50 protein-coding genes and 1 riboswitch (2 of these 51 cut by a window edge) are annotated in these 55959 nt (G+C 71.1%); of the genes, 27 read left to right on the top strand and 23 right to left on the bottom strand.

Features of this window, described 5'->3' with window-relative positions; genetic code table 11:
* On the bottom strand, positions 1–1146 hold the 5' portion of the coding sequence (locus tag EOD73_RS07060) for an NAD(P)H-dependent flavin oxidoreductase (protein WP_127682174.1). Its footprint begins 57 nt before the window's first position; only the first 1146 of its 1203 coding nucleotides appear in the window; it begins with the start codon at positions 1144–1146; its stop codon lies off the left edge, out of view.
* Between the two features lie 114 nt (positions 1147–1260).
* On the opposite strand from EOD73_RS07060, the gene ccmA reads away from it, so the two are divergent.
* From ccmA to EOD73_RS07135, 15 genes are all read left to right on the top strand, one after another.
* Positions 1261–1869 (top strand): heme ABC exporter ATP-binding protein CcmA, encoded by a 609-nt coding sequence (gene ccmA, locus EOD73_RS07065; RefSeq protein ID WP_127682175.1) that lies wholly within the window; start codon positions 1261–1263, stop codon positions 1867–1869.
* Entirely contained in the window at positions 1866–2525 is a 660-nt protein-coding gene (gene ccmB, locus EOD73_RS07070; RefSeq protein ID WP_127682176.1) for a heme exporter protein CcmB, read from the top strand. The genes ccmA and ccmB overlap by 4 nt, the downstream gene beginning before the upstream one ends.
* A gap of 19 nt (positions 2526–2544) precedes the next feature.
* A complete protein-coding gene (gene ccmC, locus EOD73_RS07075) occupies positions 2545–3282 on the top strand; it encodes a heme ABC transporter permease CcmC (RefSeq protein ID WP_127682177.1) in 738 nt (245 codons plus the stop codon).
* Positions 3279–3434 carry a heme exporter protein CcmD gene (gene ccmD, locus EOD73_RS07080; protein WP_127682178.1) on the top strand — a complete coding sequence of 52 codons (156 nt, stop codon included), beginning with the start codon at positions 3279–3281 and terminating at the stop codon, positions 3432–3434. Before ccmC ends, ccmD begins: the two co-directional genes overlap by 4 nt.
* Positions 3431–3886 carry a cytochrome c maturation protein CcmE gene (gene ccmE, locus EOD73_RS07085; protein WP_127682179.1) on the top strand — a complete coding sequence of 152 codons (456 nt, stop codon included), beginning with the start codon at positions 3431–3433 and terminating at the stop codon, positions 3884–3886. The genes ccmD and ccmE overlap by 4 nt, the downstream gene beginning before the upstream one ends.
* On the top strand, positions 3883–5844 hold the full coding sequence (locus EOD73_RS07090) for a heme lyase CcmF/NrfE family subunit (RefSeq protein WP_127682180.1): 1962 nt from the start codon (positions 3883–3885) through the stop codon (positions 5842–5844). The genes ccmE and EOD73_RS07090 overlap by 4 nt, the downstream gene beginning before the upstream one ends.
* On the top strand, positions 5841–6365 hold the full coding sequence (locus tag EOD73_RS07095; RefSeq protein ID WP_127682181.1) for a DsbE family thiol:disulfide interchange protein: 525 nt from the start codon (positions 5841–5843) through the stop codon (positions 6363–6365). The genes EOD73_RS07090 and EOD73_RS07095 overlap by 4 nt, the downstream gene beginning before the upstream one ends.
* The gene (locus tag EOD73_RS07100) at positions 6362–6808 is read left to right on the top strand and encodes a cytochrome c-type biogenesis protein (protein WP_127682182.1); all 447 of its coding nucleotides are present in this window, start codon (positions 6362–6364) and stop codon (positions 6806–6808) included. The genes EOD73_RS07095 and EOD73_RS07100 overlap by 4 nt, the downstream gene beginning before the upstream one ends.
* Entirely contained in the window at positions 6805–7503 is a 699-nt protein-coding gene (locus tag EOD73_RS07105) for a tetratricopeptide repeat protein (RefSeq protein WP_127682183.1), read from the top strand. Before EOD73_RS07100 ends, EOD73_RS07105 begins: the two co-directional genes overlap by 4 nt.
* A gap of 122 nt (positions 7504–7625) precedes the next feature.
* On the top strand, positions 7626–7937 hold the full coding sequence (locus tag EOD73_RS07110) for a chaperone NapD (RefSeq protein ID WP_127682184.1): 312 nt from the start codon (positions 7626–7628) through the stop codon (positions 7935–7937).
* 91 nt (positions 7938–8028) lie between these two features.
* Complete coding sequence (napA, locus tag EOD73_RS07115; RefSeq protein ID WP_127682185.1) at positions 8029–10569, top strand: nitrate reductase catalytic subunit NapA; 2541 nt, start codon at positions 8029–8031, stop codon at positions 10567–10569.
* 13 nt (positions 10570–10582) lie between these two features.
* The gene (napG, locus tag EOD73_RS07120) at positions 10583–11386 is read left to right on the top strand and encodes a ferredoxin-type protein NapG (RefSeq protein ID WP_127682186.1); all 804 of its coding nucleotides are present in this window, start codon (positions 10583–10585) and stop codon (positions 11384–11386) included.
* Positions 11383–12240 carry a quinol dehydrogenase ferredoxin subunit NapH gene (gene napH, locus EOD73_RS07125; protein WP_127682187.1) on the top strand — a complete coding sequence of 286 codons (858 nt, stop codon included), beginning with the start codon at positions 11383–11385 and terminating at the stop codon, positions 12238–12240. Before napG ends, napH begins: the two co-directional genes overlap by 4 nt.
* A 2-nt stretch (positions 12241–12242) precedes the next feature.
* Positions 12243–12716: a nitrate reductase cytochrome c-type subunit gene (locus EOD73_RS07130; protein WP_164845972.1), complete on the top strand. Its 474-nt coding sequence runs from the start codon at positions 12243–12245 to the stop codon at positions 12714–12716.
* A 10-nt stretch (positions 12717–12726) separates the two neighbouring features.
* Entirely contained in the window at positions 12727–13359 is a 633-nt protein-coding gene (locus EOD73_RS07135; protein WP_127682188.1) for a NapC/NirT family cytochrome c, read from the top strand.
* Here EOD73_RS07135 and napF read toward each other — a convergent pair.
* Positions 13342–13815 carry a ferredoxin-type protein NapF gene (gene napF / locus EOD73_RS07140; protein WP_127682189.1) on the bottom strand — a complete coding sequence of 158 codons (474 nt, stop codon included), beginning with the start codon at positions 13813–13815 and terminating at the stop codon, positions 13342–13344. The genes EOD73_RS07135 and napF overlap by 18 nt on opposite strands.
* A gap of 82 nt (positions 13816–13897) precedes the next feature.
* Between napF and mobB the strand changes: the two genes are divergently transcribed.
* The 3 genes from mobB to rbp all read left to right on the top strand — a co-directional run bounded on the left by mobB (position 13898) and on the right by rbp (position 17435).
* Positions 13898–14410, top strand: coding sequence for a molybdopterin-guanine dinucleotide biosynthesis protein B (gene mobB, locus EOD73_RS07145; protein WP_127682190.1), 513 nt, complete (start codon positions 13898–13900; stop codon positions 14408–14410).
* A gap of 87 nt (positions 14411–14497) precedes the next feature.
* Entirely contained in the window at positions 14498–16558 is a 2061-nt protein-coding gene (locus EOD73_RS07150; protein ID WP_127682191.1) for a TonB C-terminal domain-containing protein, read from the top strand.
* 529 nt (positions 16559–17087) lie between these two features.
* Positions 17088–17435, top strand: a complete 348-nt coding sequence (gene rbp, locus EOD73_RS07155) for an RNA-binding regulator (RefSeq protein ID WP_127682192.1) — start codon at positions 17088–17090, stop codon at positions 17433–17435.
* A 90-nt stretch (positions 17436–17525) separates the two neighbouring features.
* Here the strand turns inward: rbp and EOD73_RS07160 are convergent, their stop codons facing one another.
* Entirely contained in the window at positions 17526–17756 is a 231-nt protein-coding gene (locus EOD73_RS07160) for a hypothetical protein (RefSeq protein ID WP_127682193.1), read from the bottom strand.
* Positions 17757–17795: 39 nt separating this feature from the next.
* Positions 17796–20066, bottom strand: a complete 2271-nt coding sequence (locus EOD73_RS07165; RefSeq protein WP_164845973.1) for a TonB-dependent receptor — start codon at positions 20064–20066, stop codon at positions 17796–17798.
* A 218-nt stretch (positions 20067–20284) separates the two neighbouring features.
* On the opposite strand from EOD73_RS07165, the gene EOD73_RS07170 reads away from it, so the two are divergent.
* A complete protein-coding gene (locus tag EOD73_RS07170) occupies positions 20285–21136 on the top strand; it encodes a substrate-binding periplasmic protein (RefSeq protein ID WP_127682195.1) in 852 nt (283 codons plus the stop codon).
* A gap of 25 nt (positions 21137–21161) precedes the next feature.
* Positions 21162–22097 (top strand): hypothetical protein, encoded by a 936-nt coding sequence (locus EOD73_RS07175; protein ID WP_127682196.1) that lies wholly within the window; start codon positions 21162–21164, stop codon positions 22095–22097.
* A 21-nt stretch (positions 22098–22118) separates the two neighbouring features.
* Here the strand turns inward: EOD73_RS07175 and EOD73_RS07180 are convergent, their stop codons facing one another.
* From EOD73_RS07180 to EOD73_RS07195, 4 genes are read right to left on the bottom strand one after another with little or no spacing between them, the layout of a single operon-like run.
* Positions 22119–23159 carry a bifunctional nicotinamide-nucleotide adenylyltransferase/Nudix hydroxylase gene (locus EOD73_RS07180; protein WP_127682197.1) on the bottom strand — a complete coding sequence of 347 codons (1041 nt, stop codon included), beginning with the start codon at positions 23157–23159 and terminating at the stop codon, positions 22119–22121.
* Positions 23156–24868, bottom strand: coding sequence for an NAD+ synthase (locus EOD73_RS07185; protein WP_127682198.1), 1713 nt, complete (start codon positions 24866–24868; stop codon positions 23156–23158). The genes EOD73_RS07180 and EOD73_RS07185 overlap by 4 nt, the downstream gene beginning before the upstream one ends.
* The gene (gene pncB, locus EOD73_RS07190; protein WP_127682199.1) at positions 24862–26058 is read right to left on the bottom strand and encodes a nicotinate phosphoribosyltransferase; all 1197 of its coding nucleotides are present in this window, start codon (positions 26056–26058) and stop codon (positions 24862–24864) included. Before pncB ends, EOD73_RS07185 begins: the two co-directional genes overlap by 7 nt.
* Positions 26058–26897: a cysteine hydrolase family protein gene (locus EOD73_RS07195; RefSeq protein WP_127682200.1), complete on the bottom strand. Its 840-nt coding sequence runs from the start codon at positions 26895–26897 to the stop codon at positions 26058–26060. Before EOD73_RS07195 ends, pncB begins: the two co-directional genes overlap by 1 nt.
* Before the next feature lie 107 nt (positions 26898–27004).
* On the opposite strand from EOD73_RS07195, the gene EOD73_RS07200 reads away from it, so the two are divergent.
* Both EOD73_RS07200 and EOD73_RS07205 read left to right on the top strand, forming a co-directional pair.
* Positions 27005–27691 carry an NUDIX hydrolase gene (locus EOD73_RS07200; protein WP_375137429.1) on the top strand — a complete coding sequence of 229 codons (687 nt, stop codon included), beginning with the start codon at positions 27005–27007 and terminating at the stop codon, positions 27689–27691.
* A gap of 102 nt (positions 27692–27793) precedes the next feature.
* A complete protein-coding gene (locus EOD73_RS07205; RefSeq protein ID WP_127682202.1) occupies positions 27794–29830 on the top strand; it encodes a S9 family peptidase in 2037 nt (678 codons plus the stop codon).
* Positions 29831–29982: 152 nt separating this feature from the next.
* Here EOD73_RS07205 and EOD73_RS07210 read toward each other — a convergent pair whose 3' ends face one another.
* From EOD73_RS07210 to glmS, 7 genes are all read right to left on the bottom strand, one after another.
* Entirely contained in the window at positions 29983–30297 is a 315-nt protein-coding gene (locus EOD73_RS07210; protein WP_127682203.1) for a hypothetical protein, read from the bottom strand.
* Between the two features lie 150 nt (positions 30298–30447).
* Complete coding sequence (locus EOD73_RS07215; protein WP_127682204.1) at positions 30448–32412, bottom strand: YehQ family protein; 1965 nt, start codon at positions 32410–32412, stop codon at positions 30448–30450.
* Positions 32413–32426: 14 nt separating this feature from the next.
* On the bottom strand, positions 32427–33566 hold the full coding sequence (locus tag EOD73_RS07220; RefSeq protein ID WP_127682205.1) for a VWA domain-containing protein: 1140 nt from the start codon (positions 33564–33566) through the stop codon (positions 32427–32429).
* On the bottom strand, positions 33563–35857 hold the full coding sequence (locus tag EOD73_RS07225; RefSeq protein WP_127682206.1) for a DUF5682 family protein: 2295 nt from the start codon (positions 35855–35857) through the stop codon (positions 33563–33565). Before EOD73_RS07225 ends, EOD73_RS07220 begins: the two co-directional genes overlap by 4 nt.
* A gap of 27 nt (positions 35858–35884) precedes the next feature.
* Complete coding sequence (locus EOD73_RS07230; RefSeq protein ID WP_127682207.1) at positions 35885–36955, bottom strand: ATP-binding protein; 1071 nt, start codon at positions 36953–36955, stop codon at positions 35885–35887.
* A 2-nt stretch (positions 36956–36957) separates the two neighbouring features.
* On the bottom strand, positions 36958–40602 hold the full coding sequence (locus EOD73_RS07235; protein ID WP_127682208.1) for a DUF4132 domain-containing protein: 3645 nt from the start codon (positions 40600–40602) through the stop codon (positions 36958–36960).
* Between the two features lie 454 nt (positions 40603–41056).
* A riboswitch (cyclic di-GMP riboswitch) is annotated at positions 41057–41152 on the bottom strand.
* 537 nt (positions 41153–41689) lie between these two features.
* Positions 41690–43555: a glutamine--fructose-6-phosphate transaminase (isomerizing) gene (gene glmS, locus EOD73_RS07240; protein ID WP_127682209.1), complete on the bottom strand. Its 1866-nt coding sequence runs from the start codon at positions 43553–43555 to the stop codon at positions 41690–41692.
* Between the two features lie 155 nt (positions 43556–43710).
* Here glmS and EOD73_RS07245 point away from each other — a divergent pair, with 155 nt between their 5' ends.
* Positions 43711–44181, top strand: coding sequence for an Lrp/AsnC family transcriptional regulator (locus EOD73_RS07245; RefSeq protein WP_127682210.1), 471 nt, complete (start codon positions 43711–43713; stop codon positions 44179–44181).
* Positions 44182–44219: 38 nt separating this feature from the next.
* Here EOD73_RS07245 and EOD73_RS07250 read toward each other — a convergent pair whose 3' ends face one another.
* From EOD73_RS07250 to EOD73_RS07280, 7 genes are read right to left on the bottom strand one after another with little or no spacing between them, the layout of a single operon-like run.
* Positions 44220–45752: a hypothetical protein gene (locus EOD73_RS07250; RefSeq protein WP_127682211.1), complete on the bottom strand. Its 1533-nt coding sequence runs from the start codon at positions 45750–45752 to the stop codon at positions 44220–44222.
* Complete coding sequence (locus EOD73_RS07255) at positions 45752–46933, bottom strand: class I SAM-dependent rRNA methyltransferase (RefSeq protein ID WP_127682212.1); 1182 nt, start codon at positions 46931–46933, stop codon at positions 45752–45754. The genes EOD73_RS07250 and EOD73_RS07255 overlap by 1 nt, the downstream gene beginning before the upstream one ends.
* Positions 46934–46980: 47 nt before the next feature.
* Positions 46981–47907 (bottom strand): tyrosine recombinase XerC, encoded by a 927-nt coding sequence (locus tag EOD73_RS07260; protein WP_127682213.1) that lies wholly within the window; start codon positions 47905–47907, stop codon positions 46981–46983.
* A 21-nt stretch (positions 47908–47928) separates the two neighbouring features.
* Positions 47929–48603: a DUF484 family protein gene (locus tag EOD73_RS07265; protein ID WP_240660622.1), complete on the bottom strand. Its 675-nt coding sequence runs from the start codon at positions 48601–48603 to the stop codon at positions 47929–47931.
* Positions 48600–49415 carry a diaminopimelate epimerase gene (gene dapF, locus EOD73_RS07270; protein WP_127682214.1) on the bottom strand — a complete coding sequence of 272 codons (816 nt, stop codon included), beginning with the start codon at positions 49413–49415 and terminating at the stop codon, positions 48600–48602. Before dapF ends, EOD73_RS07265 begins: the two co-directional genes overlap by 4 nt.
* Positions 49416–49431: 16 nt before the next feature.
* Complete coding sequence (locus tag EOD73_RS07275) at positions 49432–50328, bottom strand: lysophospholipid acyltransferase family protein (RefSeq protein ID WP_127682215.1); 897 nt, start codon at positions 50326–50328, stop codon at positions 49432–49434.
* A complete protein-coding gene (locus EOD73_RS07280; protein WP_127682216.1) occupies positions 50325–51167 on the bottom strand; it encodes a lysophospholipid acyltransferase family protein in 843 nt (280 codons plus the stop codon). Before EOD73_RS07280 ends, EOD73_RS07275 begins: the two co-directional genes overlap by 4 nt.
* Positions 51168–51310: 143 nt before the next feature.
* Between EOD73_RS07280 and metK the strand changes: the two genes are divergently transcribed.
* From metK to yihG, 4 genes are all read left to right on the top strand, one after another.
* On the top strand, positions 51311–52492 hold the full coding sequence (gene metK / locus EOD73_RS07285; RefSeq protein WP_127682217.1) for a methionine adenosyltransferase: 1182 nt from the start codon (positions 51311–51313) through the stop codon (positions 52490–52492).
* Between the two features lie 279 nt (positions 52493–52771).
* A complete protein-coding gene (locus tag EOD73_RS07290) occupies positions 52772–53773 on the top strand; it encodes a GGDEF domain-containing response regulator (RefSeq protein WP_127682218.1) in 1002 nt (333 codons plus the stop codon).
* Between the two features lie 58 nt (positions 53774–53831).
* On the top strand, positions 53832–54914 hold the full coding sequence (locus tag EOD73_RS07295) for a DNA glycosylase AlkZ-like family protein (RefSeq protein ID WP_127682219.1): 1083 nt from the start codon (positions 53832–53834) through the stop codon (positions 54912–54914).
* Between the two features lies 1 nt (position 54915).
* Positions 54916–55815 carry a 1-acylglycerol-3-phosphate O-acyltransferase, YihG family gene (yihG, locus tag EOD73_RS07300; protein ID WP_127682220.1) on the top strand — a complete coding sequence of 300 codons (900 nt, stop codon included), beginning with the start codon at positions 54916–54918 and terminating at the stop codon, positions 55813–55815.
* A gap of 4 nt (positions 55816–55819) precedes the next feature.
* Here yihG and EOD73_RS07305 read toward each other — a convergent pair whose 3' ends face one another.
* Positions 55820–55959, bottom strand: the 3' end of a protein-coding gene (locus EOD73_RS07305; RefSeq protein ID WP_127682221.1) for a PilT/PilU family type 4a pilus ATPase. It continues 997 nt past the right edge of the window; the window shows 140 of its 1137 coding nt (coding positions 998–1137); the start codon falls outside the window, past its right edge; it ends in the stop codon at positions 55820–55822.

The raw sequence follows: 55959 nt of genomic DNA on the forward strand, positions 1-55959 counted from the left end.
GCGCACGGTGGCGATGCGCGGGCCGAAGGGCAGGGCCCCGCGGCCGCGGAAGAACAGGCCCTTGGCCACGTCGCCGCGCAGGGCCGCGGCCAGGCGTTGGTCGATGCAGAACTGGCCCCAACCTTTGAGACCGTCGCGCAGGCCGCACTGGGCCAGGCAGTCGAAGGCCAGGGTGCAGCGGCTCTTGACCTGCGCCACGGCCTGCAAGCGGGCTTCGGCGCCGAGGTACTTGTCCAGCCAGGGCGTGCGCACGGCGCGGGCGGGCAGGCCGGCCACGCTGGTCAGCTCCACCAGGTCCTCGTCGCGGGCTTCGGCCAGCACGCGCTTGAAGGCCTCGTCGGCGTCGCATTCCTCGGTGGCCACGAAGGCCGTCCCCAACTGGGCCGCGTCGGCCCCCAGGGCTTGCACGCGCAGCAGGTCTTCGCAGCGCCGCAAGCCGCCGGCGGCGATGAGCGGCACTTGGCCTTCGACGCCGGCGTCGCGCAGCAACTGGCGCACGGCGGGCAGCACGGTCTCGAAGTCGAAGCGCGGGTCGCTCAGGTCGCCGATCTTGGCCGCGCCCAGGTGGCCGCCGGCCCAGTTCGGGTGCTCGATGACGATGGCGTCGGGCAGGCGCTGCTTGCGCTCCCACTTTTTCAGCACCAGGGCCACGCCGCGGGCGTCCGACAGGATGGGCACCAGCGCCGCCTTGGGGTGGTCCTTGGCCAGCTCGGGCAGGTCCAGCGGCAGGCCGGCGCCCACCACCACGGCGTCGATGCCGGCTTGCAGCGCGGTGGTGACGGAGGCGGCGTAGTCGGACACCGCGCGCATCACGTTCACGGCCAGCAGGCCGCGGCCTTGCGAGAGCGTGCGCGCCTGCGCGATCTCGCGGCGCAGGGCCTCTTGGTTCGCGTCTTGAATCAGGGCCTTCTTGGTGTCGTCGTCGGGCAGACCGCGGGTGCGGGCCATCAGGTCGAGGTGCTGGCGGCGCAGGTCCACCGACGACAGGGTGCCCACCGCGCCCTGCGCGGCCACGCTGCCGGCCAGGCGGTGGGCCGACACGCCCACCCCCATGCCGCCTTGCACGATGGGCAGCAGGGTGCGCCCCGCCAGTTGCAAGGGGCGCAGGCCGGCGTCGGCCACGCGGGCCAGGAGCGAAGCGGTCATGGGCGGGGCGGGGCAAAAAGTCGAGCGGGCCCCGACTGTGCGGGCGCGGGTTCGGGTTTGCCTTGACGCAGTTCAATAAGTGCGCGTTCAAGCTCGGCCACACTCCGCCCCGCCATGCTTGCTTCGCCCCCCGCCCTGCTCCAAGCCACCGACCTGCGCTGCGAACGCGCGGGCCGCGCCTTGGTCGACGGCTGGCACCTGGCCCTTCACGCCGGCGAGACCGTTTGGTTGCGCGGCGCCAACGGCAGCGGCAAAACCACCCTGCTGCGCACGCTGGCGGGCCTGCGAGACCCCGACGCCGGCACAGTGCATCGCCCGTCGCCACTGCGCTACCTGGGGCACGCCAACGGCCTAAAAGACGAATTGACCGTGCTGGAGTCGCTGCGCTTCGCGGCCCAGTGGCAGGGCCTGCCGCACGACACGCCCGGGCTGCGAGCGGCCCTGGAGCACTTTGGCTTGGGCCGCTTGGGCTCGCGTCCCGCGCGCCAACTCAGCCAGGGCCAGCGTCGCCGCGCGGCCCTGGCCCCGCTGGCCTTGCCACAGCCCGGCAGCGTGTGGCTGCTGGACGAACCGTTCGACGCCCTGGACGACGCCGGCGTGGCGCAGCTCGTGGCGCTGGTGCAAGCGCACGCCGCCGCCGGCGGCGCCACCCTGTTCACCAGCCACCAAACCGTGCCCGCGCTGAGCGCCCGCGCCATGGCCTTGGGAGAGGCCCGCGCATGACGCGACTGCTGCTGTTGCGCGAACTGCGCCTGGCCGCCCGCCGCCCCATGGAGGCCTGGCTGCCCGTGGCCTTTTTCGTCATGGCGGCCAGCCTGTTTCCCCTGGGGGTGGGGCCCGAGCCCGAGCAGCTGCGCCGCCTGGCGCCCGGCGTGCTGTGGGTGGGCGCGCTGCTGGCCACGCTGTTGTCGCTGCACAGCCTGTACGCCGCCGACGCCCAAGACGGCAGCCTGGACCAATTGCTCTTGCCCCCGCACAGCGCCTGGCGCCTGGCCGCCGTCAAGGCCCTGGCGCACTGGCTGACGCACGCCCTGCCCCTCCTGCTGGCCGCGCCCCTCTTGGGCCTGATGTTCGGCCTGCCGGTGGCGCAGCTCGGGCTCTTGATGCTGACCCTCGTGCTGGGCACGCCCACCCTGAGCCTGCTGGGGGGCTTGGCTGCGGCCTTGACCTTGGGCCTGCGCAACGGGGCGCTGCTGAACCTGCTCATCGTGCTGCCGCTGGCCGTGCCGGCGCTGATCTTCGGCACCGGCGCCGTGTCGGCGATGCAGGCGGGCCTGGCCTTCGACGGGCACCTGTCGCTGCTGGGCGCCCTGCTGATCGCCAGCCTGCTGGCCTTGCCGCCGGTCACGGCCGCGGCGCTGCGCATCGCCACCCCTTGAACCGTCCGAAGCCCGCTGCATGACCCGCTTCTTCACCTTTGCCGCGCCCGTTCGCTTCTACGCCCTGACCGGCCGCCTGCTGCCCTGGTTGTGGGCCGCGGCGGCCCTGCTGGCTGCGGCCGGCTTGCACCGGGGCTTCTTCGTCGCGCCCACCGACGCCACCCAAGGCGAGGCCTACCGCATCATCTTCATCCACGTGCCGGCGGCCTGGCTGTCCATGCTGCTGTACCTGGCCATGGCGTTTTGGGCGGTGATCGGTTGGGCCTTCAAGGCACGGCTGGCCTCGCTGCTGGCGCGGGCCATCGCCCCCACCGGGGCGCTGTTCACGGTCTTGGCGCTGGTGACCGGCGCGCTGTGGGGCCAACCCACCTGGGGCACCTGGTGGGTGTGGGACGCCCGCTTGACCTCCGAGTTGATTCTGTTGTTCCTCTACCTGGGCTACTTGGCCCTGGTGAACGCCATCGACGAGCCCCGGCGCGCCGATGCCGCGGGCGCCCTGGTGGCGCTGGTGGGCGCGGTCAACGTGCCCATCATTTACTTCAGCGTGCGCTGGTGGAACACCCTGCACCAGGGCGCCAGCGTGAGCCTGACCGCCGCCCCCAAGATGGCCGAGACCATGCTGCAGGCCATGCTGCTCATGAGCCTGGCCTGCTGGGCCTATGCCTTTGCCGTCGTTTTCACCCGCGCCCGCGCGATGGTGCTGGAGCGGGAACGCGACACCGCCTGGGTGCAGGCCTTGAAGGAGACCTCAACATGAACTGGCACAGCGCCACCGAGTTTTTCGCCATGGGCGGCCACGGCCTGTACGTGTGGGGCAGCTACGGCGCCGCCCTGGCCATCGCCGTGCTGGAGCCCTGGCTGGCCGCGCGCCGCCACGCCCGCGCCCTGCAAGCCGAGGCCGACGCATGAAGCCCCGCCACCAACGCCTGCTCTGGGCCGGCGCCGCCCTGCTCGGTCTGGCCGCCATCGTGGCCCTGGTGATGAACGCCTTCCGCAGCAACCTGGTGTTCTTCTACTCGCCCACCCAGGTGGCCGCGCACGAAGCGCCACAAGGCCGGCCCTTTCGCATCGGGGGCCTGGTCGAGCCCGGCAGCGTGAAGCGCGAGGGCGTGCGCGTGCAGTTCGTCGTCAGCGACGGCACGCACCAAGTCCCGGTGGTGTACCAAGGCGCCCTGCCCGACCTCTTCAAAGAGGGCAAGGGCGTGGTGGCCCAGGGCCAACTGCAGGGCGGCACCTTCAGCGCCCGCGAGGTGCTGGCCAAGCACGACGAGAACTACATGCCGCCCGAGGCCGCCGATGCGCTGGCCCGCGCCGAGCAGGCCCGAAACCGCAGTGAGAAGTCGATGAAGGGCACGCCGTGATCCCCGAGATCGGCCACCTCGCGCTGTGGATGGCGCTGGGCGCCGCGCTGTTGCTCGGCACCCTGCCCCTGCTGGGCGCGCAGCGCCAGCGCGCCGACTGGATGGCGCTGGACCGCCCGCTGACCCACGCCCTGGCGCTGCTCGTGGGCCTGGGTTACGCGGCCCTGACGCAGGCCTTCGTGGTCAGCGATTTCTCGGTGGCCTACGTGGCCCAGAACAGCAACGTGGCCCTGCCGCTGGCCTACCGCGTGGCCGCGGTCTGGGGCGGGCACGAGGGCTCGCTGCTGCTGTGGGTGGCGCTGCTGGCCGCCTGGTCGGTGGCGGTCGCCGCCGCGGGCGCGCACCTGCCCGCGCCCTTGCGCGCGCGCGTGCTGGCCGTCATGGGCCTGCTGGCCGCGGGCTTCTTGCTGTTCATGCTGGTCACCTCCAACCCGTTTGAGCGGCTCGTGCCGGCACCGCCCGAGGGGCGCGACCTCAACCCCTTGCTGCAAGACCCCGGCATGGTGCTGCACCCGCCCATGCTGTACATGGGCTACGTGGGCTTCGCCGTGGCCTTTGCCTTCGCCGTGGCCGCCTTGGCCGGGGGCGAGCTCAACAGCGCCTGGGCGCGCTTTGCCCGCCCCTGGACGACCGCCGCCTGGGCCAGCTTGACCGTGGGCATCGCCCTGGGCAGCTGGTGGGCCTATTACGAGCTCGGCTGGGGCGGCTGGTGGTTTTGGGACCCGGTGGAGAACGCCAGCTTCATGCCCTGGTTGGCCGGCACGGCCCTGTTGCATTCGCTGGCCGTGACCGAAAAGCGCGGCGCCTTCAAGGCCTGGACCGTGTTGCTGGCCATCGTGACCTTCTCGCTGTCCCTGCTGGGCACCTTCCTCGTGCGCTCGGGCGTGCTCAGCTCGGTGCACGCCTTCGCCACCGACCCCCAACGCGGCCTGGCCATCCTGGCCTTCCTGGTGCTGGCGGTGGGCGGCTCGCTGAGCCTGTACGCCGCCCGCGCTGGGCAGGTCGGCCTCGGCGCTCGCTTCCACTGGCGCAGCCGCGAAACCACGCTGCTGGCCAACAACGTGATGCTGCTGGCCGCTTGCGGCGCCGTGCTGCTGGGCACCCTGTACCCGATGGCGCTGGACGCCTTGACCGGCCAGAAGATCTCCGTCGGCCCGCCCTACTTCGAGGCCGTGTTCGTGCCCTTGATGGCGCCCGTCATCGTGCTCCTGGGCATCGGCCCCCTGGTGCAGTGGAAGGGCATGGAAACCGCCGCCTTGCTGCGTCGCCTGCGCTGGCCCCTGGTGCTGGCCCCCTTGGCGGCCGGCGCCCACGGCTGGGCCACGGGACGCCTGAGCCTGGCGGCCTGGGGCGGGCTGCTCTTGGCCTGGTGGGTGCTGGCCTCGGTGGCGGCCGAGCTGGCGCAGCGCTTGCGCCCGCAACATGGCCAGGGCCTCTGGGCCCGCGCCCGTGCGCTGCCACGCTCGGTGCTGGCCATGGCGGTGGCCCACGCGGGCGTGGGCGTGTTCATCGTCGGTGTCACCTTGGTCGGCAGCCTGCAGCTCACGCGCGACCTGCCGCTCAAGGTGGGCGAATCCGTCGCGCTCGGGGCCTACACCTTTGAACTGCAGGGCCTGCGCACGGTGGACGGCCCCAACTACCGCGCCATGCGCGGCACGGTGCAGGTCGTTCAGGCTGGACGCCCTGTGGCCACCTTGCACCCGGAAAAGCGCATCTACCGCACCCAGACCATGCCCATGACGGAGGCCGGCATCGACGCCGGCTGGCTGCGCGACGTCTACGTCTCGCTGAGCGAGCCCCTGAACGAGGCCGCCGACGCTTGGATCGTGCACCTCGCCATCAAGCCCTACGTCGACTGGATTTGGGGCGGCTGCGCGCTGATGGCCCTCGGGGGCCTGCTGGCCGCCAGCGACCGGCGCTACCGTCGACCCCGCGCCAGCGAGGAGGGCGCCGCATGAAGCTCAAGCACCTGTTGCCCCTGGTGGGTTTTGCCGTGCTGGCCGCCTTCTTGGCACGCGGCCTGCAATTGAACCCGCGCGAGGTGCCCTCGCCCCTGGTGGGACGCGCCCTGCCCGCCTTCAGCTTGCCGGTGTTGGAGGCCGGTGCGCCGCCCCTGCGCCACAGCGACTTGCGCGGCCGGGTCAGCCTGCTGAACGTCTGGGCCTCCTGGTGCGCCCCGTGCCGCGACGAGCACCCCCTGCTGGTCGACCTGGCCCGCCGTCGCCCGCAACTCCACCTCGTTGGCTTGAACTACAAGGACGAGCCTGCCGCCGCGGCGCGCTGGCTGCGTGAACTCGGCAACCCCTACCGCGCGGTGGGCTTGGACGCCAAGGGCCAGGTGGGCATCGACCTTGGGGTCTACGGCGTGCCCGAGACCTTCGTCATCGACCGCGACGGCCAGGTCGCGCTCAAGCACGTGGGCCCCATCACGCCCGAGGTCCTGCGCACCAAGATCGAACCCCTGCTGGACGCCCTATGAGCCCCCGCCTGCTTCGTGCGCTGGTGCTGGGCGCGGCCCTGGGGGCGGCTCTGGGCGCGCACGCCACAGCGCCAGAGCCCGACCCCGTGGAAGTCCGCACCCACGCGCTGGCCTCGCAGCTGCGCTGCCTGGTGTGCCAGAACCAAACGATCGCCGACTCCAACGCCCCCTTGGCCCTGGACCTGAAGGCGCAGGTGCGCCAGCAGTTGGCGCAGGGCAAACGGGACGACGAGGTCATCGCCTACATGACCGCCCGCTACGGCGACTTCGTGCTCTACAAGCCCCCGGTGCAGGGCAACACCCTGCTGCTGTGGGCCGGCCCCGCGCTGCTGATGGGCGGCGCCCTGCTGGGCCTGGTGCTGGTGCTGCGCCGCCGAGCGACCCAGGGCGACGAGGCCTTCGAACCCGACCCGGCGCCCGACACCGAAAGCCCCTCGCCATGAGCCTGCCCCCCGCCCTTCAAGCCCTGCGGGCCCAAGGCCTCGCCTTGCAAGCGCGCCTGCGCCAGGCCCAGGACCCGGAGCGGGCGCCGCTGCAGGCCGAACTCGACGCCTTGCAGCAGCGCATCCTCGCCCTCGTGCTGGCCCCGCCCCCGCCACGCCTGCCCGCGCGCTTGGTGGCCGGCTGCGTGGCCGTGGTGCTGGCGGTGGGGGCCGCGGGCTATGCCTGGAAGGGCCACCCCGAGGCCATCGACCCCGCGCCGCCCCCCGACCGCACCGAGGAGATGGTGCAGCGCCTGGCCGCCCGCTTGCAGCAGCAGCCCGACGATGCCAACGGCTGGGCCATGCTGGGTCGCTCCTACTTGGTGCTGGGACGCCCGACCGAATCGGTGACCGCCTACCGCCGCGCGCTGGCCCTGCGGCCCGACGACGCCGACCTGCTGGCCGACCTGGCCGACGTGCTGGCCAGCCACCAGGGCGGCTCGCTCGAAGGCGAGCCGGCCCGGCTGCTGGCCCACGCGCTGGCGCAGCAACCCGAGCACCTCAAAACCCTGGCCCTCTTGGGCACGCTGGCCTACCGCCAGGGCGACAAGGCCACGGCCATCCGCCACTGGGAACGATTGCAGGCCCTGGCGCCCGCCGAGCACCCCCTGCGCCAACTGGCCGACCAAGGCCTGGCCGCCGCCCGCGCCCCCTGAGCGGGGCGCCCGCCAGGGCGCAGGGATTTCCCGTGTAACCGGCCGTGGCTTGACATTTCGCAAGCCCCACCAAGGGGCATCGGCCCACACTCGCACCCAGTTTTGGTGCATGGGAGACGCCGATGAGCGTGCTGGGAGTGGTGGTGCGCACGCGCCCCGAACACGTGGAGGCCGTGGCCGCCCAATTGGTGGCCCTGCCGGGCGTGGACCTGACCCACAACCCGGGCGATGGGCGCTTGGTCGTCGTCATGGAAGACACGGCCGAGGCATCGGCGGCGGCCCAGTTGGGCGCCGTGGCGCTGTGGCCCCAGGTGCTGGGCACCTCCCTCGTCTACGAGTACAGCGGCCCCGACGCGCCGGCACCGGAAGCCCACCACCAACCGGCGCAGGGCTGGCGCACGCGCCTGACCGACCTCGACCCGGCGTTGCCTTGAACTGCTTCAAGGCCTTCGCAGTCGCTTCCCGAGAACATTCCCCCATCCCCACCCCCTGGGCGCTGACCCCGTGCGCCCGCTGGAGCTCACCATGCAAGTCGATCGTCGCGACCTCCTGAAGTTGCAAGCCGCCGCCGCGGCCGCCACCGCGGCCGGCATCCCCGTCGTGGCACAGGGCGCGGCCCCGGCCCAAGCCCCAGGCGCCGTGCGCTGGGACAAGGCACCCTGCCGCTTCTGCGGCACCGGCTGCTCGGTCGTGGTGGGCGTGCAGGACAACAAGGTCGTGGCCACGCAGGGCGACGTCGAAAGCCCGGTCAACCGCGGCCTGAACTGCATCAAGGGCTACTTCCTGTCCAAGATCATGTACGGCAAGGACCGCCTGACCACGCCCTTGCTGCGCAAGAAGAACGGCGTGTACGACAAGAACGGCGACTTCGTGCCCGTGAGCTGGGACGAGGCCTTCGACCTGATGGCCGCCAAGTGGAAGGAAACGCTGAAGAAAGACGGCCCGGCGGGCATCGGCATGTTCGGCTCGGGCCAGTGGACCATCTGGGAAGGCTACGCCGCCGCCAAGCTGTGGAAGGCGGGCTTTCGCTCCAACAACCTCGACCCCAATGCCCGCCACTGCATGGCCAGCGCCGTGGCCGGTTTCATGCGCACCTTCGGCATCGACGAGCCGATGGGCTGCTACGACGACATCGAGCAGGCCGACGCCTTCGTGCTGTGGGGCAGCAACATGGCGGAGATGCACCCCATCTTGTGGAGCCGCATCACCGACCGCCGCCTGAGCCACCCGGAGACCAAGGTCGCCGTGCTCTCCACCTACGAGCACCGCAGCTTCGACCTGGCCGACCAGCCCATCATCTTCAAGCCGCAAACCGACCTGGCGATCCTGAACTACATCGCCCACTACCTGATCAAGAACAACAAGGTCGACCACGCCTTCGTCAAGGCCCACGTCAACTTCAAGAAAGGCGCCGACGACATCGGCTACGGCCTGCGCCCGGCCCACGCCTTGGAAAAGGACGCCAAGAGCAATGGCTACCCCGGCGCCGACGGCAAGCCCAAGGGAAGCCCGAACGACGCCACGCCCATCGGCTTCGACGAGTTCGCCAAGTTCGTCAGCGAGTACACGGCCGAAAAGGTCAGTGCGCTGTCGGGCGTGCCCGTCAAACAATTGGAAGAACTGGCCAAGCTCTACGCCGACCCGAAGGTCAAGGTCGTGTCCTTCTGGACCATGGGCTTCAACCAGCACACGCGGGGCACGTGGGCCAACAACATGGTCTACAACATCCACCTGCTGACCGGCAAGATCAGCCAACCGGGCAACAGCCCCTTCAGCCTGACGGGCCAGCCCAGCGCCTGCGGCACCGCGCGCGAGGTGGGCACCTTCGCCCACCGCTTGCCCGCGGACATGGTGGTCACCAACCCCGAGCACCGCAAGCACACCGAGGAGATCTGGCAGCTGCCCGAGGGCACCATCCCCGACAAGATCGGCCTGCACGCCGTGGCGCAAAGCCGCGCGCTCAAGGACGGCAAGCTCAAGTGTTACTGGGTCACCACCAACAACAACATGCAGGCCGGCCCGAACATCAACGACGAGATCCTGCCGGGCTGGCGCAACCCCGCGGCCTTCGTGGTCGTCAGCGACCCTTACCCGACCGTCAGCGCCATGGCCGCCGACCTGATCCTGCCCGCCGCCATGTGGGTTGAAAAGGAAGGGGCCTTTGGCAACGCCGAGCGCCGCACGCAGTTGTGGCGCCAGCAGGTCAGCGCCCCCGGCCAGGCCAAGAGCGACCTGTGGCAGTTCATCGAGTTCAGCAAGCGCTTCAAGATGGAAGAGGTGTGGCCTGCCGAGCTGTTGGCCAAGAAGCCCGAGTACAAGGGCAAGACCTTGTTCGACGTGCTTTACAAGAACGGCAAGGTCAACAAGTACCCGCTGGCCGACGTGGGCAAGGTCAACGGCAAGTACATCCCCGGCTACATGAACGACGAGTCCAAGCAGCTGGGTTACTACCTGCAAAAGGGCCTGTTCGAGGAGTACGCCGAGTTCGGCCGCGGCCACGGCCACGACCTGGCCCCCTTCGACACGTACCACGAGGTGCGCGGCCTGCGTTGGCCCGTGGTCGACGGCAAGGAAACGCTGTGGCGCTTCCGCGAGGGCTACGACCCCTACGTCAAGAAGGGCGAGGGCGTGAAGTTCTATGGTCACAAAGACGGCAAGGCGGTCGTCTACGCCCTGCCCTACCAACCGCCCGCCGAGAGCCCCGACAAGGACTACAACCTGTGGCTGTGCACGGGTCGCGTGCTGGAGCACTGGCACACCGGCAGCATGACGCGCCGCGTGCCCGAGTTGCACCGCGCCGTGCCCGAGGCCCTGCTGTACATGCACCCCGACGACGCCAAGGACCGCGGCCTGCAGCGCGGCATGAAGGTCAAGGTCGCCTCGCGCCGCGGCGAGATCACCTGCGCCGTCGAGACCAAGGGGCGCAACAAGGTGCCGCGTGGTTTGGTGTTCGTGCCCTTCTTCGACGAGGGCCGCTTGGTCAACAAGCTCACGCTGGACGCCACCTGCCCGATCTCGAAGGAAACCGACTTCAAGAAGTGCGCGGTGCGCGTCCTGAAGGCCTGAGCGAGCGACCCGCATGGCCCTGAGTCGACGTGCGCTGCTGCAAGGCGCCACCACCTCCGCCACCGCCGGCCTCTTGGCCGCGGGGGCGGCGGTCGTGTCGCGCCCAGCGCGGGCGCGCGCGGCCCAGGCCTTGCGCCCCCCCGGCGCCTTGGACGAGCCCGACTTCTTGGCCGCCTGCGTGCGCTGTGGCCTGTGCGTGCGCGACTGCCCGCCGCACAACCTCCAGCTCAGCCAGTGGGGCGACGGCCTCGCCGCCGACGTGGCCATCGGCACGCCCTACTTCGAGGCCCGCGCCATCCCCTGCGAGATGTGCGAGGACCTGCCCTGCGTCAAGGCCTGCCCCACCGGTGCGCTGGACCCGCTGTTGACCGACATCAGCCAGGCGCGCATGGGCCTGGCCGTGCTCATCGACCACGAGAGCTGCCTCAACTTCCTCGGCCTGCGCTGCGACGTTTGCTACCGCGTCTGCCCGGTCATCGACCAGGCCATCACGCTGGAAAAGGTCAGCAACCCCCGCAGCGATCGCCACGCCATGCTGCTGCCCACCGTGCATGCCGAGGCCTGCACCGGCTGCGGCAAGTGCGAGCACAGCTGCGTGCTTGAGCGCGCCGCCATCAAGGTGCTGCCGCGCGCGTTGGCCCAGGGCGAGTTGGGCCCGCACTACCGCAAGGGATGGGAGTCCACGAACCGCCAGGGCAAGCCGCAGTTCGCGCAGCCCGAGCAGCGCCTTCCCGCGCAAACCGACGACCTGGGGCCGCTGCGCAGTGGCGCGCAGCCCTACCCCGCGCCCCGCGCGGCCTCGGAGCCGGCGCCATGATCCCGATCGCCCTGGCCCCCGCGTCGCCGCCCGAACGCAGCGCCTGGCGCCGCCACCGCTTCCTGCTGCTGCGCCGCAGCAGCCAGTTGGCAGTGCTGGCCCTCTTCCTGCTCGGCCCCTGGGCCGGCCTGTGGTGGGTCAAGGGCAATTTGGCATCGAGCCTGAGCTTCGGTGTGCTGCCCCTCACCGACCCCTTCGTGCTGGCGCAAAGCCTGGCCGCGCAGCACTGGGCCGAGGCCACCGCGTTGATCGGTGCGGCCCTTGTGCTGGCCTTTTACGGCCTGCTGGTGGGCCGCGCCTACTGCGGCTGGGTGTGCCCGGTGAATGCCGTCACCGACGCCGCCGGCTGGCTGCGTCGCCGCTTCAAGCTCAACGCGGGCAGCGCGCCCCCGCGCGGCCTGCGCTACGCGCTCTTGGCCGCCGTGTTGCTGGCTGCCGCCATCACCGGCCTGCCGGTGTGGGAGTCGGTCAACCCTGTCACCCTCACCCAACGCGCGCTCATCTTTGGCGGCAGCGTGGCCTGGGCGGCCGTGGTCGCTGTCTTCCTGTTCGACCTCGCCGTGGCGCCCCGCGGCTGGTGCGGCCACGTGTGCCCCATGGGCGCGGCCTACTCGCTGATCGGCAGCAAGCCTTTGCTGCGCGTCTCGGCCGCGCACCGCAGCCGCTGCAACGACTGCGGCGACTGCTACGCCGTGTGCCCCGAACCCCAGATCCTCGTGGCCCCCTTGAAGGGCAAGGCCGGCAGCGGCCCCCTCATCCAAGCCCGCGAATGCAGCGCCTGTGGCCGCTGCGTCGACGTGTGCAGCACCGAGGTTTTCCAGTTCACCCACCGCTTTGACCACCGAAGGGACTGACCATGAAGCGCCCCGCCCTGTTCCAACGCTGCTGGCCGCTGCTGCTGGCCGTGTCGATGTTCGCCATCGGCATCGACATGGCCCACGCCGCCGAGCCCGCCGCCCCCGTGAAATTGGAGGGCCTGCGACAAGGCACGCCCCTGAACCAGGACAACCCGCCGGCCAACCACCGCCAGGAGCGAGACCACCCGGTGGGCGACCGCGACTTCGTGCAGATGCCCCCGCTGATCCCGCACACCATCAGCGGCTACCAAATCACCAAGAATTTCAACAAGTGCATGGACTGCCACGCGTGGCAGAAGACCAAGGAAAGCGGCGCCACCAAGATCAGCGTCACGCACTTCAAAACGCGCGACGGCGTGGAGTTGGACACCGTGAGCCCGCGGCGCTACTTCTGCACGCAATGCCACGTGCCGCAAAGCGACGCCAAACCGCTCGTTCCAAACACCTACGAACGCGCCAAGGGCATGAAGTGAGGGTCGCCCCATGAAAGCCCTGATCCAACGCCTGTGGGCCTTCGCCCACACCAAGCTGTTTTGGCTGCTGACCGCCGCGTTCGCAGCCGGCATCGTCTTCTGGGGCGGCTTCAACACCGCCATGGAATGGACCAACCGCGAAGCCTTCTGCATCTCCTGCCACGAGATGGAGAAGAACGTCTTCGTCGAGTACCGAAACACCATCCACTACCAGAACCGCACCGGCGTGCGCGCCACCTGCCCCGACTGCCACGTGCCCAAGGAGTGGGGCCCCAAGATGTGGCGCAAGATCCAAGCCTCCAACGAAGTGCTGCACAAGATCCTGGGCTCCATCGACACGCCCGAGAAGTTCAACGCCAAGCGTCCGGTGTTGGCCCAGCACGAGTGGGACCGCATGAAGGCCAACGACTCGCAAGAGTGCCGCAACTGCCACAACTTCACCTACATGGACTACGCGGAGCAAAACAGCCGCGCGGCCACGCGGCACCAGGTGGCGTTCACGGCGGGCCAAACCTGCATCGACTGCCACAAGGGCATCGCCCACACCCTGCCGCCCATCGCGCAGCCCATCGGCGCGCACAAGGAAGGCGAACTGGTGCTGCCGCCCAGCAGCGCCGCTTCGGATTCAGCCTCGGGCCATTGAGATCGCTTGCGTGGGGCAGCCCCCCACGCACGCCCCGCAGCCGGTGCAGGCCTCGGCGGTCAGCACCGGCTGGGCCACCTGGCCCAAGCGCGGCGGGAAGCGAATGGCCCGCGCGTCGCAGGCCTCGCCGCACACGCGGCATTCCACCCCACGCTGCGCCAGGCAGGCCGCGCCGAAGCGCGCCGCCCAGCCTTCGAACACCGCCGGAGCTTGCAGGGCACCCGGCTCGCAGGCGCTCACACAAGCGCCACAGGCATCGCAACCTGCTTGCGCGAACTGCATTTCCGGGAAGCCCCCGCCGCCGCGCCGGATGACCTGCGGCGGACAGGCCTTGATGCAGGCGTCGCAGCGCGTGCAGCGTCGCTCGAACACGGCCTCGGCCACGGCCCCAGGCGGCCGTTGAACGGCACGTTGCGCCGCCGAAGGGCGGAACAGAAAGCGACGGCGAGGGTCCATGCGGGCATTGTGGTCGCCGGGGCGCGGCCGCCCCTTGTGGTGCATCAAGGCCCCGCGCCGGTCCGGCTTCCACAATGCCGCCATGAACGTCTTTGGCATCGCCGGCCGCTCCGGCATGGGCAAGACCACGCTGTTGGAGCGGCTCGTGCCCGCCCTCACCGCGCGGGGCTTGCGGGTCTCCCTGATCAAGCACAGTCACAAGGACATCGAGGTCGACCGGCCCGGCAAGGACAGCTACCGCCTGCGCGAGGCCGGTTGCCAAGAGGTGCTGCTGCTCGGTCGCAGCCGTTGGGCCCTGATGCACGAGCTGCGCGGCGACGAGGAGCCGCCGCTCGATTACCTGCTCAGCCGCATCCAGGCTTGCGACCTGGTGCTGGTGGAAGGCTTCAAGGGCGGCGACTTCCCCAAGCTCGAGGTGTGGCGCGCGGAAGAGGGCAAGCCCATGCTGTGGCCCGATTGGCCCGGCATCGTGGCCCTCGCCTCCGACGCCCCGCCGCCCGACCTGGCTCTGCCCTGGGTCGACCTGGCCGACACCGCCGCCGTGCTCGCGCTGGTGCTGGCGCACGCCGCGCCGGTGGCGCTGGCTTCGCGCTGAACGCCCTCGTCACAATGGCGGCATGCCCGCCCCGTCCCCCGCCCCTCGCCGTTCGGCCTGCCGCCCTGCGGTGAGGGCCGCCCTGGCTTGAGCGCGCCGGCCGACGACGCGGCCGGGTCCGCGGACGAGGCCCTGCCCCCCTTCCACGCCACGGCCGACGTCGACCCCTACGCCGACGCCGCCGCGCGGCCCGAGCGCCGCCGCCTGCGACGCACCCTGCCGCTGTCCTTCGCCGCGCACGCGCTCTTGCTGCTCAGCCTGAGCCTGGGCACCGCCAGCCTCGCGCCCGAGGCCTGGCGCAGCGCGACCTTGCCACCGCCCCTGCCACCCTCGCCGCCCCCGGTGTGGGTGGCCGAGCTGCTGCCCTTGCCCACCGCCCCCACAGGGCCCACCGCCGCGCCGGCGCCCCGACGGGGCGCCCAATCCCAGCCCGCGCGCGGGCGCGGCAACGCTGGCAAGGCCGGCGCGGCGGCGCCCGTGGCCGAGCCCTGGCGCGCCCTCGGCCCCCGCGCCGCGGCGGGCACCGAGCCGGCGCTGGCCCTGCTGGCGGTGGAGGACCCGACCGAGACCGCCCCCACGCCCCCCACAGCGGCCTCGGCCCCCCCGTGGACCCCGGCGCCCACGGCCGCGGTTGCGCCCGTTCCTGTGCCCGTTACTGCGCCCAGCCCCTCGCCCGCCGCCAGCGCGCCAGCGCCCCACGCGGACCCCACGCCGCCCCCCGCGCCGGTGGCCGACGACGCGGCCGAGCCCGATCGCCTGCTGCGCTTGGCCCGCGAGGCGCAGGCCCGCACCGAGCGGGCCGAGGCCCAGCGCCAAGAAGCCGCCCGCCAGGCCAGCGCCCGGGCTGAGCTGCAACGCGCCGAGGCCGCGGCCCAGGCCGCCCAACAGCAAGCCCAACAGCAAGCCCAAGAGGCCGCGCGCCGGGCGCAAGCCGTGGCGGCGCAACAGGCCGCGGAACAGGTGGCGCAGCAAGCCGCCGAGAAAGCGGCCCAACAGGCCGCTCAACAGGCCGCTCAACAGGCCGCCCAGCAAGACGCGGAACGCCAGGCCAAGGCCTTGGCCGCGCAGCAAGCCCGCGCCCGCCATGAAGCCGCCCAACGCGAGGCCGAGCAGCGCGAGGCCGAGCGCCAGGCCGAAGCCGCGCGGGTCGCCAGCGCCAAGGCCGCCGCCGCATTGGCCCAAGCCGATGCCGAACGCCGCGAGGCCGCGCGCCTGGAGGCCCAGAAGCAAGAGGCGGCGCGGCAAGAGGCCCTTCGACAAGAGACCGCCCGGCAAGAAGCGGCGCGGCAAGAAGCCCTTCGGCAAGAAGCCGCCCGGCAGGAGGCGCAACGCCAAGAGGCGCTTCGGCAGGAGGCCGCGCGGCAACAGGCCGCCCGGGCCGAGGCCGAGCGCCGCGAAGCGGCGCAGCGGGAGGCCGCACACCGCGAGGCCGCCCAACGAGAAGCGGCCCAGCGCGAAGCGGCGCGCCAGCTGGCCGCCCAACAAGAAGCCGCCCGCGCCGAGGCAGCCCAGCGAGAGGCCGCGCAACGCGAGGCCGCCCGGCAAGCCGCCGCCCGCCAAGAGGCCGAGCGCCAAGCCCAGGCGAACGCCCAAGCGCAGGCCAAGGCCGAAGCCGCCCGCCTTAAGGCGGCCGAAGACGCCGCCGACGAGGCCCGCCGCGAGGCCTCGCGCCGTGCCATGGGCCGGCAGCTGGACGAAGAGCGCGCCCAGCGCGAGGCCGCGGCCAACGCCACCCAGAACCCGCACACCGCCCCCAACGTCCGCCCCGGCGGCGCCCTGCCCTTGGGTTGGGCCCCGCTGCGCCGCGCCCGCCTGTACGGCCACACCGACCCCAACCCCGAGATCGTGGCCTTCGCCCAGGCCTGGGCCCGCAAGATCCAGCTGAACACGCCGCCCGATCTCGTGCGGCAACTGGCGCAAGCGCGCCACAACCCGCCGCTGGTCACCGTGGCCGTGCGCCGCGACGGCTCCGTCGAAGCCATCACCTTCGTCATCGGCAGCGGCGCGCCCGAGGTCGACGAGGCCATCCGCCGCATCGTGCAAAGCCACCAGCCCTACGCCCCCTTCAGCCCCGAACTGGCCCGCGAGGTGGACGTGCTGGAGATTCGCCGCACCTGGAGCTTCAGCAGCGTGGTGGGCCTGCAGTGAGCGCCCGCCCACCCGCCACCGCCCTGTCTCTTTTTAAAACCAAAAATAATTTAGTTGGGCCGACGGATAACAACTGACGTATAAACGGCGCCGCCGCAGCCCCTGCGGTGCTTCATGGCGCGCCCGGTGCGCGCCGCCCGCGACCCCCGTCGCCCCCCCTGGAGCCCGCCTGCTGGCGGCTCCTTGCGCCCCGGTGGCGCACGCCGGTGCAGGCCACCCGCGCAAGCGATCGAATCCCATCTCCACCTTCACCCTCCCCCTGGGCCGGCCCCTCGGCTCGCCCACGACCCCACCGAGCGGCAGCGGCTGCTGGCGGGCTTCGTTCGCGCGCCAACGCGCCCACGGCAAGGACGGCCATCGCCGCCCCGGTCCGCCGGGCCGCCCCCAGGTGGCGGCCCACCCACCCTCAACCCCCGTGCGCTGACGGGAGGCCTTCCCAGGCCCCACCCGCAGCGCCCGTGTCCCGCGTCCTACCGGTTCGCACTCCCGCACCCCGACGGTGCGACTTGACCTCCAGAAAGGCTCCACCATGAGCAAAAAGATTTACGTGGGCAACCTGCCCTACTCCGTCACCGACGAGAGCCTCAAGAGCAACTTCGGCGAGCACGGCGGCGTCGCCTCCGCCAAGGTCATGATCGACCGCGACACCGGCCGCTCCAAAGGCTTCGGTTTCGTCGAGATGACCTCGCCGGAAGCGGCCCTCGCCGCCATCGCCGCCCTCAACGGCGTGCGCGTCGACGGCCGTGCCATCGTCGTGAACCTGGCCCGCCCGCGCGAAGAGCGCAGCGGCGACAGCTACAGCCCCGCCGGCTACCGCAGCACGCAGCGCCCGGACGTCGGTTACGGCAACGGCGGCTTCGGCGGCGGCCGCTACTGAGCCCTTCGGTGCGCCACGAAAAACCGGCTCCTCGGAGCCGGTTTTTTTATGGCCGGACGGACCCCGTGCCGGCGGCACCGTCGCGCAACCTCACCCCGGCGCCCGACCGTCCAACAAGCGAACCTCGCCCGACCACGCGTGGTCGGCGACGTACACCACCCAGGCCTGGCCCGAGGCCGGGTCGCGGAACCGCGAGTTGTGCCAGGGGGAATCGGCATCCCAATTGGGCGACTCTTCCAGCAGGCCGAGGCGGACCTGCGCCACCGACCAGCGGTGAATGGCCGCCACCTCCAAGCGCTGCTGGGTGTTTCGAACTTCCATGATCGATCGCGCGAGGATTTGCAAGGCGCAGCTTCGCGCTCAGATCCGCCCACTCAAGCTCAGCATCAGCTGCCGCGGCGCGCCCATCAACAGGGTTTGGTTCGTGCCGCTGGGGTCGCTGTTGGGAAAGCCGTTGGTGCCGACCGTGGCCACGTAGCGGCGGTTGCCGAGGTTGGTGACGGCCAGGCGCAGGCTGGCGTCGCGAACGGCGGTCCAGCCCAGCCATGGCCCCAAGCGCAGGCCGGCGCTGGCGTTGAGCAGGGTGCGGGCGGGCACGGCCGCGTCGTTGGTGTGGCTGTAGAAGCGGCGGGCCATGAAGTCCAGGCCCAGCTCACCGAACCAAGGGCCGCGCTCGGCGCTGAGGATGGACTTGGCCATGGTGCGCGGGGCATCGACCACGTCCTTGCCGGCCAGGGGCACGGTGATGGGCTGGTTCGCCGCGTCGCGGCTTTGCACGTCGTCGCGGTAGGTCGAGCGGTTGAGGCTGAGGCTGTTGTAGAGCGTCCAGCCCGGGTGCAGGCGCAGCGACAGCGTGGCTTCGAGCCCGCGGGCGCGCACGCCGCCCACGTTGGCCAGCACCGCCGGGTTGCCCACGATGGCCGAGCCTGGGGTGACGGCCAGCAGGCGGTCGCGGAAGTTCGCACCGTAGAGGGTGAGCGCGGCCTGGTAGCGCGCCTCGGTGGCGCGCCAGCCCAGCTCCACCGTGGTGGCGGTTTCTGGGCGCAGGGTGTCGCGGATGGCGTCGAAGCCGGCTTGCGTGGTGGCAAAGGGGCTGGCGCCGGTGGCACTGGCTTGGAAGGCGCGCAGGTTGCGCTGCGCGCCAGCGAACAGCTCGTGCACGGCGTTCACCTGCCAGTTCAGGCCCAACTGGGGCAAGAAGCCGCGCTGCGCACGGATGGCGCCGGCCGGGCCGGTGCCGAGCAGGCGCTCGGCATCGATGGTGGCGCTCAGGGCCTTGAAACCCGCGCCCAGGGTCAGCGTGGGGCTCAGCGCCAGGGTGTCGGACAGCGAGGCCTGCTGCGTGCGCGTGTGGAAGCGGTAGGCCCACTGCGTGAGGAAGGGGTCGCGCGGGAAGGCGTAGGGGCTGGGCACGGCGCCGGGGGGCGTGGCGTAGAAGCGGCGGGCCTGGTCGAAGTCGTTGTCTTCGTGCCAGAAGGCGGCGCGCACTTGGTGGGCCCCCAGGTCCCACTGCAGCGCGGCCGTGGCGCCCCGGCGGTGGATGGCGTACTCGGTGGTGCGCAGCGAAATCGGCGTGCCGTCGGGCGAGGGGGTGTAAGGCGTGTACCAAAGTCCGCGCCCGTCGTTGCCGTGGTGGTAGGCCCCGAGCTGCAGGCGCCAAGCCGGGGCCAAGGCCGTCTCCAAGTTCACCCCCGCCAGCAGGTCGCGGCGCAGGCCGGCGCCGGCGTAGTAGGCGTCGTCGCACTGCGGCACGTAGGCGGTGTTGCCGTTGCCGCACAGGGCCTGCGCGGCGCGCAGGGCGGCGTTGAAGTCGGGGTAGGTGTTGTCCCAGCGCGGGCCCAGGCGCTGGATCATCTCCAGCGACAGGTCTTGGTCGTCGATCTCCTCGCGCGACGAGTGGTTGAAGAAGGCGGTGAGCTGGCCGCCGTCCCAGGCCTTTTGCGCCTTGAGGTTGAGCTGGCGTTGGCGCTGCTGGCCGGCGCCCTTCCACTTGTCGGCGGCCTGTTGCGTGGCGCTGAGGTAGGCGCTGCCCAGCGCGGTGTCGCCGCTGTCCAGGCGCAGGTGGGTGCGGCGGTTGGCGTGGCTGCCCAGGGTCTGCGCGGCGCGCAGGCCGAAGCGGCGCTCGGGCGCGTCCGAGAAGAACTGCAGCGTGCCGCCCAGGTTGCTGCTGGACGGGGTGTCGAGCGCCCCGGTGCCTTGCGAGAGCTCGGCCCCCGCCACGTTCTCGCTGGCGATGGCCCGACCGATGTGCAGGCCGTTGAGGTTGCCGTAGCTCATGTCGCCCAGGGGCACGCCGTCGAGCGTGAAGCCGAGCTGGTTTTGCGAGAAGCCACGCACCGTGAAGCGGGCCGACCACTCGTAGTTGCCCAAGGCGTCGGCCGATTGGACGTTCACGCCGGGCAAACGCGCCACCGTGAGCAAGGGGTTCTGCCCCGAGATGGCGGCGGTTTGCAGCTCGCTGCGCCCCACGCGGTGCACCGAGCGCAGTTGCCCACGGCCCACGGTGATGGTCACGGCCTCGAGTTCGGTGCTGGGGCGCTCGCCCGATTCGCTTTGCGCCGCCGCCGGCACGGCCGCACCCGCGCCCAGCAGCAGCAAGCAGCTGGCCAAGGCGGTGGCGGCAATGCGCATGAGGGCGTCCTTTTCTTGGGGGGATCTCGGCGGGGCCCGTCGCGCCGGCGCGGGGCCGGGGCGAACGCCCGCAGTCTCGCAGGGTACGCACCTGCCCCTGAAGCTTTCGTGAAGCTGACGCATCAGGCCCACGGCCGTTCGGGTTTTCGCGCCTTTGTGGCGCGCTTGGGGACTTTCGCTACGCGGCAAGGTGCTGGAGGCCATTAGGCTTCACGCCAATGCCCAGCCCACGCTTCCGCTCCCTGCCTCGCGCGGCCCTGGCCGTTTGGGCGACGCTCGGGCTGGCACTGGCCCTGGGCACCGGAACCCCGGCCCACGCGCAAGTCCTGACGCTGAAGACGATCTCGGTGTGCGACGACGTCAACGAATGGCCGCCCTTCACCTACCTGGCCCCCGGGGCCGCCGAGAAGGCGCAGCGCACCGGCAGCGGCCCGCAAGATGTGCAGGGCTTTTCGGTGGAGGTGCTGCGCAGCATCTTGGCGCCCAAAGGCATTGCGCTGCGCATCGAGTTGCTGCCCTGGGTGCGCTGCCTGCGCGAGCTCGACAGCGGCACGCAGTACCAGATGGCCCTGAACGCCAGCGCCAACGCCGAGCGGCAAAAGCGCTTCTACCTGTCGGACACGGTGCACGCCACCACGCCCGGCTACTTCTACTCGCGCCGGCGCTACCCCGACGGCGTGCCCGTGAGCAGCGCGCAGGACCTGGCCTCGTTCCGGGTGTGTGGCGTGCACGGCTACAACTACTCGGCCTACGGCCTGCGCGACGACCAGGTGGACCGCGGGGCGCTGAACTTCGGCCGCGTCATCGCCAAGCTGCTGGCCGACCGTTGCGAGCTTGGCGTGGGCGAGTTGGAGGTGGTCAAGGCGTCCGAGCACCTGGGCCAGCCCATCGCGCAAGACCCGGACATCGCCTACGCCCGCGTGCCCGGCATGCCCAAGGTGGAGTTCCACATGCTGGTCTCGCGCCAGCATCCGCAAGGCCAGGCCTTGCTGCAAGTGCTGAACAGCGGCCTCAAGGACCTGCGGGACCGGGGCCAGTTGCAGGCCATCCACCGGCGCTACACGCAATGAGGCGGGTGCGAGGCCGGCACCGCGCATGACCCAGCTTGCCCCGCCCCGCTCTGCCGTCGAAGCCTTGCCGTCAGGGCCGCGGCAATGCCGTCCTGGGCGCCGGGCGGCGCTGTCGCTGTCGCTCGCACTCCCCCTCGCGCTGGGGGCCGGCCGCCTGCACGCCACCGAGCCGATCGAAGTCCGGGTGCCCGCCTTTGACGCGCCACGCGACGGACGACCTGGCTACTTCTTCGAAGTGCTAGAGCTCGCCCTGCGCAAGACCCAGGACAGCCATGGCCCGTACCGCGTGAGCATCCTGAAAGAAGTGATCTCGCTCGAACGCGCGGTGCAAGAGCTGAAGAACCAGCAGCTCATCGACGTGGTGTTCACCGCGCCCAACCCGGGCTTGACCGATGGCCTTCAGCCCATCCCGGTGTCCTTGCTGAAGGAGCTGAACAACTACCGGATCTTGTTGATCCGCGAGGGCGAGCAGGCCCGCTTCGACACGGTTCGAACGCTGGACGACCTGCGAACCCTCCGCGCGGGCCTGGGCCTGCAATGGGTGGACACCAAGATCCTGCGGCACAACGGCTTTCGGGTGGAGGGCTCGGCCTGGCACGAGAACCTGTTCAAGATGCTCGCCGCGAAGCGCTTTGACTTCTTTCCCAGGGGCCTGTACGAGGTGCAAAGCGACCACCGCCGCTACCGGCACCTGGGCTTGGCCATGGAGAAGAACCTGTTCCTCTACTACGAGGCGCCCTTCTACTTCTTCGTCAACGCCAAGAACCAGGTCCTCGGCCAGCGCTTGGAGACCGGGCTGAAGCTCGCCCTGGCCGACGGCAGCTTCGACCGCTTGCTGAACAGCTACCCCGAGTTCCGCGCGGCCACGGCGCTGCAGCTCCAAGCACCGCGCCGCTTGCTCCGCTTGGCGCCATTGCCGGGCGGCTGCGGGGCGCTGTCGCCCTCGAAACCGAGCTGCTGAGGCCCGTCCCGCCCCAAGCGCTCAGCCCGGGGCCACCAGCCCCAAGAATCGGTCGAGCATGTGGAAGTGGTCGTCGAAGCATTGCGCTTCCATCGCAGCCAGCTCGGCGATGGGCACCCAGCGGGCTGCCGCCGCGTCGTCCTGGCCCCGCACCTCGGGCAGCTCGCGCTCGCCCAAATCGAAGTGGTGCGTGTGCGAGATGGTCCGCCCGCGCTGGCTGCGGTCGGGGTGGTCGAAGGTGGCCACGCCGCGCAGCGCGCGCTGCAGGGTGTCGGGCAGCAGGCGCAGGCCGGTCTCTTCTTCCAGTTCGCGCACGGCCGATTGGTAAAGGGTGTCGCGCGGTTCCACAAAACCGCCGGGCAGCGCCCACAGGCCCTGGCCGGGGTCGCGCCCGCGCTGGATCAGCAGCACGTGGCCGGCGCACTGCACCACCACGTCCACGGTGACGAACACCGGCGCGTAGGGGGCCGCGGCCCAGGCCTGGCGGTAGCTTTTCAGCATGGCCCACTCGCGGCGCAGGGCCGCCAGGTAGGGCAAGTGGGCCCAGGCGCGCACGAAGTCGCGCGTGCTGGGCGGCACCTGGTCCACCCAACTGGCCAGCACGGCGTCCAGGGCCTCGGGCTCGCTGTCGAAGAGGGCGGCGCGCAGGTCGGTGGCGTCCACGCGGTGCTGGCGCGGCAGGCTCAAGAGCTGCCAAGGCGCGAAGCGGCGCAGGTAGTCGCTGGTGGCGTCTTTGAAGTGGCCGACCAGCAGCGCCTCGTCCGTGCCCGTGAGCCACTGCACGCCGTCGCGCACGGCCTGCACCCAGCGCGTCTCGTCGTACAGGTCGCGCAAGGGCAGCACGTCCACGCGGGCGCGCTCGGCCTCGGGCAGGGCCAGGCGCAGCATCTCGGCGCGCTCGGCCGCGCTGAACGGGTGCCGGGGCGAGCGCGCCTGGTGGGCCGATCCCAGCACCACCACCACGCGCGGGGCGCGGGCCAAGGCCTCGCGCACCAGGGCCAGGTGGCCGAGGTGAAAGGGCTGGAAGCGGCCGATGACCACCGCAACTTGAACGGCACTCATGCGAACACCCCCGGGTCATGCGCCGCGATCGGCATCTGCCGCCCCTGACCAAAGGCCCGCGCACGCAGGCGAATGAGGGGCGGGGCTTGTCGGCGCTTGTACTCGCTGCGGTGCACCAAGCGGGCCACGCGCTCGATCAGGGCGCGACCCTCCTCGCTGGCGCGCAGGCCGGCCAGGCAGGCCTCGGCCGCCTCGCGCTCGCGCGCCGACAGGCGCTCGCCTTCGATCATGCCCTTGAGCACCTCGTCCAGCACCGGGTAGGGCGGCAGGCTGTCGCTGTCGCGCTGGCCGGGCGCCAACTCGGCCGAGGGCTCCTTGACGAGGATGGCCTCGGGGATGAGCTCGCGGCCGGCGGCTTCGTTGAGGTGGCGCGAGAGCGCGAAGACCTCGGTCTTGTAAAGATCGCCGATCAGGCCCAGGCCGCCGTTGGTGTCGCCGTACAGCGTGCAGTAGCCGACCGAGACCTCGCTCTTGTTGCCGGTGGTGAGCAGCAGGTGGCCGTGGGCGTTGGAGTAGGCCATGAGCACGGTGCCGCGCACGCGGGCTTGCAGGTTCTCCAGCGTGAGGCCCTGCATGGACGCGCCAAAGCTGCTGGCGAACTGGGCTTTGAGCGCCTCCACCGCGCCCTGGATGGGGTGGTTCAGCAGGGGGATGCCCAGGTTGCGGCACAGGGCCTCGGAATCGCTGACCGAGCCGCTGGACGAGAAGCTGGAGGGCATGGTGATGCCGACCACGTTCTCGGGGCCCAAGGCCTCGACCGCCAGGGCCAGGGTGAGCGCGCTGTCGATGCCGCCCGAGCTGCCCACCACCGCCTGGCGAAAGCCGCAGCGGCGGGCGTAGTCGCGCAGGCCGAGCACGATCTGGGCGCGGTAGAAGGCCAAGGTGCTCAGGCCGGCGGGGTCGGGCCGCGCCGGGCGGCGCCCGTCCAGCTCGACGAAGCGCCCGTCGACAAAGCCCAGGGTGTGCACGCACTCGTCGAAGCGCACGGCCTCGAAGACCACCCCCTCGTCGGGCTCGACGGCGAAACTGGCGCCGTCGTACACCAGCTGGTCGTGCCCGCCCACGTGGTTCACGTACAGGATGGGCAGGCCGTTGCGGCGGCTGGCGGCGCCGAAGACCTGGTGGCGCTGCTCGCGCTTGCCCACGTTGCTGGGGCTGGCGTTGAGGCTGATGACGAGCTCGGGGGCCGCATCGCGCAGGCGATCGAACGGATTGACGCGATAGTCGTCGGCCTCGTCGTTCCATCCGTCTTCGCAGATCAAGAGCCCGACCTGCGTGGACCCCAAGCGCAGCACCTTGGCCACGTCGGGGCCGGGCTCGAAGTGGCGGCGTTCGTCGAACACGTTGTAGGTGGGCAGCAACTGCTTGGCGTAGCGCAGCAGCTCCTCGCCCGCCTGCAGCACCAGCAGGCCGTTGTGCAGCTTCTTGCCCGGGCCGTCGTGGCGCAGCGGCGTGCCGACCACCCAGGCCAGCTCGGGCAGCGCGCGGGAGGCCGCGCGCAGCGCGTCCAGGCCGGCGTCGATCTGCCGCCCAAAGCCGGGCTCGTCGAGCAGGTCGCCGGGGTAGTAGCCGGTGAGGGCCAGCTCGGGGAAGACGATCAGGCGCGAGCCCTCCATGGCGGCCTGTTGGGCGGCCTGCACCATGCGCGCGACGTTGCCCTGCACGTCGCCCACGGTGAGGTTGAGTTGGGCCAGGGTCAGTTTCAGCATGGCGCTTTCACCCCGAAGACCTGGCGCAGGTAGGCCAAGAAGGTTTCGTCGTCGCACAGGGTCTTGCCCGGGCTGTCGCTGAGCTTGGCCACGGGCTGGCCGTTGGCGTGGGTCAGCTTCATCACGATGTTCAGCGGCTGCGGCCCCAGGTCGTTGCTGAGGTGCGTGCCGATGCCAAAGCCCAACTGCACGCGGTCGGCAAAGTGGCGGTGCAGCGCCAGCGCCTTGGCCACGCTCAGCCCGTCGCTGAACACCAGGCGCTTGGTGTGCGCGTCGATGCGCAGCTTGGCGTAGTGGGCCAGGGCCTTCTCGCCCCAGACCACGGGGTCGCCGCTGTCGTGGCGCAGGCCATCAAAGAGCTTGGCGAAGTAGAGGTCGAAGTCGGCCAGGAAGGCGTCCATGCCGACGACGTCGGTCAAGGCGATGCCCAGGTCGCCGCGGTACTCCTGCACCCAGTCTTCCAGCGCGGCCTTTTGGTGATCGCGCAGGCGCACGCCCAGGGCCTGGAAGGTTTGCAGGTACTCGTGCGCCATGGTGCCGATGGGCACGAGGCCAAGTTCCTTGGCCAGCAGCACGTTGGAGGTGCCGCGGAACACGCCGGGCAAGGCGTCGCGGAAGCTCGCCACCACGTGGCGCTGCCAGTCGCCGGCGAAGCGGCGGCGCAGGCCGAAGTCGAACACCTCCAGCGGGTGCTGGCCGGGCTGCACCTGCGCTGCGCCCTGCTGCAGCGCGTCGATCTTGGCGCGCAGGCGGCGCTCGCCCTCCATGCGCACCTCGGGCGTGTCAAAGCGGCGGAAGTACAACTCGTTGACGATGGCCAGCACCGGGATCTCGAAGCCCATCACGTGCACTTGCGGGCCTTTGGCCACGATGTGCAGGGTGTCGCCCTCGGTGTGCACGGCGATGAAGGCGCGCTGGAAGCGGAACACGCGCAAGAAGTCGACGAAGTCGCTCTTCATGTAGCGCAGTGCGCCCAAGAAGGCCAGCTCGTCGGGCTGGAAGCTCAAGGCGCACAGCGCGTCCAGCTCGCGCTCCACGTCGGCCTTCAACTCGGCCAGCGGGTAGGCCGGCTGGTTGCGGCAAACGAAGCGGTACTCGGCCTGGGTCTGCGGGTGCCGGTGCAGCAGGGTTTGCCACATCGTGAACTTGTAGAGGTCGGTGTCCAGCAGGCTTTGGATGACGGGGCGCATCAGGCGATCTCCTCCGCCGTGGCCAGGCGCAGGCCGCGCGCTTGGCAGTCGCGCAGGAACTCGGCCTGCTGGGCCTCGAAGCCGCCCACGGGGCTGATGCAGTCGGTCAGCAGCACCAGCTTGTCCAGGCGGCCCGAGGGCAGGTGTGCGGCCAGGTGCTCCACGGTGGCGCGCACGCAGTGGCTGCCCGCCTCGCCCGCAATCAACACGCGCTCGCTGGCGTCCAGTTGGGCCAGCAGCGCGGTGTTCAGCGCGGTGCGCGCGTCGGCGGCGTCGGGCACCTCGGCCTGCAGCGCGCTGTAGTGCTCGGTCCAGGGGTTCTCGCCCTTGGTGACCACGGCCACGGCGCGGCCTTGCGCGTCCGACCAGGCGTCCAGCGCCGCTTGCAGGCCGGCGTGCACGGCGTGGCCCCAGGTGCCCATTTGGCAGTGCACCGGCCAGACCATCAGCGTGTAGCGGCCGGTGGCCTCCAGCGCGTCCAGGTAGGCCAGCACGCGGGGCAAGGCGGCGGGGTCCCGCGGCGCAAAGCGGCCGGCGCGCACCTCGGCGGCGGTGATGGCCGTGAAGGGCGACGGGGCCTGGCCGGTGGCGGCCTCGCGCCAGAAGCCGGGGTGCGCCACGTCGATGCGGTGGTGCGAATCCAGGGTCAGGGTCACGGCGTCCAGGCCGGCGCCCAGGCGCTTCACCAGCGCGGCCACGCGCTGCAAGTCGGCGTGCGCGCCGGCCACGGGCAAGGCGGGCCGCAGGGCCTCGCCCGTCACGGGCGAACGGGGCCACCAGGCCTCGGGCAGGTCGCAGAAGTCGTTCTGCGGGTCGATCAACAGCAGCTGTGTGCGCATCGGGAACCTCTCTCTTTCGTGCTTGTGTGGCGACATCCTAGCGCCACTTTAATGCACTGTGCACTTAAGTTGTCTTGCCGCCACAAGAGGACGGTATGCTTGCTTCGGTGAACGCTTCAAAGAACTCCGCCGCCTCGCTGATCTGCACCGTGGACGTGGTGCTGCTGACCCTGCGCGAGCGGCAATTGGAGCTCTTGCTGTTGCAACGCGAGCGCGAGCCCTTCGCCGGCGCCTGGGCCCTGCCCGGAGGGTACGTGCACCCGCAGGAAGACCAGGACTGCGAAGACGCCGCGCGCCGCGTGCTGCAGCACAAGCTCGGGCTCGCCAGCCCCTACCTGGAGCAGCTGGCCAGCTTCAGCGGCCCGGCCCGCGACCCGCGGGGCTGGAGCGTGTCGGTGGCCTACGTGGCCCTGGTGCCGCCGCCCAGCGGCCCCCTGCCCTTGGGCCAATGGCGCGCGGTGGACCGCCTGCCCCAACTGCCCTTCGACCACGGCCGCATCGTGGCCACGGCGTTGGAGCGGGTGCGCAACAAGAGCCAGTACTCCTCCCTGCCCCTGCACCTGTGCGGCGAGGCCTTCACCCTGCCCGAACTGCAAGCCGTCTACGAGACCCTGATGGGCGAGCCCATCAACCCGGTGAGCTTCCGCCGCAAGATGGACGAGCTCGGCACGCTCGAGCCCATCCCCGGCGCCAAACGCGCCGACGGCCCGCACCGGCCGGCGCAGCTGTTCCGCCGCAAGGCCGGCCGCGAACAGGGGCTGGGCCTGCTCGGGCGCGTGATCAACAGCGGCTGAGCCTCGCCCGGGTGGGGGGGTGGCCCCCGCCGATACTGGAACGGCAAAACCCGCGGGGGCGCGTGCTGCCTCCCGCGTTCGTCACCGTTGCCAAGGACGCCCATGAAGACCCACGCGCTGCTGCTGGCCCTGTCCCTCTTCGCAGGATCGGTGCTCGCCACCGAGCCGGCCCCGCGCCGCCCGGCCTCGATCGACGAGCTGCTCCAGCTCAAGACCCTGGTCGGCGGCACGCAGATTTCGCCGGACGGCCGCTACGTGGCCTACCTGATCAGCCAGGCCGACTTCAAGCAGGACGCCTTCGTCACGTCCATCTGGCTGGCCGACACCACGACTGGCCGCCAGTTCCCCTTGACGCAAGGCGGCAAGTCGGCCGGCAACCCGCAGTGGTCGCCCGATGGGCGGTGGCTGGCCTTCACCAGCGGGCGCGTGGACGACAAGGACCAGCTGTTCGCGATCCGCCCCGATGGCGGCGAGGCCGTGCAGCTGAGCAAGTCGGAGACCGGCGTTCGCGGCTACGCCTGGTCGCCCGATGGGCAGCAGATCGCCTTCACCGCCAACGAGGCCCCCAGCCAGGCGGCCAAGGACCGCAAAGCCCATTTCGCCGACTACGAGGTGGTGCGCAAGGAGACCCAAGCCGCGCAACTCTGGACGCTGAACCTGGCCGAGGCCCTGGCCGCCCCGCAGGCCGGCCAGCAGCGCACCCGCAACGCCCAACTGCACGTCGAGGGCTTCAACTGGTCGCCCGATGGCGGCCGCATCGCCTTCAGCGCCGGGGCATCGCCAGAAGCGCGGCACTTAGCCACCACGGACCTCTACCTGCTCACGCTCAGCGACAACAGCGTTCGGCCCCTGGTCGTGCAGCCCGGGCCCGACTCGAACCCGCACTGGTCGCCCGACGGGCGGCAGATCGCCTTCGTCTCCTTGATGGGCCGCACGCCCTTCTTCACCCGCAACCAGCGCATTGCCGTGGTGCCGGTGGAAGGCGGCACGCCGCGTTCCGTCAGCGAGGCCTTTGACGAGCACGCGGCGCTCATCGGCTGGACGGCCGACGGGCTGTACTTCGGCGGGCTGCAACGCACCAACGGGCACGTGTTCCGGCTCGACCCGGCCAGCGGCCGCATCGAGCGCGTCTCCGCCCCCGACGCGCTGATGGCGGGCGGCGTCTCGCTCAGCCGCGACGGCCGCCGCCTGGCCTACACCGCGCCCTCGCCCCACTCCTTGGCCGAGGTCTTCGTGACCGACCTGCCGCGCTTCGCGCCGCATCAGCTGACCCAACTGACCGAGCAGACCCGCGGGTTCTGGATGGCCCGCCGCGAGCTGATCCGCTGGAAGAGCAAAGACGGCACCGAGATCGAAGGCGTGCTGATCAAGCCCGCCGACTTCGACCCCCAGAAGAAGCACCCGCTGCTGACCATCGTGCACGGCGGCCCCACGGGCATCGACCGCCCCACCCTGCTGGACATGCGCTACTACCCCTCCGACCTGTGGGCCGCCCGCGGCGCGCTGCTGCTGAAGGTCAACTACCGCGGCAGCGCGGGCTACGGCGAGGCCTTCCGCCGGCTCAACGAGCGCAACCTGGGCATCGGCGATGCCTGGGACGTCGTCTCCGGCGTGGACCACCTGGTGGCCCTAGGCTGGGTGGACAAGGACCGCGTGGGCAGCATGGGCTGGAGCCAGGGCGGCTACATCTCGGCCTTCTTGGGCACGGCCACGAACCGCTTTGCGGCGGTGTCGGTCGGGGCCGGCATCTCCGACTGGTCGACCTACTACTACAACACCGACATCCCGCAGTTCACCCTCAACTACCTGGGCGCCGACCCCGTGGCCGATCCCGAGATCTACCGCAAGACCTCGCCGTCCGGCTACCTGAAGGGCGCGCGAACGCCAACGCTGATCCAACACGGCGAACTCGACAAGCGCGTTCCCATCGCCAACGCCTACCAGCTGCGCCAGGCCCTGGAAGACCGCAACGTACCCGTCGAGCTGATCGTCTACAAGAGCTTTGGGCACGGCATCACCAAGCCCAAGGCGGCGCGCGCGCAGATGCAGCACAACCTCGACTGGTTCAACCACTGGATCTTCAAAGACCCCCTTCCGGACTACGCGGCGCCCGAGCTGCCCAAGCCGAAGAAGGAGTGAGGCTCACGCCCCATCTGGCCGCCTCGGCGCTGCCGACCCCGGTCACTCGCCCACGACCCACGTCGCCCAATGCCGAGGCTTGCTTCCTATGAGCACGCCATGGCCGCCGCCGCGGCGCCACGGGTCTTGGCAAACAGAGTCGAAAACTCGTGTCATTGACCGAGAGGGACTTGCTGAGCAACCGACTCGCCGAGATGCAAGACAACGTCGAAAACTGAACGATTCGGTACCACGGAGGATGCGAGCGCCTGTCGCACCCGCGTGAATTGCCGTGAATCGGCTTGGCAGCGATTGCAGACGGTCGCGGCGGGCGTCCGTAAGACAGGAATGTGCCCATCGCTGCGCGCCGAAATCAACGGCGACGGTGCGGCGCTTTCTTCGGCCGAGCCGCCGCAGGCGCTCAGGGCCAGCAAAGCCAAGGTCAGCGCGGCGAGGCGGCGGTAACGAAACTTCAGTGAGGGGGTCATGGCAACAGAACTGGCATGCGCGGATCGGCATGGGCTCATGCTGCAAAGCCGGCCTGAAGGCTCGCTGAGCCGCAGATGAAGGCAGTCTGAGGAAGCTCCGACCGTCAAGCTAAGGCCCAGCCCCCGCGTGGAGGCTGGAGACGGCCCCGCCTACGCATCCAGCGGCGCTTCGTCGCTAAACGCAGCCTGCGTGGCCGCGTCGCGGTGCAGCTGGAGCAAGGCCAGCAGCTGCAGCCAGGCCTCGGCGCGGGCCACGCCGGCGGTCAGCCCCGGCAGCGGGCGCAGGCGCGCCGCCAGGGCCGAGAAGCCGCGCTGCTCGAGCTGTCCGGCCAGCGCCTCGCCCTCTTGCGCCCAACGCGCCGGGACCTGGGCCAGCCCTGTGTGCAAGGCCTGGCCCAGGTGCTGGCGCAGGCGCTCCAGCGCCTCGGCCGGGGCGCTGGGGTCGGCAGGCGGCGGCCGGCCCAGCGGCAGGTGGGCCAGCGCCCCGGTCGGCTGGCTGGCGAAGTCCGGCACCAGCACCTGGTCGCAGGCCAGGGCCCAGGGCTCCAGCCAGGGCTGACCGTCCTGCCAGCTGAGCAGGCCGGCCACATGGCGCAGCGGACCCTGGCAACCGGCCAAGCCGGCGGCCAGGCTGTCCAGGGCCCAGGGCAGGTGGCCCTGGTGCGTGCGCTGCAGGCCCAGCGCGTCGCCGTTGGCGTCTTCGACCGTGGCCAGCAGGGTCTGGGTCTGCGGGTCGTAGGCGATGTCGACCGCCCCCGGCGCCGGCGTGAAGACCACGAAGCGGCGCGCCGCGTGGCGTGGCTGCAGCGCCGCGATTGGGCTGGCGCTGGCCTCGCGGCGCAGGGCCGCTACCGCGTCGAAGCGCACCGGCGGACCGAGCAGCTGCCAGTCGGCTGTCTGCGGCAGCACGCTGTTCTGGCTGCTGCGCGCCCGCGCCAGGCGCAGGCTGCCGTCGGGGCGACGGGCGGCGGCCTGAGCCAGCAGCTGGCCTTGCGCGAGCGCCTCCAGCCCCAGGCCCGGCGCCAGGCGCTCGCGCGCCCGCTGCTGGGCCTCGGTCGCGGCGTCGCTGCCTTCGGGCGGCGTCCAGTCGTGGCGCAGCACCAGGCGGGTGCCGGTGTCCAGGTCAGCCAGCACCAGCTCGGTCTGGCGCTGCGCGCCGTCGCGGCGCGTGCGGGCGCCCAGGGTCATCAGGCGCAGGCGGTCGAGCAGGGTCTCGCCCGATTGGCCGAGGCCCAGCACCGCGGCGGCCTGACCGGGCTGCCCCCCGGCCGCCAGGCGCAGCGCCAGCTCGGCCAGCAAGTCCACCCCGTCGGCGGCGTCGTAGCGGGCGCTGCGCCGGGCGTAGGCCTCGGACCAGCTTTCCAGCTCCGCCACCAGCAGCGCCAGCCAGGCCGCCTCGCGGCTGGCCGCGCGCGCCTGGCTCAGGGCCTGACCGAGGGCGCCGCTGCCATGGGTCACGCCCAGGCGCAGCAAGGTGTCGACCGCCGCCACGAAGGGAAGGCGGTCCAGCGCGCGGGCGGCTGCCAGGGCGCCCAGCTGCACGCTGCGCGCGCCCTGCGCGGCGCGAAAAGCCCAGAGTCCCAGGGCCACGTGGGCGCAGGCACTGCCGCGCAGGCAGTCGCAGCGCGCCGCCGCCAGGGCGCCACCGGCCCAGTAGCGCACAGTGGCACTGGGCAGGCGGGCGGTGTCGCAGGGCTCGCCGTCGGCGCGACCGCGCAGCTCCACGCGCAGCCCCGCCGCCCGCGCCCGCTCGGCCTCCTGCAGCACCGCGGGCGACAACGCGGCGGCCAGCTCGGCGTCGCTGACCGATTCGAGCGCCGCGGTGGCCGGCGCGGCATCGGCCGGCACCTGCTCCCGGTAGGCCAGCACCGCGATCAGCCGGTGCCGGCAGACCCCGTTGGCGCCGCAGTTGCAGCGCGACTGCGCGATGCTCAGGCCCTGAGGCCACTGGACCTCGACGCCGTCGTCGAAGCGGGCGCTCAGGGTGGCCGCGTCGTCCAGGGCCAGCGCCGGCCGGTAGCCGCCAGCCAGCTCGCGCAGCGCCCGCTTGACCAGGCCCGCGTTGGTGAACTGGATCAAGGCCTCGGGCCCGAGGGGCAGCAGGTCGGTGCGCATGCGGTCGGGCGGGTTCAGGTCAGCTTCTCGGCCAGCCAGGTGGCCAGCTGACCGGGCGTCATGGCCCCGACCTCGGCGCCGGCCGCCACCAGCTTGGCGGCCAGCGCCCGGTCGTAGACCGGGTCGGCCTGCTCGTCCAGCGCCGCCAGGCCCAGCACCTTGCTGCCCTGGGCCGTCAGCGCGCGCACCTGATCGATCAGCAAGCGCTCCGGCAAGCCCTCGTAGAAGTCGCTGATCAGCACCACGATGGCGCGGCGCGGCACCTCGATGCGCTCGGCCGCGTAGTCGACGGCCGTCGCGATGTGGGTGCCGCCGCCCAGCTGCACCTGCATCAAGAGCTCGACCGGGTCGCCGACCTGCTCGGTCAGGTCGACGAGCTCGGTGTCGAAGGCGATCAGGTGGGTCTTGATGCCGGGCAAGGCCCACAGGCAGGCGGCGGTGACGGCGGCGTGGATCACCGAGCCCAGCATGCTGCCGCTCTGGTCGACCAGCAGCAGCACCTGCCACGGCTCCAGCTGGCGGCGGTGCCGCACATGAAAGTGCGGCTGCTGCACGACCAGGCGCCGCGTCTGCGGATCCAGGTGACGCAGGTTGCGCTGCAGCGTGGCCCGGGCGGCGAACTGCGCGCTGCTGCCGCGCCGGCTGAGCTGGTGGGGGCTGCGCTTGCCGCTGAACGCGCTGCGGACCTGGGTGGCCAGCTTCTCCATCAACTCCTGGACCACCTGGGCCACCAGCGCGCGGGCCATGGCCAGCACCTGGGGGTTCATCAGGTGCTTGGTGCGCAGCACGGCCTGCAGCAAGGCCGGGTTGGGCGTGGCGCGCGCCAGCACCTCGGGCTGGGTGACCAGGTCGTCGATGCCATAGCGCTCCAGCGCATCGCGCTCCAGGCGCTCCACGGTCTCCTTGGGGAACAGGGTGTGGATGGCATTGATCCAGTCGGGCACGGTCAGGCTGGACGCCTGATCGCCGGCGTGGCGATCCAAGCCGTCGCCGGCGTCGCCGCGCCCGTCCGGACCGTCGCGCCCGTACAGCCAGGCCAGTGCCTGGTCCATGCCCAGGGCCACCCCGCCGCCGGCGCCCAGGCTGGGCGCGCTGGCCTCGCCCAGCAGCAGGCGCCAGCGGTCGGTGAGATCGAGCTCGGGCCAGGGCTTCATGCGAGCACCCCGTGCGCGCTCGCCCAGGCCAGGGCCTGGGCCTCGATGCGCTTGGCGTCCAGCAGCGCCTGGGCGCCTGGACCCAGCTCGAGCAGCCGCCCCCGCCGCGCCGGCGGCAGGCCCAGCAGCGGCGCCACGCGCTCGGCAATGGCGCCGCGCTCGCGCGGCGGGAAGTCGGCAAAGGCCGCCCGCAGGGCCGGCAGGGCCAGCAAAAAGTCCTCGTCGCCCAGGCTTTGCAGCGCGACGTGGACGGCGCGCACGATGGCGTCGTCCTCGGTGGCCAGCGCGCGCGCGCAGGCGAACAGGCCGTAGAGGAAATCGCCCAGCGCGTCGCGTGGCGGCATGCCACGGGTCAAGGTCAGCACCTCGGCGCGCAGCGCGGGCGGCGCCGGGAAGCCAGCCTGGCTGACGCGCACCCCCAGGGCGGCGCCGCGCAGGGCCGGCGGCTTGTCCGGGCTGCGCGCCAGCCGCTCACAGGTGCTGAGCAAGCACGCGCCGTCCAGGTCCGCCAGGTCCAGGCCGAGCAGCCGTTGCAGCGCGCGCAAGCTGCGCACGTCGGCCTCGATCCACGCGGCGCTGCCGGCGCCATCGCGCCCCTCCAGCAGCCACAGCAGGCGCTCGGCCAGGGCGACCAGGGTGGCCTGCAGCAGCGGGCGCGGGTCCTCGCCCCAGAAGCCGGCTTGCACCAGCTCCGCCAGGGTCAGGCAGGCCTGGGCCAGCTCGCCGTGGTCCTGAGTCTGCGCCAGGCTGTGGCGCAGGCGCTGCGCGAACGCGTCGCCCACGTCCTGCAAGCCGGCGCGCACCGCCGCGAGCAAGGCCTCGGCCAAGGCGGCCGGCTGGCCGTCGGCGGCGCGCAGCAGCAGGACCTGCTCGGCCGCGGTCGGCAAGGTGGCGCCGTGCACAGCGGCCTCGATCAGGTCGGGGTACCAGCGCCCATCCTGGTGCAGCTGCCAGTGCTCCTCGAAGGCCAGGCGGGCGTCGAGCGCGCGCGCCGCCTGAGGCGCCTTCAGTGCCTCGAGCTGGACACCGCCCACGCCCAGCAGCTGCAATTGCCACAGCAGGCGGGCGCGGGGCAGGTCCGCGGGGCGGCGGCGGTCCAGCACCAGGCGCTGCGGCTCGCGCCGCGGCTGCAGCGCGCAGGCCGCCAGGCGCGCGTTCACGTCGTGCACCAGCGGTGGCAAGGGCGTGCGGGCGTGCAGGCGACCGCCCCCGTCGCCGGTCAGGGCCAGCAGCGCTTCCCGCAGCAAGGGATGGTGCGCCGGGTTCAGCGGGCCGCGCTCGCTCCAGGGCGCCGGCTGGTCCAGGGCCTCCTTCAGCAAGGTGGACTGCAGGGCATCGAGCAGGTCGACGCGCAGCGGCACTGGATGACCGCGCAGACGCGCCAGGCCCAGCGCCTGCTGCTCCAGCGCGATCAGGTCGGCGGTGGAGACCGCTTGCTGCCGGGCCCGCAGGCGCTCCACGATGCGCTGCAGCGCCCAGCGCGCGGCGGCCGCGGCGCCCTGCTGCCAGTGCTGTTGGTAGAACATCGGCGACGGCATGCCGGCGGCGTAACCGCCGAGCGCGTCGACCTGGCGGAACTCGTAGGGCACCAGGTAGCAGCCGGCCTCCCGCTCGGTCTCGGGTCGGGGGCTGATCGGCTCCTCGGCAGGGTGCAGCGCGGGCCAGGCCCGCTGCAGCGCCGGCACATGCCAGCCGCCGCAGACCACCAGCACGCGTTCGAAGCGCGCGGCGGCCCAGGCGATCCACGCCGCCATGCAGGCCTCGCGCTCCGCGTCCTCCTCGCCCGCCGGCTCGTCACCGCGCAGGTCGGCGAAGTAAGCCTCCAGGCGCTGACCCAGCGCCGGATCGTCCGGCGGCAGGGCTTCGAACAGGTGGTCCCAGAGCGCGTCGTCGCCGTCACAACCGGTGCGCCGGCACAGCGCCTGCACCACCTCGCGGTAGCGGTCTCGCTGCGGGCGGTGCACCCGCGCGCGGGTGCGGTAGCGCCAGTGCGGCAGGTCGATGAAGCGCAGCTGCGCCTGGATGCCCGCGCCCTCCTGCAGGGCCACCCACTCGGGCGAGAAGTCAAGCAAGGGGAACCAGCACTGCTGGGCGCGCTGACCCGCCTCGTTGGCGTAGCTGTACAGGGCGATGGGCAGCTGGTGCGGCAGCAGCAGTTCGTCGAGGCGGGGGTTGAAGTCGGCCGGTCCCTCGATCAGCACGGCCTGCGGCCGGTGCGCGCGGATGTGCTGCCGCACGCGCTGCGCGCAGGCCGGGCTGTGGTGGCGAACCCCCAGGAAGTGAACGCTCATGACGCGACCGCCCTGCCCTCGCGTTGCTCAGGGCGGCAGCAAGTGCCGGGCGGCGTGAAACGCCTTCCAGGCCTCGCCAGGGCGCTTGGCGGCGCGCTGCTCGATGTAGCGGCGGATCTTCTTCAGGTCGTCCGCGTTGTCCTTGGCCGCGGCACCGGCCAGCAGCTCGACGATGTCGGCCGCCTGCCCGGCATCACCGCGCAGGTAATGGCCGCGCAGCGTCACCGCATGGGCGACGGCCACCGCCTCGGCGGTGCTGACCACCGACGACAAGCGCTCCCCCGCCTGCCCCTGCCCGTCCACGCCGTTGCGCAGCTCGCGGAAGGTCGTCACCAGCACCTCCAGCAGGTCGGCCGCCGGGGCACGCGGCACGCCGTCCTGGGCCAGCAGGCGGCTGACCTCGGCCTGCACCAGGGCCAGCTCCTGGTCCAGGTCGGCGATCGGGAACACGGTCTCGAAGCTGAAGCGGCGCTTGAGCGCCGCCGACATCTCGTTGACGCCGCGGTCGCGCGTGTTGGCGGTGGCGATGAGGTTGAAGCCGGGCGCGGCGAACACCGTCTCGCCCAGCTCCGGCACCGCGAGCAGGCGCTCCGAGAGCAGGGAGAGCAGCGCGTCCTGCACCTCGGGTGGGCAGCGGGTGATTTCCTCGAAGCGGGCGATCCGGCCCTCGCGCATCGCGCGCATCAGCGGCGACGGCACCAGGGCGCGGGCGCTCGGGCCTTCGTTCAGCAGCAGCGCGTAGTTCCAGCCGTAGCGGATCTGGTCCTCGGTGGTGGCGGCGCTGCCTTGCACGGTCAGCGTGCTTTGGCCGCAGATGGCGGCGGCGAGCAGCTCCGAGAGCAGGCTTTTCGCCGTGCCCGGCTCGCCGATCAGCAACAGCGCGCGGCTCGAGGCCAGGCCCACCATCGCCCGCTCGATCAGGCTGGGCGCGCAGACGATCTTCGCCGGCGCGTCGCCATCACCGAGCAGGAAGCGGCGCACCGCCGGCATCGACAGCCGCCAGCCCGGCGGGCGCGGGTCGCGGTCACTGGCCGCCAGCGCGGCCAGTTCGTCGGCGTAGCGCAGCTCGGCCGGCGGGCGTTGAACAGCGGGGTTCATGCTCAGGCCTTCACCGCCGGCAGCAGCTCGATCTCGCGCAGCAACTCGCTGAGCACGATGGGCGGCAGCTGGGTCCAGGCCGGGTGCGCGTCGCTGGCGCACAGCCGCAGCTCGGGCAGGCGCTGCGTGGGCTCGTCGAGAGGGGCGAAGCTCGACCAGCCGGGCTCCAGCTGCAGTTCCACCCACAGGTCGGGCGTCAGGGGCTTGCTGAGCGAATCGACATGCGCGTTGTCGCCGACGTTGGCACGCCAGTCGCGCTGCGTCAGGCCCAGGGCGCTGCCGGTGGCCACCTGCTTGCGGGCAAAGCGGGTCAGCGACGCTCCGTCGGCCTCCTCGGCGCTGAGCGCATGGGTCTCGCGGCTCAGCTGCTTGAAGGGCTGCAGGATCTCGTAATCCCCGAACACCTGACCGAAGGCCGTGCGCAGGGCCGGCGGCAGCTCCAGCGGGTGGGCAATGCCGACCAGCGCCTCGTCCGGGAGCGCGTAGGCCTGGTCTTGCGCGTCGGCGAGGCTGAGGTCCTCGGCCACGCGGAACGCCGTCGACAGCGCACCGGCCTCGGTGTACACGCCCCAGACCAAGCGCGCCGCCAGGTGGCGCATCAAGGGGTGCTGCACGTAGAAGAGCCGGAACTCCTGCGCTCGCCAGCGCCGCTGGGTCACCATCGCGCGCTCCAGGCGCTGCAGCTGCAAGGTGGCGGTGGCCTTGGCGTCCTTCTTCAGCTGCTTGAAGCGCGCGCTGGCCTCGGCCGCCAGCGCCTCGTCATCGGACGGCAGCGGCTTGGGCAGGTCCTTCAGGCGCAGGCCCTGGGCGTCCAGCACCAGGGGCTGGAGCGACTCGTCAAAACGAAGCGTGAACTGGCGCGGCCCGAAGTCCAGGGTCAGGCTGCCCGACTCGTCGAGCCCGAAGTCGGGCGCGATGCGGTCCTCCAGCTCCTCCGCGCTGAGCCCGCGCGCCGCGGCCACGGCGGCCAGCTTCTCGCCGGCCTTGGCCTGCAAGGGCTTGCTCTTGAGCCGCATCGACAGGCGCTGCAGCTGGATCAGCGCCGACTCGCAGGGCATCTCGGCCAGCAGGTCCAGGCCAGTAACGGCACGGCCGCTCAGGCCCTCGGCCGGCCAGTTGCGCAGGCGCTGGGCCAGCTCGACGGCCACCGCGTCGTCGCCCAGCAGGCCCAGGGCCTGGAAGGCCCAGTTGCTCTTGGCCGGCGCACCGGCCGCGTGCCAGGCCTCGTACAGGTCCCAAAGGAAGTTGCGCAACGAATCCGGGTCGCAGGCCTCGCGCACGGGCGCCAAGCCGGCGTAGGGCGCGCTGAGGCTGCTGAAGGCCAGCATGCTGCCCAGGTGCTCGACGCCGGCCGCGGGCACGCGCGTGCCGTTGCGCAGCAGCAGGCCGGCGCGGGCGACGGCCGCAAAGAAGTCCGGCAGGGCCGGCAGTCGGCTCGGGTAGTTGAGCAGCGGGTCGGCGTCCAGCAAGGCCGCCAGCTCGGCGCTGGCGCCCACCGCCTGCGCCTGCGATTCGAGCGCTGCGCGCAGGCCCTGGCCGGCCAGCCAGCGCAGGCCGAACACGGCGTCCTGGTGCTGGGCGGACTTCGGGTTCAGGGCCTCGATCAGGGCCAGCTCGGCGACCAGGTCGACATGGCGGCGCAGCCACTGGCACAACAGGTCCCGGCCCTGTTTGCGCTGGGCGCGCAGCGCGGCCAGCATCGGCGCCACCAGGGCCGGATCGGCCACGGCGGTGCAGGCCGGCAGCGCCCCTGCGAAGTCGTGGGCCAGGTAACGGCGCAAAGCCGGCAGCAGCGCCTCGCCGCCGCGGGCCACCGCCACGCGCAGGCAACGGCCCGGGTCCTCGTAGCGCTGCCAGAGCGACGGCGGCAAGGTGTTCCAGGCGAGCGCGGCCACGGCATCCGGCCAGCGCAGCACGACCTGCGGCGACACGCGGTCGACCAGCGCGGCGAGCTGATCCGGCTTCAGCGACTGGCCCTGCAGCAGCGCCAGCAGCTGCTTGCGCTCACTGCCATCGAGGTAGAAATCCCGCACGCGCTGGTCCAGCTGCTCCGAGCCCTTCCGCTCGGCCTTGCCGACCCGGGCCTCGCGCTCCCCCGGCAACCAGCGCAGCGCCGGCGCGCGGGTGCTGGCGGGCAGCGCCTTGCTGGGCGGGGCGCTGGGCTTGCGCTTCTGGACCCAGGGCGGGTTGTGCAGCAGGGCGGGCAGTTGCTCGGCGCTGGCCTCGGGGGCGGCCGCCTGGCGCAGGCGCGCCTGCAAAGGCTGCTGGCCGCTGTGCCGGGCCAGCAGCGCCGACCAGGTGGCGGGCGTGCGCAGGGCGGCGGCCACCAGGACCTGCAAGCGCGCAGCCACCTCGGGCCAGCGGGTTGCATAGCGGGCCAGCAACGGGATCGCATCGACATGCTGAAGCTGACACAGCAGCTCGGCCGCGGGGCTCAGCGACCGGTCCTCCGCGTCAGGGAGCTCGGACAGCTCATCCTCCAGCAGGGCCAGCGCGGCGCTGCCGCGCAAGCGCAGCTGCAACAGGATGGGCGACAGCCGCTCCGTGGCCGCCTGGCGCTTGGAGTCACCCGACCTTTGGGAGTCAAACGAACGGTCCCACTTCAGGCCCTCTCGGACGGCCTTCAAGGGCAGCGGGCAGTTTCGCAAGAGGAAGAAGCCACGGGCCTGCACGATGAAGAAGTCGCGGACCAGGGTTCCCTCCAAGAGCTGCGCCAGCCAGTCACTGCGCTCCGGACACAGCACCGCGCGCAACACCAATCCCTCTTCAGTCCAGCCCGCCATGAGGGCTTGGGCCGCCTGATGCTCCGGATCAGGACACTGGGCCAACCAAGCACGCAGCGCCTGCTGGGCTTCGGGGGTGATGAACGCCCGTTCCCCCTCCAGTCGGGACAGCACATCAAGCACGAAGCTTGCACCATGCCAGCGCAGGCCCAGGTCGATCAAAGCAAGCAGGGGCAGGTCGCTGTCCCAGGCCTCGGGATCGCCCCCGCGCACCCGGCATTTCAACTGGGCCACTTGCGCGAAGGCCTGAGTCCAGTGGGCGGGGTCGGCCTGGCGCAGGCGCGCCTCGCTCAGCTGCTCGTGGCGATCGACCTCGCGCCACAAGGTCCAGCTTTTGCCAAAGGCCCGGCCACAGGCCTTGATCGCGTCGTTCAAGTACTCGTGATTGCCGGCCTGCTCCAGGTCCAAGCCCTGATCCAACCAGGTGAGCCGCGGTGGAACGGTGGGAGCATGCAGGCCGCGCAGCACAGGCAGGCGTGACAGCCACTCGTCCGTCCAGACCAAGAGCTCAGCCGCGCTGGCTGCATCGCCCGCCTCCCCGACCGGATCTGCTGAGGCTGCTGGAGCTGCTGGAGCTGCTGGGGCCACAGCGTCAACAGGCGCCGGAGCCGGCGACGGCAACGGGGCGACCGGTGCGGCCGTCGGGTCAGCGTCCGCCGCGGCGACCTCCTGGTAGCCCTTGCCGATCTTCTCCTTGATCAGCGTGTCCTGCTCTTTTTGGGCTGCGGCGGCGTCCGCCAGCAGCTTGTCCTTGGTCTGCCCGGCCGTGCCGATGCGCCCGAAGCACACGGTGACCCGGTTGTCTTGCAAGTCGATCTGCCAGAACTTGCTGGCACTGCCTTCCACCAATTCAAAACGGCGCATATGGTTCTTCGCGAATTCCAATATTTCAATTCAATGTCAAGCGACAACTTGCCCCTCTTTCAAGGCAGCAAATTGGGAGAGCCAGAGTCAGGCTTGATGCAATAAAAAGCCACAACGTACTGATTATTTAATCAGTATTTCGCATGCCACAGCAAAACTCTACACCGCCGCTCTATCGAGAGAACCCGGCGCCAGCACGCGCTGTTCAAGAAAAATGAGCTCAGCCTCGTCAACATACCGAAAACGGTGTTCTCCGACGCTTGATTCGTAAGATTTTGTTGTCGCCGCTAGAAACAGACCGCGCGAACTTGACGCGATGGATGGGGTCGAAAGGCGAACCCGCAAGGAGTGAGGGCGCGTACGGATGAATTCCGCGGCCACTGGAGCACGGCGCTGCCAACGCTAAGACGTCTCAACGCATTGTGGAGTTGCGAACGAATCGCAAACGTCACTGCATGGCAACCCCGCCATCTTTGCCCTACGTCAGCGCAGGACGGTAGACCGGTGGCTTTGCGACCCCGGCTTTCGCGCGGGTGTGCCGTTATCTAAGCGGCTCATCTCTATTTGAATGAGGCTGATGGGTATTGCGGTGCAGCGTGACCAATTTACGCAAATTGCGATTTGGTGGTGTAACGGGCTGCAGCGAGAGACTGCGGCGCCCCTCGAATCGAACAAGCACTGGTCGCGGTGCTAGTCAGTTAATGCCCAGTAGGTGGTCGACCGGGTGAGCTCAGCCGGAGCGACCGAACGGCGGGCGGGAGCCGGTGCAATCTTGACCTTCAGCCCTGAGCTTGAACTTCGGCGTTGGGCACATAGCAGCCAGCCGCAAAGAGCGCCGCGAGCGGCAGCAACCAGTCTGGAACTGCCGTTCTCATCAACCAAGCTCGCCTTGGTCAGGCGCCCATCTTCACTGCCGCCGAGTATTTGACTTTGCCCGCCGATCACATCTGCGAGGGCGCGAAAAGGCGCTGGTCTCCTATGGAGCGGGGCGCGCCATCACTGGGCGCCCGCCCCAGGCTATTTCGACTTTAATTGCCAGTATTCGACTTTATTTGCACGGAACACGACTCGGCTTCGCCGGCCGCGGTCATTCGACCGTGACCGACTTCGCCAGGTTGCGCGGCTTGTCGACGTCCGTGCCGCGGGCGCAGGCCGTGTGGTACGCCAGCAGCTGCAGCGGCACCACGTGCAGGATGGGGCTCAGGGCGCCGTAGTGCTCGGGCATGCGGATGACGTGCAGGCCCTCGCCGCTGGCGATGTGGCTGTCGGCGTCGGCGAACACGAAGAGCTCGCCGCCACGGGCACGCACCTCTTGCAGGTTGCTCTTGAGCTTTTCCAGCAGGGCGTCGTTCGGGGCCACGGTGACCACGGGCATCTCGGCCGTCACCAGGGCCAGGGGGCCGTGCTTCAGCTCGCCGGCCGGGTAGGCCTCGGCGTGGATGTAGCTGATCTCTTTGAGCTTGAGCGCGCCTTCCAGGGCGATGGGGTAGTGCAGGCCGCGGCCCAGGAACAGGGCGTTCTCTTTGCGGGCGAAGGCCTCGGCCCAGGCCACGACCTGGGGCTCCAGGGCCAGCACGGCTTGCACGGCCACGGGCAGGTGGCGCAGGGCCTTGAGGTGCTCGGCCTCGGACTCGGCGCTGAGGTGGCCGCGCAGCTTGGCCAGCGTGAGCGTGAGCAGGAACAGGCCAACGAGCTGGGTGGTGAAGGCCTTGGTGGAGGCCACGCCGATCTCGGCGCCGGCACGGGTGATGTAGGCCAGCGCGCACTCGCGCACCATGGCGCTGGTGCTGACGTTGCAGATGGTCAGCGAGTGCGGCATGCCCAGTGAGCGGGCGTGCTTCAGCGCGGCCAGGGTGTCGGCGGTTTCGCCGCTTTGGCTGATGGTGACGACCAGGGTGCGCGGGTCGGGCACGCTGTCGCGGTAGCGGTACTCGCTGGCGATCTCCACGCTGGTGGGGATCTTGGCGATGCTTTCCAGCCAGTACTTGGCGGTGCTGCCGCTGTAGTAGCTGGTGCCGCAGGCCAGGATGAGGATGCGATCGATCTGGCTGAAGACCTCGGCGGCGCGCGCGCCGAAGAGGCTGGGCTCGATGGCAGAGACGTCGTCGACGTTGTCCAGGGTGTCGGCGATGGCCTTGGGCTGCTCGAAGATTTCCTTCTGCATGTAGTGGCGGTAGGGGCCCAGCTCGGCGGCGCCGCTGTGGGCGTGCACGGTCTTGACCTCGCGCGTCACTTGCTCGAAGCGGCCGGCCTCGCTCTTGTGGGTGATCCAGTGCTTGCCCAGTTGCAGGTCGACGACGTCGCCCTCTTCCAGGTAGCAGATCTGATCGGTGACGCCGGCCAGGGCCATGGCGTCGCTGGCCAGGAAGGCCTCGCCCTCGCCGACGCCCAGCACCAGGGGCGAGCCCTCGCGGGCGCCGACCACGCGCTGCGGCTCGTCGCGGTGGAACACGGCGATGGCGTAGGCGCCGTGCAGGCGGCCCACGGCCTGTTGCACGGCGTCGAGCAGGTCGCCGTCGTACAGCGAATCGACGAGGTGGCAGATCACCTCGGTGTCGGTCTGGCTGTGGAACACGTAGCCGCGGGCTTGGAGTTCGGCGCGCAGCTCGTCGTGGTTCTCGATGATGCCGTTGTGCACCAGGGCCACGCGGCCGGGGGCGCCCTCCGCCGCGTTGGGGCCGTGGCTGAAGTGTGGGTGGGCGTTGCGCACCGCGGGCACGCCGTGCGTGGCCCAGCGGGTGTGGGCGATGCCGGTGCCCGAGGCGATGCCGTCCTCGCCGGCCTGGGCTTGCAGCTCGGCCACGCGGCTGGTGGAGCGGGCGCGGCGCAGGGCGCCGTCTTGGTGCACGGCCACGCCGCAGCTGTCGTAGCCGCGGTACTCCAGGCGCTTCAGGCCTTCAACCAGGATGGGAACGATGTTGCGCGCGCTGACCGCGCCGACGATGCCGCACATGGAAGTCTCCGAGGCCGGTGGCCGTTGAACGAGGCGCGGATGCTAGGCAGTCGATGTCGAAATGAGTTTGCAGGATTTGTCACTTCCTGCAATTTTTCATCCATGACCCGTTTGTTTGACTGAAAATTGCATCAAGTAATCAATGGCGCAATTTCATGACAAGCTCCATCCCCCTCGATCCGGTGGATCGCCGCCTGCTGGCCCTGCTGCAGGACGACTGCGCCCTGACCAACCAGGCCTTGGCCGAGCGGGCGCACGTGTCGCCAGCCACGGCACTGCGCCGCGTGAAGGCCCTGGTGGAGGCGGGCGTGGTGGAGCGGCAGGTGGCCATCCTGAGCCCCCAGCACCTGGACACCGGGCTGACCGTGCTGGCCGAGGTGACCTTGGACCGCCAAGGCGCCGAGCACCTGGACGCCTTCGAGGCCCACGCCGTGGGCTTTGCCGAGGTGCAGCAGTGCTACCGGGTCTCGCCCGGGCCGGACTTCGTGCTGGTGCTGCACGCGCCCGACATGCCGGCCTACCAGGCGCTGAGCCAGCGCCTGTTCACGCAGCAAGCGAACGTGCGCAACGTGAAGGCCTTCTTCGCCACCAAGCGGGCGAAGTTCCACCCGCGGGTGCCGGTCTGAGCCGGGCCTAGGAGGCTGGGCGGCAGAAGCTCAGGCTCCTAGGAGCCCAACACGCCGTAGGCGTAGCCCACGCTCAGGCCCACGAAGGGCGAGCGCTGGCCGCTGCCGCGCAGGGTGCCCCACTGGCCGGCGCCCAGGCGCACGCGAAGGCGCTCCAGGTCGCCCGTGCCTTCCAGCTGCAGCCAGGCCTCGAGTTGCCCCACGGCCCCGCCGCCGACCACGACGCCACCGCCCCCGGCCGCGCCCACCAGGCCTTCGACGCCCGTGCGCCAGCGCCAGGTGCCGTGGGTCCGCGCGGCGGACTGCGCCCCCATGCCGAAGAGGCCGACGGCGTAGGCCCCGGCCTTGCCCCCAGCGGCGGCATTGCCTTGGGCGGTGCCGTACCAAGTGGGGCCCAGCTCGCGGGTGAGGCTCAGGGTGGCCTGGGTGATGCCCTCGCGGCTGCCGTCCTTGAAGCGCACGCGGCCGTGGTGTTGCACGCCTCCCGCCAGGGTCTGCACGCGGACGGTGCCCTCTTCCAGGTCCTGCCCACGGGCGTCCACGCCGCGGCGGCCTTCGAGCGGCAGCACCAGGCTCAGGCGCGTCTCGTTGACGGAGAAGTGGCCGTTGGTGGCGTGGGTGCGGTTGGCGTCCAGGCGCAGCGAGGGCCCCCAGGGCGTGATCCAGCGCAGCGTGGGGCCGGCGCGCAGCAAGCGGCCGCTGCCGGTGTCCACGCCGCCGCCGCCGCCCAGGCCCAACCCGGCTTGCACGCCCAGGCGCAGCCGGGGGTGGAACAAGGCCCAGTCGGTGCCGGCGTTGACCAGCACCTCCATGTAGCCGTCGATGCCGCCCTTGGCCGCACCGGCGGCCTCCAGGCCCCACCAGGTGTCGGGCGCGGTGTACTGGCGCGCATCGGCCCCGGCCCGGCCCAAGCGGGCGGTGAGCGGCCGGCCGCTGCGGTCGCGGGTGTCGCCGCGCGGGGCGTAGAAGCCGCCGTTGAGGGCGATCTCGTCGAAGCCCACGCCGCCGCGCGCGTAGGTGCGCCCCGCGCGGCCGACGTCGCGCGGCGCGAAGGCGCGGAAGTCGTCCATGCGGCCCACGGTCAGGGTGACGCGGGTGTCGCGCACGTTGCCGCTGGGGAAGCGGATGTGGGCCACGCCCGCGCCCAGGTACCAATCGCCGAACTCGTGGCGCACTTGCAGCTCGGGCCGCAGCATCAGGCCGCCCCCGAAGCGCAGGCTGGGGCTGCTCAAGCCGCCGCCGGCGCCCACCGTCAAGTTGGCCGCCAGGTGGGTGTTGTCGCCCAGGCGCCAGCGGCGCTGCCCGGTGACGCCGAAGACGAACACGCCGCCGTAATTGCCTTTGGCTGTGGCCAGCACCGTGGGGCCGAAGCCCCATTGGTCGTCCACCGCCACCAGCCAGCTGCCGGCCAGCAGCCCGGCCGAATCGCCGTTGGGCATGCGCAGGGGCTGCACGCTGAGCTCGGCCGTGGCCGGGCGCGCGTCCTGCGGGGCCACGGGCGGGACGGGGTTGTCATCGGCCCAGGCGGAGGCGACGAGCGCGCAGCTGGCCAGCAAGAGGAAGGGTTTCATCAGCGCTTGATCACGAGCAGGCCCTTGAGGTACTCGCCCTCCGGGAAGCACAGGGTTTGCGGGTGGTCGGCCGCCGCGCTGAGCCGGCCGACGATGGCGCCGTCCACGCCCGCGGCCTGGCCGGCCTCGGTCACGATCTGGTGGAACAGCTCGGGGCCCACGCCGCCGCTGCAGCTGTAGGTGGCCAGCAGGCCGCCCGGGGCCAGCAGCTGCAGGCCCAGGCGGTTGATGTCCTTGTAGGCCTTGGCCGCGCGTTCGGCGTGCGCCGCGCTCGGGGCGTACTTGGGCGGGTCGAGCACGATGGCGTCGAACTGGCGGCCCTCTTGCAAGAAGCGGCGCAGCGTCGCGTTCACGTCGGCGTCCAGCGCCGTGTGGTGGGCCGGGTCGAAGCCGTTGAGCGTGACGTGCGCGCTGGCGCGGGCCAAGGCCGGCGCGGACGAGTCGACGCTGGTGACCTCCGTCGCCCCGCCGGCCAAGGCGGCGACGGAGAAGCCGCCGGTGTAGCTGAAGCAGTTCAGCACGCGCTGGGCATTCAAGCGGCGCACCCAGCCGGCGAACTCGCGGCGGTTGTCGCGCTGGTCCAGGTAGTAGCCGGTCTTGTGGCCCTCGGCCACGTCCAGGGTCAGGCGCCAGCTGCTCTCGATCAGCTCCACGGTGGTGCTGCCCTCGCCGCGCAGCCAGCCGGTGACGGGCGGCAGGCCCTCGAGCTGGCGCACGCCGCTGTCGCTGCGCTCGTACAGGCGGGTCAGGCCGGTCACGCGCAGCAGCGCGTCGGCGATGGTGGCCTTCCAGGCCTCGGTGCCGGCGGCCCCGAACTGGGCCACCAGGGTGTCGGCGTAGCGGTCGACGATGAGGCCGGGCAGCCCATCGGCCTCGCCGTGCACCAGGCGCACGCCGTTGCTTTCGATGCCCAGGCGCTCGCGCAGGGCCACCGCGGCGCGAAGGCGGCGCTCGAAAAAGTCGGCGTCGATGCGCTCGGCCTCGTCGAAGCTCCAGGCGCGCAGCTTGATGGACGAGTTCGGGCTGTAGGCGGCGGTGCACAGGAACTCGCCGGCGGTGCTGACGACGCGCACCGTCTCGCCGAACTCGGCCTTGCCCTTTTGGATCGCGCCGTCGAACACCCAGGGGTGCCGGCGTTGCAGCGAGCGCTCTTTGCCGGGGCGAATTTGGATGACTGGCATAGGGGCGGGATTGTGGCCCGCGCCAAGGGCGAGGCCGTGCCCAGCGCCTACTTCTTGCCCTTGGCCCGCGGGTGTGCGGCGTCGTACACCTGGGCCAGGTGCTGCCAGTCCAGGCGCGTGTAGACCTGCGTGGTGCTGATGTTGGCGTGCCCCAGCAGCTCTTGCACGGCGCGCAGGTCGCCGCTGCTTTGCAGCAGGTGGCTGGCGTAGCTGTGGCGCAGCATGTGCGGGTGCACGTGCGTGGGCAGGCCGGCGGCCACGGCGGCCTCGGCCAAGCGCTTGCGGGCCTGGCTGGGGCTCAGGCGGGCACCGCGCTCGCCCACCAGCAAGGCGGGCTCGTCGGGCCGGGCCAGCCGGTGGCGAACGGCCGCCCAGGCCCGCACGGCGGCCAAGGCCGGCGCGCCCAAGGGCACGGCGCGGCGCTTGCTGCCCTTGCCCACCACCTGCGCCTCGGCGTTGGCCAGGTCCACAAAGCCGTTGCCACCGGGCTGCAGGTCCAAGGCCAAGACCTCGCCGATGCGCAGGCCGGCGCCGTAAAGCAGCTCGATCAGGCAGCGGTCGCGCAGGGCCGCGGGCTCGTCCTCGCTGGCGGCCGCCGTGGCGTGCTGGGCCAGTTGCACGGCGTCGTCCACGGCCAGGGCCTTGGGCAGGGGGCGCCCGGCGCGCGGGGCCTTCACGCCCGACAGCGGGTCGTGGTCGATGCGGCGCTGTTGCGCCAGCCACTGGTAGTAGCCGCGCCAGGCCGACAGGATCAGCGCCAGGCTGCGCGGCCCCAGGTGGGCGGCGTGCAGCTCGGCCACCAGGCCTCGGGCGGCCGCCGGGCGGAGCTGGTCCAGCGGCAGGCCGAGTTGCTCGCAGCCGGCTTGCAGGCGGGCCAGGGCGTCGGCGTACAGGCGCAGCGTCCGCTCGGCCAGGCGGCGCTGCACGCGCAGCGTCGTCAGGTACTCGTCGAACGGCGACGCGGCGTCAGGCAAGGGGCAGCGCGCGCCGAGGCGTCAGGCGAGGTGCTTGGCCAAGGCGGTGCCGGCCACCTCGGCCACGCGCAGCAAGAACTCGTTGCCCTTGTCCGGGGCGTAGCGGGTCGCATCGGGCGACGACAGCACGATGAGCCCGAAGGGCGCGGCGTCCGGCCCTTGGCCGGGACGGCGCAAGGGGATCAAGGCCATGGAGCCCACGGGCCCGGCCACCCAGCGCGAGGGGGCGCTGCCGTCGTTGAGCGTGCAGCGCGGCTCGCTCATCTCGGCGGCCAAGGCCTTGACCTCGTCGGCCACCGGCGCGGCCCAGTCGGCCTCGGCGTGCTCGGGCTTGACCCCCCACACGCGCAGCGCGGCCTGCGGGATCAGGAACTGCTCGCGCAGGCCGTCCAGCAGGCCCTCGGGCGTGGCGCCGTCTTGCATTTGCGCCAGGGTCCAGCGCTGCAGCTTCTCGAAGTGACCGAGGTTCTCGGTGCCGGCGCGGATCATTTCGATGATGCGCTGCTCCAGGCCCTTGATGCGCTGGCGCAGCATGTCGGCCTGGCGCTCTTGCAGGCTGACGGTGCGGTGCCCCAGCGGGTGGCTGAGCTGGATGGCGGCCAGCAGCTCGGCGTAGCGCTCGAAGAAGCTGGGGTTGGACGCCAGGTAGTTGGCCAGGTCTTGCTCGGTGATGCCTTGGATCTCGTTCGTGCTCACAGCTGGATGACTCCGTCAAAAACCGTTTCGGCCGGGCCGGTCATGAAGACGCTGCCCTGGCCATCCCATTCGATGCGCAGCAGTCCGCCGCGCGCTTGCACTTCCACCGCGGCGTCGAACCAGCCCGCGCGGATGCCGGCCACCACGGCCGCGCAGGTGCCGGTGCCACAAGCCAGGGTTTCGCCGGCGCCGCGCTCGTAGACGCGAATGCGGGCGTGCCCGCGGTCCAGCACCTGCACAAAGCCGACGTTCACCCCTTGTGGGAAGGCCGGCAGCGCCTGGATGCGCGGGCCCAGGGTCTCGACCGGCGCCGTGTCCACGTCCACCACGCGCAGCACCGCGTGCGGGTTGCCCATGGACAGCACGGCCACGTCGTTCAGCAGGGGCTCGTCCCCCGGCAGCGCAGGGGGCACATACGGCACGCGGGCCGCTTCGAACACGGGCGGGCCCATGTCCACGCGCACGCGCCCGTCGGCCGCCAGGGCCAGGGTCAGCACGGCGTTGACGGTGCGCACGCGCACCACGTCTTTCTCGGTCAGGCCTTTGTCGCGGACGAAGCGCACGAAGCAGCGCGCGCCGTTGCCACAGTGCTCGACCTCGGCGCCGTCGGCGCCGTTGAAGATGCGGTAGCGGAAGTCGATGCCGGGCTCGGTGCTGGCCTCGACCACCAAGACTTGGTCGCAACCCACGCCGAAGCGGCGGTCGCCCAGCCGGCGCAGTTGCGCGGGGCCAAGCTCGAAGGGCTGGCGCGTGGCGTCGATCACGACGAAGTCGTTGCCGGCGCCTTGCATCTTGGTGAAGGACAACTGCATGGGTCGATTGTCGCGGTCAGTACAGCCCAGGCTGCCCTTCGGGCCGCGTTTTGAAGCGCTTGTGCACCCACAGGTACTGCGCCGGCTGCTCGCGGATGCGCGCCTCCAGCCAGCGGTTGAGCGTGGCCGTGTCGGCCTCGGCGTCGCCCGTCGGGAAGTTTTCCAGCGGCGGCGGCGCGATGACCTTGTAGCCCTGACCGCCGGGCTTGGTGTGCACGATGAGCGGCAGCACGGTCATGCCCAGGCTCGCGGCCATCTTGGCCGGGGCCAACAGGGTGCAGGCCGGCACGCCAAAGAAGGGCACGAAGGTGGAGTTGTCGCGGCCGAAGTCCATGTCGGGCGCATTGACGAAGCCGTAGCCCTGGCGAATGAGCTTGATGACCGGGCGGATGCCGTCGTGCCGGTCGACGAAGGCGTTGGTGCCAAAGCGACCGCGGCCCTTCATCAGCGCCGCGTCGAACACCGGGTTGCTCTGGCGCTGGTACACGTCGACCGCGGACTTGCTTTGGCCCAGCATCAAGGCCGGCGCGGCCCAGTCCAGGCCGGCGAAGTGCGGCAGCAGCCACATCACGGGCCGCTCGCTGCGCTCGCCCTGGCGGATGTCGCCCTCGAACTCCATCAGGCGCAGCAGGCGCTCGCGCGACGCGAACCACAGCAGGCCGCGCTCCAGGATGGAGCGGCCCATCCAGCCGAAATGCTCGCGGGCCAGGGCCTCGCGCTGAGCCACGCTGTGCTCGGGAAAGCAAAGCGCAAGGTTGCGCAGCGCGATGCGCCGGCGCGATGCGGCCAGGCGCCACAGCAGCGCGCCCAGGCCACGGCCCAACGCAGCCAACACCGGCAGGGGCAGCCAGTGCAGCAGCCAAAGCAAGGCGATGGCGGCGCGCGCGCCGGCGCGGGACAAGACGCCCTTCATGCCGACGGCTCCGCCGAGCGGGGTGCTTTGTAGCGGTTGTAGCCCCACAGGTACTGGCTGGGCATCTCGCGGATCAACAACTCCATGGCGCGGTTGGTGGCCAGGGTCAGGGCGTCCAGATCGGGTTCGCCGGCCGGCAGCGGGAAGTCGCGCACGTGCACCACGAAACCGCGCCCCCAACGCAAGCGCTCGCACCAGAACAAGATGGGCACGCAGGCCGTCTGCTGGATCAAGCGGGCGGCCAGGGTCATGGTGTAGGCCGTCTGGCCGAAGAAGGGCTGCCACTGGCCCATGCCCTCGGGCGGCACCTGGTCGGGCAGCACGCCCACCGCCTCGCCCTTCTTGAGGGCCCGCAGCATTTGCCGGATGCCCGCCAGCGCCGCCGGTGCGGCCGCCAGGTGCTCGCGGTCGCGCGAGGCGGCCACCAATTCGCGCAGCCAGGGCTTGCGCGCCGGCCGAAACATGACGGTGATGGGGCGTTGGGCGCCGAAGCGCTCGGCGTAGGCCTGCGCAGCGGCCTCGAAGCAGCCCATGTGCGGGGTCAGGATCAAAAGCCCACGCCCTTGCGCCAGCGCGGCCTCGACCTTCTCGGCCCCGTCCCAGTGCACCCAGTCGCCCAGGGGCTGGGTGCGCGGGCGCAGCCACAGCCAAGGGATCTCGAACAGCATGCGCCCGGCCGAGGCCACCGCGCCCACCCAGGGCACGCCGGCCAGGCGCGTGTGCGCACGCAAGCGGCTTCGGTAACTGGGCGACAGCGCGAAGGCCACCCAGCCGGCCACGGCCCCCAGGCCGTGCAAAAGCCACAGGGGCCAGCGAGACATCCAACGCAACAGGAACATGGGCAGATAATGCGGCGGTCGCCGAGTTAACCAGACAACTTGCGGGGCGACGGAGCTTCGGGCTCCACCAAATGCCGCTAAAGCGTCGCCGCCACCTTCCTGGGACGGCAACGCCGGTTGCAACGTTCACAGGAGTTTATGCAGTGGCATCCAGCGATTTCCTCTTCACGTCCGAATCCGTCTCGGAAGGGCACCCCGACAAGGTGGCCGACCAAATCTCCGACGCCATCCTGGACGCGATCTACACCCAAGACCCCCTGAGCCGCGTCGCGGCCGAGACCCTGTGCAACACGGGCCTCGTGGTGCTGGCCGGTGAGATCACCACCAACGCGCACGTCGATTACATCCAGGTCGCCCGCGACACCATCAAGCGCATCGGCTACGACAACACCGAGTACGGCATCGACTACAAGGGCTGCGCCGTGCTCGTGGCCTACGACAAGCAAAGCAACGACATCGCCCAGGGCGTGGACCGCGCCAGCGACGACTACCTGAACATCGGCGCCGGCGACCAAGGCCTGATGTTCGGCTACGCCTGCGACGAGACGCCCGAGCTGATGCCCGCGCCGATCTACTACGCACACCGCCTGGTCGAGCGCCAAGCCCAGCTGCGCAAAGACGGCCGCCTGCCCTTCCTGCGCCCCGACGCCAAGAGCCAGGTGACCATGCGCTACGTGGACGGCCGCCCCCACAGCATCGACACCGTGGTGCTGAGCAGCCAGCACGCGCCCGAGATGAGCCTGGGCGACAAGATGAAGCCCGAGTTCATCGAGGCCGTCATCGAAGAAATCATCAAGCCCGTGCTGCCCAAGGAGTGGCTGCAGGACACGAAGTACCTGGTGAACCCCACCGGCCGCTTCGTCATCGGCGGCCCGCAGGGCGATTGCGGCCTCACCGGCCGCAAGATCATCGTCGACACCTACGGCGGCGCCTGCCCGCACGGCGGTGGCGCCTTCTCGGGCAAGGACCCGACGAAGGTCGACCGCTCGGCCGCCTACGCCGCGCGCTACGTGGCCAAGAACATCGTGGCCGCCGGCCTGGCGCGCCAGTGCCAGATCCAGGTGGCCTACGCCATCGGCGTGGCCCGCCCGATGAACATCACGGTCTACACCGAAGGCACCGGCGTCATCAGCGACGACAAGCTCTCGGCCCTGGTGGCCGAGCACTTCGACCTGCGCCCGCGCGGCATCATCGAAATGCTGAACCTGCGCCGTCCGATTTACGAAAAGACCGCCGCCTACGGCCACTTCGGCCGTGAAGAGCCGGAGTTCTCCTGGGAAAGAACCGACAAGGCGGCCGCGCTGCGCGCGGCTGCGGGGCTGTAAGCCTCCGAGCGCAGCGAGCTTGGCGGTTCTTGGGCGGAGTTCATGCCGGCACCTGCCGGCGTGAACACAGACCAACGCACCGACAAGGCCGCCACGCTGCGCGCGGCCGCCGGGCTGTAAGCCAGGCGCCGGATCGCCGGCGCCAGCGGCGCCAGTGGCCCCATCCGACCCCAGCCACCCTCGGTGTCTGGGGTTTTTTCATGCCCGGAACACCCGGCCTTCGGGGGTGCGAGATCGAACGCTGCGGCCTATCCTTGCCGACCGCCCACGCCGCCCGCCATGGCCCAGCCGTCCACCTCCCTCACGGTGCTCGTCGTCGACGACCAGGCGGTGCCGCGCCTGCTGGCCAAGGCGGCGGTCGAATCGCTTGGCCACCGGGTGCTGGAATGCGCCGATCCCGTGGCCGCGGTCCAGGTCTTCCTTCAGCGCAAGCCCGACTTGGTGCTGCTGGACGTGGAGATGCCGGTGCACGACGGGTACTGGGTCGCGCAGCAACTGCGCAGCGCCGAGCAAGGCGGCTGGACCCCGATCCTGTTCTTGTCCGGGCTCCATGGCGACGAAGACGTGTGGCGCGGCATCGAAGCCGGCGGTGACGACTTCATCGCCAAGCCGGTCACCACCCTGCTGCTGGCGGCCAAGCTGCGGGCGATGCAACGCCTCATGGCCATGCGCGCCAAGCTGTTGGAACGCTCCGAAGAATTGCGGCAGGCCAACGCCCAGTTGCAGCAACTGAGCCAGATCGACGCCCTGACCGGCCTGGCCAACCGCCGGGCCATCGACCAACGCTTGCACCAGGAGATCGCCGCCTGCCGCCGCGAGGGCCGGCAACTGACCTTGGCGCTCTTGGACATCGACCACTTCAAGCGCTACAACGACCGCGCCGGTCACGTCGCAGGCGACGCTTGCTTGCAACAGGTGGCGCGCCTGCTGCGCGAGACTTGCCTGCGTCCGCGAGACGTGGCCGGTCGCTATGGCGGTGAGGAGTTCGTCCTCATCCTCCCCGCGACGCCCCGTGCGGGTGCCATGACCTACGCCCGCGCGCTGCTGCGGCAACTCCACCTGGCGGCGCTGCCCCACCCCGACTCGCCCGTGAGCGAGCGCGTGACGCTGTCGGGCGGCATCACCACCTGCGTGCCCGACGCCCACACCACCGCCGAGGGCCTGCTGCTTCGGGCCGACGACGCCCTCTACAACGCCAAGGCCAAAGGGCGCAACCGCTTCTTCAGCTACGAGATGAAGGTGGACACCGAGGAAGACCGCCCCCACCACCGGCCGCATTGAGCCTCACGGCCCCCAACGCGCCCTGCTGGGCCGCGTGGGGACCGCGAGAATCGCGGCCATGCCCACCCCCCGCCTCGACGACCTGCGACGCCACGCCGTGGCCCGCAGCCTGTTCGCCCCCACCTCCCTGGGCGAAGCGGTGCAGCGCCTGGGCGGCTTCGTGCAGGCCGACCCGCTGCGCGCGCCGGCCCGCGCCCAAGACCTCACGCTGCGCCACCGCGTGCGCGACTACCGCGTGGGCGATCTGGAACGTCGCTACCCGCGCAGCGGCCTGCAAGAGGACTTCTTCATCAACTACGGTTTCGTGAGCCCCGAGCTGCGCGCGCTGATGCACCCGCGCCGCGCCCGCCGCGTGTGGGACGCCACCCGCCAACGCCAGGCCCGCGAGGTGCTGGCCGTGGTGGCCGACTTGGGCGAGGCCCACCCGGCCGACGTCGACGCCGCGCTGGGCCACGGCAAGGTCAAGAACTGGTTCGGGGGCGACAGCCGCTTGTCGACCGAACTGCTGGACGGCCTGCACTACCGCGGCCACTTGAACGTGCTGCGCCGGGACAAAGGCACCCGCGTGTACGGTCTGGCCGCGCCCTGGGCACCGCCGGCCGACCCCCAAGCGGCGATGGACGCCATGGCCGACGTCTTGGTGCAGAAGTACGCGCCCTTGCCAGCGGCCAGCCTCTCGCAGTTGGTTTCGATGCTCTACGCCGCGGCCTACCAATGGGTGGACCTGCGCAAGCCCACCTTGGCCCGCGCGAAGGCGCGATTGGCCCATGCCAAGGTCGATGGGACGGACTGGTTTTGGCCGGCCGACGAGGACCCGACCCGCGGCTGGCGGATCCCCGCGCGCGTGCGCTTGCTCGCGCCCTTCGACCCCGTCGTGTGGGACCGCCGCCGCTTCGAGCTGCTGTGGGGCTGGGCCTACCGCTTCGAGGCCTACACGCCGGCGGCCCAGCGCGTGCGCGGCCACTACGCCTTGCCGCTGCTGTGGCGCGACGCGGTGATCGGCTGGGGCAACCTGAAGTGGCGCGACGGGCGCTTGGACGCGGACCTCGGCTACGTCGCCGGACGCCCCCCTTCCGATCCGGCCTTCGCCACCGCCCTCGACGACGAACTGACCCGATTCCAAGCCTTCATGGACGCCTGAGATGACCCGCCGCCCTTTCGACTTCCTGCTGGGTACGCTGAGCTCCGTGCTGCTGGCGCTGAACACGGTGTTCTGGTGCACGCCGCTGCTGAGCCTGGCCCTGCTTAAGCTGCTGCTGCCCCTGCCGGCGCTGCGTCGCCGGCTCGACCCGGTGCTCAACGCCATCGCCGCCGCCTGGATCGGTTGCAACAGCGCGTGGATCGACCGCCTTCAAGGCGACCGTGCCTGGACCGTGCAGGTGGACGGCGCCCTGCGGCCCGGCGGTTGGTACTTGGTGAACTGCAACCACCGCTCGTGGGTGGACATCTTCGTGCTGCAAAAGACCTTCAACCGCCGCATCCCGATGCTGAAGTTCTTTTTGAAGCAGCAGCTGATTTGGGTGCCCGTGATCGGCCTGGCCTGGTGGGCCCTGGACTTCCCTTTCATGCGCCGGCACTCGGAGGCGCAGCTGAAGAAGAACCCGGCGCTGCGCGAGCAAGACCGGCAAACCACCCGGCGCAGTTGCGAGCGCTTCGCCCTGGTGCCCACCAGCGTCATGAACTTCGCCGAGGGCACGCGGCTGACGCCGGCCAAGCACGCCGCCCAGCAGTCGCCTTACCAGCACCTGCTCAAGCCCAAGGCCGGCGCGCTGGCCCTGGCGCTCAACGCCATGGGTCACCAGTTCCAGGCCCTGCTGGACGTGACGATCGTGTACTTGGATGGCACGCCCAGCTACTGGGACCTGGCCTGCGGCCGCATGGGCCGCGTGGCCCTGCACGTGCAAGAGCGCCCTATCCCCACCCACCTGGTCGACGGCGACTACGGCGGCGATGCCGCCTTCCGCGCCGAATTCCAAGCCTGGCTGGGCGAACTTTGGACCGACAAGGACCGGCGCATCGCGCAGATGCTCAGCGCCGCTTGAGCCCTCAAACGATGGTGAGGTGCTCGGTGCCCGAGCCGATGTCGCCGCTGCGGGCGCGCTCGCTGTTGAGCTTGATGTTCAGGCGCAGGTCGTTGACCGAGTCGGCGTTGCGCAGCGCGTCGTCGTAGGTCACCTTGCCGGCCT

This window comes from Inhella crocodyli, assembly GCF_004004565.1.
Classification (GTDB): domain Bacteria; phylum Pseudomonadota; class Gammaproteobacteria; order Burkholderiales; family Burkholderiaceae_C; genus Inhella; species Inhella crocodyli.

Bases quoted from the DNA above. Each gene is read 5' to 3' on its own strand.
- ccmA (WP_127682175.1), top strand. From the start codon at position 1,261: ATGCTTGCTTCGCCCCCCGCCCTGCTCCAAGCCACCGACCTGCGCTGC.
- ccmB (WP_127682176.1), top strand. From the start codon at position 1,866: ATGACGCGACTGCTGCTGTTGCGCGAACTGCGCCTGGCCGCCCGCCGC.
- ccmC (WP_127682177.1), top strand. From the start codon at position 2,545: ATGACCCGCTTCTTCACCTTTGCCGCGCCCGTTCGCTTCTACGCCCTG.
- ccmD (WP_127682178.1), top strand. From the start codon at position 3,279: ATGAACTGGCACAGCGCCACCGAGTTTTTCGCCATGGGCGGCCACGGC.
- ccmE (WP_127682179.1), top strand. From the start codon at position 3,431: ATGAAGCCCCGCCACCAACGCCTGCTCTGGGCCGGCGCCGCCCTGCTC.
- EOD73_RS07095 (WP_127682181.1), top strand. From the start codon at position 5,841: ATGAAGCTCAAGCACCTGTTGCCCCTGGTGGGTTTTGCCGTGCTGGCC.
- EOD73_RS07100 (WP_127682182.1), top strand. From the start codon at position 6,362: ATGAGCCCCCGCCTGCTTCGTGCGCTGGTGCTGGGCGCGGCCCTGGGG.
- EOD73_RS07105 (WP_127682183.1), top strand. From the start codon at position 6,805: ATGAGCCTGCCCCCCGCCCTTCAAGCCCTGCGGGCCCAAGGCCTCGCC.
- EOD73_RS07110 (WP_127682184.1), top strand. From the start codon at position 7,626: ATGAGCGTGCTGGGAGTGGTGGTGCGCACGCGCCCCGAACACGTGGAG.
- napA (WP_127682185.1), top strand. From the start codon at position 8,029: ATGCAAGTCGATCGTCGCGACCTCCTGAAGTTGCAAGCCGCCGCCGCG.
- napG (WP_127682186.1), top strand. From the start codon at position 10,583: ATGGCCCTGAGTCGACGTGCGCTGCTGCAAGGCGCCACCACCTCCGCC.
- napH (WP_127682187.1), top strand. From the start codon at position 11,383: ATGATCCCGATCGCCCTGGCCCCCGCGTCGCCGCCCGAACGCAGCGCC.
- EOD73_RS07130 (WP_164845972.1), top strand. From the start codon at position 12,243: ATGAAGCGCCCCGCCCTGTTCCAACGCTGCTGGCCGCTGCTGCTGGCC.
- EOD73_RS07135 (WP_127682188.1), top strand. From the start codon at position 12,727: ATGAAAGCCCTGATCCAACGCCTGTGGGCCTTCGCCCACACCAAGCTG.
- napF (WP_127682189.1), bottom strand. From the start codon at position 13,815: ATGGACCCTCGCCGTCGCTTTCTGTTCCGCCCTTCGGCGGCGCAACGT.
- mobB (WP_127682190.1), top strand. From the start codon at position 13,898: ATGAACGTCTTTGGCATCGCCGGCCGCTCCGGCATGGGCAAGACCACG.
- rbp (WP_127682192.1), top strand. From the start codon at position 17,088: ATGAGCAAAAAGATTTACGTGGGCAACCTGCCCTACTCCGTCACCGAC.
- EOD73_RS07160 (WP_127682193.1), bottom strand. From the start codon at position 17,756: ATGGAAGTTCGAAACACCCAGCAGCGCTTGGAGGTGGCGGCCATTCAC.
- EOD73_RS07165 (WP_164845973.1), bottom strand. From the start codon at position 20,066: ATGCGCATTGCCGCCACCGCCTTGGCCAGCTGCTTGCTGCTGCTGGGC.
- EOD73_RS07170 (WP_127682195.1), top strand. From the start codon at position 20,285: ATGCCCAGCCCACGCTTCCGCTCCCTGCCTCGCGCGGCCCTGGCCGTT.
- EOD73_RS07175 (WP_127682196.1), top strand. From the start codon at position 21,162: ATGACCCAGCTTGCCCCGCCCCGCTCTGCCGTCGAAGCCTTGCCGTCA.
- EOD73_RS07180 (WP_127682197.1), bottom strand. From the start codon at position 23,159: ATGAGTGCCGTTCAAGTTGCGGTGGTCATCGGCCGCTTCCAGCCCTTT.
- EOD73_RS07185 (WP_127682198.1), bottom strand. From the start codon at position 24,868: ATGCTGAAACTGACCCTGGCCCAACTCAACCTCACCGTGGGCGACGTG.
- pncB (WP_127682199.1), bottom strand. From the start codon at position 26,058: ATGCGCCCCGTCATCCAAAGCCTGCTGGACACCGACCTCTACAAGTTC.
- EOD73_RS07195 (WP_127682200.1), bottom strand. From the start codon at position 26,897: ATGCGCACACAGCTGCTGTTGATCGACCCGCAGAACGACTTCTGCGAC.
- EOD73_RS07205 (WP_127682202.1), top strand. From the start codon at position 27,794: ATGAAGACCCACGCGCTGCTGCTGGCCCTGTCCCTCTTCGCAGGATCG.
- EOD73_RS07210 (WP_127682203.1), bottom strand. From the start codon at position 30,297: ATGACCCCCTCACTGAAGTTTCGTTACCGCCGCCTCGCCGCGCTGACC.
- EOD73_RS07215 (WP_127682204.1), bottom strand. From the start codon at position 32,412: ATGCGCACCGACCTGCTGCCCCTCGGGCCCGAGGCCTTGATCCAGTTC.
- EOD73_RS07220 (WP_127682205.1), bottom strand. From the start codon at position 33,566: ATGAAGCCCTGGCCCGAGCTCGATCTCACCGACCGCTGGCGCCTGCTG.
- EOD73_RS07225 (WP_127682206.1), bottom strand. From the start codon at position 35,857: ATGAGCGTTCACTTCCTGGGGGTTCGCCACCACAGCCCGGCCTGCGCG.
- EOD73_RS07230 (WP_127682207.1), bottom strand. From the start codon at position 36,955: ATGAACCCCGCTGTTCAACGCCCGCCGGCCGAGCTGCGCTACGCCGAC.
- EOD73_RS07235 (WP_127682208.1), bottom strand. From the start codon at position 40,602: ATGCGCCGTTTTGAATTGGTGGAAGGCAGTGCCAGCAAGTTCTGGCAG.
- glmS (WP_127682209.1), bottom strand. From the start codon at position 43,555: ATGTGCGGCATCGTCGGCGCGGTCAGCGCGCGCAACATCGTTCCCATC.
- EOD73_RS07245 (WP_127682210.1), top strand. From the start codon at position 43,711: ATGACAAGCTCCATCCCCCTCGATCCGGTGGATCGCCGCCTGCTGGCC.
- EOD73_RS07250 (WP_127682211.1), bottom strand. From the start codon at position 45,752: ATGAAACCCTTCCTCTTGCTGGCCAGCTGCGCGCTCGTCGCCTCCGCC.
- EOD73_RS07255 (WP_127682212.1), bottom strand. From the start codon at position 46,933: ATGCCAGTCATCCAAATTCGCCCCGGCAAAGAGCGCTCGCTGCAACGC.
- dapF (WP_127682214.1), bottom strand. From the start codon at position 49,415: ATGCAGTTGTCCTTCACCAAGATGCAAGGCGCCGGCAACGACTTCGTC.
- EOD73_RS07275 (WP_127682215.1), bottom strand. From the start codon at position 50,328: ATGAAGGGCGTCTTGTCCCGCGCCGGCGCGCGCGCCGCCATCGCCTTG.
- EOD73_RS07280 (WP_127682216.1), bottom strand. From the start codon at position 51,167: ATGTTCCTGTTGCGTTGGATGTCTCGCTGGCCCCTGTGGCTTTTGCAC.
- EOD73_RS07290 (WP_127682218.1), top strand. From the start codon at position 52,772: ATGGCCCAGCCGTCCACCTCCCTCACGGTGCTCGTCGTCGACGACCAG.
- EOD73_RS07295 (WP_127682219.1), top strand. From the start codon at position 53,832: ATGCCCACCCCCCGCCTCGACGACCTGCGACGCCACGCCGTGGCCCGC.
- yihG (WP_127682220.1), top strand. From the start codon at position 54,916: ATGACCCGCCGCCCTTTCGACTTCCTGCTGGGTACGCTGAGCTCCGTG.